51 protein-coding genes and 1 tRNA gene (2 of these 52 cut by a window edge) are annotated in these 57,671 nt (G+C 39.4%); 32 read left to right on the forward strand and 20 right to left on the reverse strand.

Annotated features, from left to right (window positions below):
* Positions 1 to 681 carry the end of a type IV secretory system conjugative DNA transfer family protein gene (locus Q0590_RS00205; protein WP_302035450.1) on the forward strand. 1,431 nt of this gene lie to the left of the window's left edge, so the window shows 681 of its 2,112 coding nt (coding positions 1,432-2,112); its start codon lies off the left edge, out of view; it ends in the stop codon at positions 679 to 681.
* 138 nt (positions 682 to 819) lie between these two features.
* Here the strand turns inward: Q0590_RS00205 and Q0590_RS00210 are convergent, their stop codons facing one another.
* A complete protein-coding gene (locus tag Q0590_RS00210; protein WP_302035451.1) occupies positions 820 to 2,586 on the reverse strand; it encodes a UvrD-helicase domain-containing protein in 1,767 nt (588 codons plus the stop codon).
* A 1-nt stretch (position 2,587) separates the two neighbouring features.
* Entirely contained in the window at positions 2,588 to 4,684 is a 2,097-nt protein-coding gene (locus tag Q0590_RS00215) for an AAA family ATPase (protein ID WP_302035452.1), read from the reverse strand.
* A gap of 464 nt (positions 4,685 to 5,148) precedes the next feature.
* Here Q0590_RS00215 and Q0590_RS00220 point away from each other — a divergent pair, with 464 nt between their 5' ends.
* Both Q0590_RS00220 and Q0590_RS00225 read left to right on the forward strand, forming a co-directional pair.
* Positions 5,149 to 6,009 carry a hypothetical protein gene (locus Q0590_RS00220; protein WP_302035453.1) on the forward strand — a complete coding sequence of 287 codons (861 nt, stop codon included), beginning with the start codon at positions 5,149 to 5,151 and terminating at the stop codon, positions 6,007 to 6,009.
* Positions 6,010 to 6,097: 88 nt separating this feature from the next.
* The gene (locus Q0590_RS00225) at positions 6,098 to 8,053 is read left to right on the forward strand and encodes a toprim domain-containing protein (protein ID WP_302035454.1); all 1,956 of its coding nucleotides are present in this window, start codon (positions 6,098 to 6,100) and stop codon (positions 8,051 to 8,053) included.
* 33 nt (positions 8,054 to 8,086) lie between these two features.
* On the opposite strand, the gene Q0590_RS00230 is transcribed toward Q0590_RS00225, so the two are convergent.
* Complete coding sequence (locus tag Q0590_RS00230) at positions 8,087 to 8,425, reverse strand: hypothetical protein (RefSeq protein WP_302035455.1); 339 nt, start codon at positions 8,423 to 8,425, stop codon at positions 8,087 to 8,089.
* A 702-nt stretch (positions 8,426 to 9,127) separates the two neighbouring features.
* On the opposite strand from Q0590_RS00230, the gene Q0590_RS00235 reads away from it, so the two are divergent.
* Positions 9,128 to 10,027, forward strand: coding sequence for an HNH endonuclease (locus Q0590_RS00235; protein ID WP_302035456.1), 900 nt, complete (start codon positions 9,128 to 9,130; stop codon positions 10,025 to 10,027).
* 20 nt (positions 10,028 to 10,047) lie between these two features.
* Positions 10,048 to 10,947, forward strand: a complete 900-nt coding sequence (locus Q0590_RS00240; RefSeq protein WP_302035457.1) for an HNH endonuclease — start codon at positions 10,048 to 10,050, stop codon at positions 10,945 to 10,947.
* 154 nt (positions 10,948 to 11,101) lie between these two features.
* Here Q0590_RS00240 and Q0590_RS00245 read toward each other — a convergent pair whose 3' ends face one another.
* Both Q0590_RS00245 and Q0590_RS00250 read right to left on the reverse strand, forming a co-directional pair.
* Positions 11,102 to 12,079 (reverse strand): relaxase/mobilization nuclease domain-containing protein, encoded by a 978-nt coding sequence (locus tag Q0590_RS00245; RefSeq protein ID WP_302035458.1) that lies wholly within the window; start codon positions 12,077 to 12,079, stop codon positions 11,102 to 11,104.
* Positions 12,076 to 12,621, reverse strand: coding sequence for a hypothetical protein (locus Q0590_RS00250; RefSeq protein ID WP_302035459.1), 546 nt, complete (start codon positions 12,619 to 12,621; stop codon positions 12,076 to 12,078). Before Q0590_RS00250 ends, Q0590_RS00245 begins: the two co-directional genes overlap by 4 nt.
* 365 nt (positions 12,622 to 12,986) lie before the next feature.
* Between Q0590_RS00250 and Q0590_RS00255 the strand changes: the two genes are divergently transcribed.
* The 6 genes from Q0590_RS00255 (at position 12,987) to Q0590_RS00280 (ending at position 20,730) form a co-directional block, all read left to right on the forward strand.
* On the forward strand, positions 12,987 to 13,373 hold the full coding sequence (locus Q0590_RS00255) for a hypothetical protein (protein ID WP_302035460.1): 387 nt from the start codon (positions 12,987 to 12,989) through the stop codon (positions 13,371 to 13,373).
* Between the two features lie 137 nt (positions 13,374 to 13,510).
* Entirely contained in the window at positions 13,511 to 14,188 is a 678-nt protein-coding gene (locus tag Q0590_RS00260) for a P-loop NTPase family protein (RefSeq protein WP_302035461.1), read from the forward strand.
* Between the two features lie 157 nt (positions 14,189 to 14,345).
* Positions 14,346 to 14,765 carry a hypothetical protein gene (locus tag Q0590_RS00265; RefSeq protein ID WP_302035462.1) on the forward strand — a complete coding sequence of 140 codons (420 nt, stop codon included), beginning with the start codon at positions 14,346 to 14,348 and terminating at the stop codon, positions 14,763 to 14,765.
* Positions 14,766 to 15,081: 316 nt separating this feature from the next.
* Complete coding sequence (locus tag Q0590_RS00270) at positions 15,082 to 15,417, forward strand: PadR family transcriptional regulator (RefSeq protein WP_302035463.1); 336 nt, start codon at positions 15,082 to 15,084, stop codon at positions 15,415 to 15,417.
* Positions 15,414 to 18,056, forward strand: coding sequence for an ABC transporter permease (locus Q0590_RS00275; protein ID WP_302035464.1), 2,643 nt, complete (start codon positions 15,414 to 15,416; stop codon positions 18,054 to 18,056). The genes Q0590_RS00270 and Q0590_RS00275 overlap by 4 nt, the downstream gene beginning before the upstream one ends.
* A 34-nt stretch (positions 18,057 to 18,090) precedes the next feature.
* Positions 18,091 to 20,730 (forward strand): ABC transporter permease, encoded by a 2,640-nt coding sequence (locus Q0590_RS00280; RefSeq protein WP_302035465.1) that lies wholly within the window; start codon positions 18,091 to 18,093, stop codon positions 20,728 to 20,730.
* Between the two features lie 105 nt (positions 20,731 to 20,835).
* On the opposite strand, the gene Q0590_RS00285 is transcribed toward Q0590_RS00280, so the two are convergent.
* The 4 genes from Q0590_RS00285 to Q0590_RS00300 all read right to left on the reverse strand — a co-directional run bounded on the left by Q0590_RS00285 (position 20,836) and on the right by Q0590_RS00300 (position 24,799).
* Positions 20,836 to 21,195, reverse strand: a complete 360-nt coding sequence (locus Q0590_RS00285; protein ID WP_302035466.1) for a hypothetical protein — start codon at positions 21,193 to 21,195, stop codon at positions 20,836 to 20,838.
* A gap of 358 nt (positions 21,196 to 21,553) precedes the next feature.
* Positions 21,554 to 23,770 carry an ATP-binding response regulator gene (locus tag Q0590_RS00290; protein WP_302035467.1) on the reverse strand — a complete coding sequence of 739 codons (2,217 nt, stop codon included), beginning with the start codon at positions 23,768 to 23,770 and terminating at the stop codon, positions 21,554 to 21,556.
* A gap of 18 nt (positions 23,771 to 23,788) precedes the next feature.
* The gene (locus Q0590_RS00295) at positions 23,789 to 24,364 is read right to left on the reverse strand and encodes a GNAT family N-acetyltransferase (protein WP_302035468.1); all 576 of its coding nucleotides are present in this window, start codon (positions 24,362 to 24,364) and stop codon (positions 23,789 to 23,791) included.
* Between the two features lie 114 nt (positions 24,365 to 24,478).
* Positions 24,479 to 24,799, reverse strand: coding sequence for a hypothetical protein (locus tag Q0590_RS00300; protein WP_302035469.1), 321 nt, complete (start codon positions 24,797 to 24,799; stop codon positions 24,479 to 24,481).
* A 254-nt stretch (positions 24,800 to 25,053) separates the two neighbouring features.
* On the opposite strand from Q0590_RS00300, the gene Q0590_RS00305 reads away from it, so the two are divergent.
* The 16 genes from Q0590_RS00305 to Q0590_RS00380 all read left to right on the forward strand — a co-directional run bounded on the left by Q0590_RS00305 (position 25,054) and on the right by Q0590_RS00380 (position 36,718).
* Positions 25,054 to 25,614, forward strand: a complete 561-nt coding sequence (locus Q0590_RS00305) for a hypothetical protein (protein ID WP_302035470.1) — start codon at positions 25,054 to 25,056, stop codon at positions 25,612 to 25,614.
* A 45-nt stretch (positions 25,615 to 25,659) separates the two neighbouring features.
* Entirely contained in the window at positions 25,660 to 25,974 is a 315-nt protein-coding gene (locus Q0590_RS00310; RefSeq protein WP_162441477.1) for a DUF4134 family protein, read from the forward strand.
* Positions 25,975 to 26,012: 38 nt separating this feature from the next.
* On the forward strand, positions 26,013 to 26,519 hold the full coding sequence (locus Q0590_RS00315; protein WP_302035471.1) for a hypothetical protein: 507 nt from the start codon (positions 26,013 to 26,015) through the stop codon (positions 26,517 to 26,519).
* Positions 26,519 to 26,998 carry a hypothetical protein gene (locus Q0590_RS00320; RefSeq protein WP_302035472.1) on the forward strand — a complete coding sequence of 160 codons (480 nt, stop codon included), beginning with the start codon at positions 26,519 to 26,521 and terminating at the stop codon, positions 26,996 to 26,998. The genes Q0590_RS00315 and Q0590_RS00320 overlap by 1 nt, the downstream gene beginning before the upstream one ends.
* 7 nt (positions 26,999 to 27,005) lie before the next feature.
* On the forward strand, positions 27,006 to 27,206 hold the full coding sequence (locus Q0590_RS00325) for a hypothetical protein (protein ID WP_302035473.1): 201 nt from the start codon (positions 27,006 to 27,008) through the stop codon (positions 27,204 to 27,206).
* Positions 27,207 to 27,210: 4 nt separating this feature from the next.
* Positions 27,211 to 27,528 (forward strand): DUF4133 domain-containing protein, encoded by a 318-nt coding sequence (locus Q0590_RS00330; RefSeq protein ID WP_302035474.1) that lies wholly within the window; start codon positions 27,211 to 27,213, stop codon positions 27,526 to 27,528.
* A complete protein-coding gene (locus Q0590_RS00335) occupies positions 27,521 to 30,025 on the forward strand; it encodes a TraG family conjugative transposon ATPase (protein ID WP_302035475.1) in 2,505 nt (834 codons plus the stop codon). The genes Q0590_RS00330 and Q0590_RS00335 overlap by 8 nt, the downstream gene beginning before the upstream one ends.
* 51 nt (positions 30,026 to 30,076) lie before the next feature.
* Positions 30,077 to 30,499 (forward strand): hypothetical protein, encoded by a 423-nt coding sequence (locus tag Q0590_RS00340; protein ID WP_302035476.1) that lies wholly within the window; start codon positions 30,077 to 30,079, stop codon positions 30,497 to 30,499.
* A gap of 2 nt (positions 30,500 to 30,501) precedes the next feature.
* Entirely contained in the window at positions 30,502 to 31,524 is a 1,023-nt protein-coding gene (locus tag Q0590_RS00345; protein WP_302035477.1) for a TraJ family protein, read from the forward strand.
* 14 nt (positions 31,525 to 31,538) lie between these two features.
* Positions 31,539 to 32,153, forward strand: coding sequence for a conjugative transposon protein TraK (gene traK, locus Q0590_RS00350; protein WP_302035478.1), 615 nt, complete (start codon positions 31,539 to 31,541; stop codon positions 32,151 to 32,153).
* 68 nt (positions 32,154 to 32,221) lie between these two features.
* Positions 32,222 to 33,286 carry a hypothetical protein gene (locus Q0590_RS00355; RefSeq protein ID WP_302035479.1) on the forward strand — a complete coding sequence of 355 codons (1,065 nt, stop codon included), beginning with the start codon at positions 32,222 to 32,224 and terminating at the stop codon, positions 33,284 to 33,286.
* Positions 33,287 to 33,299: 13 nt separating this feature from the next.
* Complete coding sequence (locus tag Q0590_RS00360; protein WP_302035480.1) at positions 33,300 to 33,488, forward strand: hypothetical protein; 189 nt, start codon at positions 33,300 to 33,302, stop codon at positions 33,486 to 33,488.
* A gap of 11 nt (positions 33,489 to 33,499) precedes the next feature.
* Positions 33,500 to 34,849 (forward strand): conjugative transposon protein TraM, encoded by a 1,350-nt coding sequence (gene traM, locus Q0590_RS00365; protein WP_302035481.1) that lies wholly within the window; start codon positions 33,500 to 33,502, stop codon positions 34,847 to 34,849.
* 3 nt (positions 34,850 to 34,852) lie between these two features.
* The gene (gene traN / locus Q0590_RS00370) at positions 34,853 to 35,821 is read left to right on the forward strand and encodes a conjugative transposon protein TraN (protein ID WP_302035482.1); all 969 of its coding nucleotides are present in this window, start codon (positions 34,853 to 34,855) and stop codon (positions 35,819 to 35,821) included.
* Positions 35,818 to 36,390 (forward strand): conjugal transfer protein TraO, encoded by a 573-nt coding sequence (locus Q0590_RS00375; RefSeq protein ID WP_302035483.1) that lies wholly within the window; start codon positions 35,818 to 35,820, stop codon positions 36,388 to 36,390. The genes traN and Q0590_RS00375 overlap by 4 nt, the downstream gene beginning before the upstream one ends.
* Before the next feature lie 70 nt (positions 36,391 to 36,460).
* Positions 36,461 to 36,718 (forward strand): hypothetical protein, encoded by a 258-nt coding sequence (locus Q0590_RS00380; protein ID WP_302035484.1) that lies wholly within the window; start codon positions 36,461 to 36,463, stop codon positions 36,716 to 36,718.
* Positions 36,719 to 36,752: 34 nt separating this feature from the next.
* Here Q0590_RS00380 and Q0590_RS00385 read toward each other — a convergent pair whose 3' ends face one another.
* Together Q0590_RS00385 and Q0590_RS00390 are read right to left on the reverse strand one after the other, a co-directional pair.
* Positions 36,753 to 37,574: an MBL fold metallo-hydrolase gene (locus tag Q0590_RS00385; protein WP_302035485.1), complete on the reverse strand. Its 822-nt coding sequence runs from the start codon at positions 37,572 to 37,574 to the stop codon at positions 36,753 to 36,755.
* Positions 37,575 to 37,697: 123 nt separating this feature from the next.
* A complete protein-coding gene (locus Q0590_RS00390) occupies positions 37,698 to 41,552 on the reverse strand; it encodes a class I SAM-dependent DNA methyltransferase (RefSeq protein ID WP_302035486.1) in 3,855 nt (1,284 codons plus the stop codon).
* Positions 41,553 to 42,136: 584 nt separating this feature from the next.
* On the opposite strand from Q0590_RS00390, the gene Q0590_RS00395 reads away from it, so the two are divergent.
* On the forward strand, positions 42,137 to 42,340 hold the full coding sequence (locus Q0590_RS00395) for a hypothetical protein (RefSeq protein ID WP_302035487.1): 204 nt from the start codon (positions 42,137 to 42,139) through the stop codon (positions 42,338 to 42,340).
* Positions 42,341 to 42,349: 9 nt separating this feature from the next.
* Here Q0590_RS00395 and Q0590_RS00400 read toward each other — a convergent pair whose 3' ends face one another.
* Positions 42,350 to 43,792, reverse strand: a complete 1,443-nt coding sequence (locus tag Q0590_RS00400) for a sensor histidine kinase (protein WP_302035488.1) — start codon at positions 43,790 to 43,792, stop codon at positions 42,350 to 42,352.
* Between the two features lie 246 nt (positions 43,793 to 44,038).
* Here Q0590_RS00400 and Q0590_RS00405 point away from each other — a divergent pair, with 246 nt between their 5' ends.
* Together Q0590_RS00405 and Q0590_RS00410 are read left to right on the forward strand one after the other, a co-directional pair.
* A complete protein-coding gene (locus Q0590_RS00405; RefSeq protein WP_302035489.1) occupies positions 44,039 to 44,467 on the forward strand; it encodes a response regulator in 429 nt (142 codons plus the stop codon).
* Between the two features lie 516 nt (positions 44,468 to 44,983).
* Positions 44,984 to 45,388, forward strand: coding sequence for a response regulator (locus Q0590_RS00410; RefSeq protein ID WP_302035490.1), 405 nt, complete (start codon positions 44,984 to 44,986; stop codon positions 45,386 to 45,388).
* 107 nt (positions 45,389 to 45,495) lie between these two features.
* On the opposite strand, the gene Q0590_RS00415 is transcribed toward Q0590_RS00410, so the two are convergent.
* From Q0590_RS00415 to Q0590_RS00425, 3 genes are all read right to left on the reverse strand, one after another.
* Positions 45,496 to 46,692: a site-specific integrase gene (locus Q0590_RS00415; protein ID WP_302035491.1), complete on the reverse strand. Its 1,197-nt coding sequence runs from the start codon at positions 46,690 to 46,692 to the stop codon at positions 45,496 to 45,498.
* Between the two features lie 158 nt (positions 46,693 to 46,850).
* Positions 46,851 to 46,923: transfer RNA gene (locus Q0590_RS00420), tRNA-Thr, on the reverse strand.
* 96 nt (positions 46,924 to 47,019) lie between these two features.
* On the reverse strand, positions 47,020 to 48,855 hold the full coding sequence (locus tag Q0590_RS00425) for a DUF349 domain-containing protein (RefSeq protein ID WP_302035492.1): 1,836 nt from the start codon (positions 48,853 to 48,855) through the stop codon (positions 47,020 to 47,022).
* 167 nt (positions 48,856 to 49,022) lie between these two features.
* Here Q0590_RS00425 and pdxH point away from each other — a divergent pair, with 167 nt between their 5' ends.
* The gene (gene pdxH, locus Q0590_RS00430; RefSeq protein ID WP_302035493.1) at positions 49,023 to 49,676 is read left to right on the forward strand and encodes a pyridoxamine 5'-phosphate oxidase; all 654 of its coding nucleotides are present in this window, start codon (positions 49,023 to 49,025) and stop codon (positions 49,674 to 49,676) included.
* A gap of 80 nt (positions 49,677 to 49,756) precedes the next feature.
* Here the strand turns inward: pdxH and hisH are convergent, their stop codons facing one another.
* Both hisH and Q0590_RS00440 read right to left on the reverse strand, forming a co-directional pair.
* Positions 49,757 to 50,389 (reverse strand): imidazole glycerol phosphate synthase subunit HisH, encoded by a 633-nt coding sequence (hisH, locus tag Q0590_RS00435; protein WP_302035494.1) that lies wholly within the window; start codon positions 50,387 to 50,389, stop codon positions 49,757 to 49,759.
* A gap of 135 nt (positions 50,390 to 50,524) precedes the next feature.
* Positions 50,525 to 51,268 carry a phenylalanine 4-monooxygenase gene (locus tag Q0590_RS00440; RefSeq protein ID WP_302035495.1) on the reverse strand — a complete coding sequence of 248 codons (744 nt, stop codon included), beginning with the start codon at positions 51,266 to 51,268 and terminating at the stop codon, positions 50,525 to 50,527.
* 416 nt (positions 51,269 to 51,684) lie between these two features.
* Here Q0590_RS00440 and Q0590_RS00445 point away from each other — a divergent pair, with 416 nt between their 5' ends.
* The gene (locus tag Q0590_RS00445) at positions 51,685 to 52,734 is read left to right on the forward strand and encodes a patatin-like phospholipase family protein (RefSeq protein WP_302035496.1); all 1,050 of its coding nucleotides are present in this window, start codon (positions 51,685 to 51,687) and stop codon (positions 52,732 to 52,734) included.
* A gap of 44 nt (positions 52,735 to 52,778) precedes the next feature.
* Here the strand turns inward: Q0590_RS00445 and Q0590_RS00450 are convergent, their stop codons facing one another.
* The 3 genes from Q0590_RS00450 to Q0590_RS00460 all read right to left on the reverse strand — a co-directional run.
* On the reverse strand, positions 52,779 to 53,585 hold the full coding sequence (locus Q0590_RS00450; RefSeq protein WP_302035497.1) for an inositol monophosphatase family protein: 807 nt from the start codon (positions 53,583 to 53,585) through the stop codon (positions 52,779 to 52,781).
* Between the two features lie 269 nt (positions 53,586 to 53,854).
* Complete coding sequence (locus Q0590_RS00455; protein WP_302035498.1) at positions 53,855 to 54,580, reverse strand: ABC transporter ATP-binding protein; 726 nt, start codon at positions 54,578 to 54,580, stop codon at positions 53,855 to 53,857.
* Between the two features lie 134 nt (positions 54,581 to 54,714).
* On the reverse strand, positions 54,715 to 57,671 hold the 3' portion of the coding sequence (locus Q0590_RS00460; RefSeq protein WP_302035499.1) for a tetratricopeptide repeat protein. It continues 91 nt past the right edge of the window; the window shows 2,957 of its 3,048 coding nt (coding positions 92-3,048); its start codon lies off the right edge, out of view — the gene reads right to left on this strand; the stop codon is at positions 54,715 to 54,717.

The following is a 57,671-nucleotide window of genomic DNA, read 5'->3' on the forward strand; positions in this document are numbered from 1 at the left end:
ATTACCTTAATCAATAAGAAGAATAAGCTCAAGAGTGCTTTATTTATCGATGAGTTGCCCACACTTTACTTTAAAGGATTAGATCAGCTCATAGCCACAGCCAGATCCAATAAGGTAGCTACTTTTTTAGGAATTCAGGATTTTAGCCAGTTGGAAAGGGATTATGGCACTAAGGAAGCCAAAGTAATAGAGGGGATCATCGGAAATCTGTTTGCAGGTCAGGTGACTGGAAATAGTGCAGAGGGACTCAGCAAACGTTTTGGCAAGACCAACCAGATGAAAGAATCCATTACCCAAAGCAGAAATGATACGACCATCAACAGGAGCACTCAGTTACAGGAGGTAATTCCGGCAAGCAAAATTTCGGCTTTAAGCCAGGGATGGATGGTAGGTTCAGTAGCCGATGATACTGGTGCCCAAATTACAACCAAGATGTTTCATGCTAAACTGCTAGTGAGACCTAGTGGCAACCCCTTACCGGATATGCCGGTAGTGTACGACTTTGAGAAAATAAAGAAAGACATTCCAACAGAACAAAATACTTCAATCGAAGCTTTTAAAACAAAGATAATTTTCAATAATCTTGAAAGAATCAAAGGTGAAGTAGATCTGTTGCTCACGAGGGAAATGGAGCGATTACCTGAACATTTACGACAAGGATTTCAAAAATCACCTAACTAGATTTTTCCTAAAGATTTGTTTTGATTATTTAATTTTTTCAAAATGAATGGAAGAAATAGTTCAATTCACTAGTTTTAATTTTACTCAACTAGAAAAACTTTGTATACTATTTCTCCAATCAGCTTACTGCCAAATGATCTAACAATCAGTAGAGAGATCAATGTACTCAAGTTGCCAGTTCTGTAGAAGATTTTGCTTGAGTTGTTCACTTCCAATAGGAATATTTATAAACAAGCGTTGCTTTGCCCGACTAAAAGCCACATAAAACATTCGTGCTTCATCAGATGGATTAGATAATCTTGTAGAGCAATCTATTACATAATTCATAAATTGTATGTTGGTAGACAAATGCACCAAGACATTAGTAAACTCCGTTCCCTTTGAGCTATGAATTGTTCTGATTTTTTCTTCAGATCTTGTATCTACTGCAATACAAGATTGCAAGGTTCTAACTGTGTTTTTTTGATAAAATTTTTCACCTTTACCTCCTTTAAATTTTGCTCCTATTTTTATCTGATACTTTTTATCAAAGTATTGATAAATGTTATTGTAATAATCAAAAAGGGTTAATGATTGAATTGTTTCATTTTCTAAATTTCCAAGAATCATAATGGCTTCTCTTCTAAGAGTAAGTTTTGGTAATTTAGAACAACTTTTCTTTAGTGGCCTAATCACTGAATTAAGTGCCTCTTTTCGATTCTTCTTCTTATAGTAATTAGATCCTGCCAAAACCTGATGAACTAATTGAGCCCTTTTTGGGTCAGACTCATCAGCATAAAACTGATGCAACAAACTCATATCAGTACTTGAATGAGCTTGTTTGATGAGTTCAACATCTCGATTCTTTTGTGTTAAAATAACAGTATCTAAATATTGACTTTTCTCAAGCCACTGTATAGCTGCGTGTATTGTTCCTACCAAAATTCTAACCGGTTCCTGTGAGGTAGTCTGGAAAGGAATTTGTCTAATATCAGTTCTAAGTCTATTTAAAAAATGAACAATATTAGGTGTAGATCGATAATTATATTCAAGTTTATAACTATTCATTCCCGGTAGAAGAAAGTTCTCAAAATCGGGCAGCTTTGCGCCTGCAAATTTGTAAATTGATTGAGCAACATCACCAATAACTCCTACTTTGGTTTCTTTCTGTGCTAATTTGTAGACAAACCAAGTTTGTAAGGACGTTGTATCTTGAAATTCGTCAATAAACAAATAAGGATATTTACTACGAATGAACTCAACAACACGTGGTGACTTTGTTAAAATATACCATGTAAAAAATAATACGTCCTCATGATGCAAAATTCCTTCTGACCAATATTTTTTTTTGTATTCCCAAAGCACTCCATTCTCTCGAGGAACACCAGCTTTATTACCGTTACGAAAGCCTACCTCAATTTTTCCTTCATTAAGAAAATAATCAATTTTCGCAAGTGTCTTTCTTATTTTAAGAGCATTATCAGGATAATTAAAATGATTATAACTTTTATTATTTAACTCTTCAAGTGTTTTTTGCCATCTTCGAATTTTGTCACTATGCGGAATATTCTCCTGATGACCGTTGAGCTCTGCTATATTAAATAATGGATCTCCATTTTTATCTTTTTCAATTAAGTGGGCAAATGGTTTAATAACATTGAAGTATAAAAAGCTGTGTATGGTTGAGACATCAACCCTATTTTTATCACCTTTTAGACGAGACTGGATTTCATCTGCTGCGACACTAGTATATGTAATACATGCAATCTTTTTAGTTAAACCAAGTCTCTTTGACTCTTTTAAAAGTCGATGTAAATGCTCAATTAACCATTTCGTTTTACCAGAGCCTGGCCCGGCGAATACCCGAAAATGAGATTCTATTGATTGCAATTGAGATACATTCGGAAGTGAGTTTATATCAATCATATTATTGAGTTATAAACTGTATAGCTTCTTGAATATAAGGAGGTATAATGAAGCATATTTTTGCTCCTTGTAAGCTCAGATTTTCTCTTAATTGTTTTTCCAAAAGGAATGCATGTTCGCCTTTTGAATCTTCTAATACCTGATGATATAATGATGCAATAAAAGCTCTTTTTTTTTGATCTTCATCCCATTTACTCATTTGTATTATTGTTTTCAATGGTTCATTCTCAGACAGGGCTAATAAGTCATTAATAGAAGATGTTCCTTTCTTATATTCACTCATTAATATTTCAAAAGCATCCCTTGTGTTTTTACCTCTGCTTGGTAGGCTTTCTGTTAGTAGTAATTGGCAAGATGGATTATAATATGCTAGTTCGTATTCTAATGTCTTACCTTTTCCTGCTATGGGAGTACATACATGAATATTTAAAAATAAATCAGCAAACTCCTTTAAACTTATAGCATGAGAAGCTAACTCTTGATAGTCAAATTGTGTATTATTTATGTTAAGTTCACAGGGATAACAACTCTTCCAGTACGCTCTGTCATTTCCTGGTAGTGCTTTTCTTCTTTTTAATGGATCAGCATCTGTAACACAAACTACTTTTCGATAAAGGGCAACGGGATTTGTTCGAGCATCGAAAGCAAATAGTTGTAAGAAGTGTTTAAAGGTACGACTATCAACACTTACAATTGAAACATGATCATCAATAAGCGTTTCTTCTTTGTCTAAATAGGCAGCAAAACAAGGTAATAGAAGTTGTTCCGCTAATCCTTCAACTAGTATAACTTTGTCTGCAAAAAGCATATTTGATTTAGTGGCATCTAAGAATCTTTTTACAAATATTTTTGAATCTTTTCCTTCTGGAGTCAGAGGAAATGCTTTTGCAGGATAAGCCACACGTTGATTTCTTTCACAATCCTCATATAAGCAAATAATTGAATCTAAATCTACCGCAGCTGTTATTTGAGTGGAATGGGTAGTAATGAATGCTTGTCTTGCTTGTTTTTGATCATGAAGGTTCTGATTAAGAAATTTTAAAAACTTATACTGCATAGAGGGATGTAAATGGGCTTCAGGCTCTTCAATAGCCAGTATAGGAAATATTTTAGCATTATCGCCCATAAAGCTTGAACGCTCCATTTGCATTTTTGCTAATATGAGAGATATGTATAAAAGGTTGTTATAGCCTAATCCATTATTAGTTAATGGCAAATTCAAGCCATGTTTTTTAATAATTAACCGCAGCGCAGACATTATTTCTAATTCTGACATATGGGCGTCGAAATCAGGTACGCCTCCTTTTTGGGCACCAGTAGCTTGGGAATATGCTTTTATCTGATCTTTAGAAATTCGATCGATAAGATGCTGTAAAAGAGAATTTGATTTTTGGTTAAACTCTTTTTCTCGTTGAAAAAGCTCTCTTTTCTGACTTGGCTCAAGTTGTTCAAAATCTTTACCCTCGGTAAGTTCATAATCAAGAAAATAGTTTAGAACTTCTCTGAGTATAGAACCATTTTTATAATATAAATGACTTTCAGGATCACGAATAGCATCCAAAAATTGAAAATCAAATCTGCTTAGAAGCTCTTCATCTGCTTTTTCTTGTTTGCTTAAATCTCCTCCATAAATATTGGCAACATATTTAGGCAAATATTTCTTTTCGATGAGCTTGAAGCATTCATTGGTTTGATAGGTGCCATCTGGTTTTTTATATGTTTGGATTTCACTTGTGTAATCATTTAAATGTTTAACAGGCAGAGCAAATAAATACGTTAACCTTGCCATATAAGGCTTTTCTTCCTGGATGAGCCAGTCAAAAACTACATTTTTATCTTCTGACTCATCTTCATGCTCTTGTATAGTAACTGAAATTTGAATTGTTGGAGGAAATGAAAAGTCGGTGAATTGAGAATTAAAGTCTTCTATAGAGGGGCGATTCCTTTTTTTTCTTTCAAATATAAGGTGAAGAGCCTTTAAAACATTTGTCTTTCCTGCATTATTATGTCCAATTAAGATATTTAAGCCAGGCGAAAATAAAATTTCATGAGAAGAAAAACTGCGATAGTTTTTAATGTGGATACTGGAAATATACATAGATATTAAAGAGCAAAAAATTTCATTAGTAATTGCTACACTGATAAATTGGCTTGCCTTACTAACGCATTCAGTTTGTTAATTTAATGTATTTTTTATTAAGCTAAGGAAATTGATTTAATACGTTTTTGTACCACAATATCATATCAATATTAGACTCGTACAATACCTATTTATAGGTATTTATTGCATACACATAAAGGTTTACATAGCTGATATACTTAGCGTATTATTTTATGCTACTACTCCCCCAATGCTTTTGGATCTCCCGCTTGATTTTACTGTTTACTCTTGCAACACACATGCTTTTATTTTTCAAATGTAGCCTGTTAAAGCAATGATTAGTATCTGGGAGTATCTGTAAAGTTGGCTTTCTTATCATGTAATTAGTATCGTCCAATTAATATTGAAAGAAATTTCTTGTAAAAGTAGTCGTAATACGACTATATTTATAAGAAAAAACTATGGAAGAAAATACTCAATCCTTTTTTCCTGAAAAGGCAGAAAACCTAAATTCTTCTTCAGGGCTGCAACAAGAAGAAATTGACTTCTTAAATGAAGATACCAGTTCCAATTATATTGGAGATGATCAAGGTATGTGTATCACAACGCCCACACAGGGTAATGATTTTTTAGAGAAGTATAAAAGCATAGAAGGGATTGAAATACTTGCCCAGGATGAAGAAATAAAGTGTTTGTTCATGCAATTTGAGCCCGAAAGTTTACAGAATCTTCAGCTATTAAGTATTTCTATATCAGAGCTTATATACAGCGGTACACTACTTTCCCTTTCTTCACTCATACCGGTTAAGGTTCAGATTCAGCCGGCAGGACTAGCACAACCTTTGGTTTTGCTCATTCATCCCCAGTTAACAGATTCTCATTTTATTCATCTAAAACTTATGCCTTATGCAAATTACCTCCCTCCTATTCCACTTACGCTTTATCAGCAAGAGGCCTCAAAACAGGCTGCTCCCTTTTTCATCATCAAGCGTGTGGTAGATAGTGCTCAGTCATCAGTGTTTGAACAGAAACAGAATGAACTTTGGGATACATTGACCTTATCAGTTTCTATACAAAATAAGCTTTTTAAAGAATTGATGGAGGTGATAAAGTATCAGCCATTAGGGATAGAAAAATGGGTACAGAACCAATTCTGGACGAAGGAACAATCTGAGAAAGCATTAAAAATTATTGATTCTATTTTTCCCTTACAACTTGGACTTTTCACATGCCTGCAGATAGTATTTTATCCATTTGAAAGGCTTCACTTATTTCCGCATCTACAGGCTATAGTACAATCTAAACTGCTTGAACAGCCATAAACAGGCTGCATAGTAAAAGCTAATAGTTCTTTCTTTGCTCATTTGACAGCATCCCTCATAAACATTATCCACCTTCAACCAGAATTTTATGTATACAATTGATTGGAAAGAAGCGGCCCATAATATGGACCCTTACAAGGTTTTGAATGAATTAGGTTTTCGGCATAATCCTAAAAAAGGATTAGTGGGAAGTGCCAGAAGCCAGACATTCGAAAGGGAAGAAGAAAAAATAACGGTATATCCTAATCCTGGCTCTAAAGCTATTTTCATTAACCACGGCACCGATAAAAAAGGAGATGTGATTGAACTTCTTAAATGGCAATACAACAATGATCCACGGGAAGTCAGTAAGTTTATACATAATCACTTTAACGGGATGCCGCCTGCACCATTATCTGTGGATGCAAAGAAAAACGATGAGAAGAAAGATACTAAAACGGATGATAAAACCCTTGCCGAAATACAGTCAAAGGAACTAAAAGAAAAATATAGCCTCAGGAATTCATTAAACCAACCCCAGTATCTGCAATCCCGTGGATTAACCTTAGGCACCATCTTTCGTCCTGAGTTTTTTAAACAGGCGCTAAACTCACTAGGTTGGAATGCCAAAGAGGAGAAAACGATTGAGGTCAATAACACCGTTTTCCCGATGAGAAACGACCATGGAATTACATCTATGATTATTCGCAATGGCAGCTTTAAAGGATTTCCAGCCGGGGAGCGCAGAGATGCTCTCTGGCTTTCCAACCCTCCACTTACCTTAAACCGTGATATAATCATAGGTCTAGGAGAAAAGAAGATCATGTTGCCTAAAGGAACAGAAGGAACCCTGGTAGCTAGTCCCGAAAAGCCCGGACGTTATCAGTTTTACTTTCTGGACCCTACAAGGAAAGACAAAGAACTTCCTTACAATAAAGTAGAGGTGTGGGGAAAAGCACTTACCTGGCTGACAACCGCATTAGAGCCGCTGAAGGTAAACAGAATGGTGCTTACCGAGAGTCCCATTGATGCCATGTCTTTTCACCAGCTCTCCCCTCCTAAACCTGGTGAAACGAGAATGTATTTGAGTACCGGTGGCAATCCATCAGATAAACAAACAGCTTATATCAATGAACTCGTCCAAAGGATACGGCCAGACCAGGTAGTACTGGCCAATGACAATGAAAAGAATGGTGTTCGATTTAATATGAACCTGATGGGTGCAATACAGCATCCAGCTACTCCGGCACAAAACCTGTTTATGGCCCGACTGGTGGAAGTAGCACCTAAAAAAGAAGATAATACAATTACTTCCTCAACCGAACAGAAGTCTCATCTTGGAGAATATCACCTGAAAATTTTTGGAGCCAAAGAACCGAAACGAATGGAAGAAGTAGCTACTAAAATTATGGAATCTATTAATAATTCTGCGCCAAAAGGACAAGAGCCACCGGCACGTATCACTGCCTTAAATAGCTCTCCAGGAACAGGCTCAGAAATCACGGTTGCTTTTCCGAAAAATGATCATCTATTGGCAGCGGCACAGAAGGAGCTGGCAAAGATAATTAATGCAGGAGAAAGGGATGAGGTAATGAAAGTAGTGAAACCCGTTAATAAAGATTTCAATGAGGATTTACAGGCAGAAAAACTGGAGGGAAAGAAAATTAAGCATGATCTGGGTGAGATTCCAGCCTATATAAAAACAGGGGCAAAAAATCTTTTGCAACAACTTTCTGCTTATTCTAACAATGCCTTTGATGCACTTTTTGGAGGTATTCCAGGTAGTTTACCCAGGATGATGAATACACCGGAAGAGAAAAAAGCTAGTTCGGATAGAGGCCATAGAAAGGAATCTGATCAGCAGGTACTACCTGAAAAAGACAATAATTCTAGAAATCTCTCAGCCGATCCACATATGGGTGGTATAAATAAATCTAATCACGCTTCTACTCAACCACAGCCTTATAAGACAAATCATAAGGAAGAACATCTATCTGCTGGCAAAGAGCTTTCTTCACAGAAGCAGGCTCCTGCTAAACCTGGCCTTCGGATGAAAATGAGATAAGAGCAGGAGAATGATAGGGAAAGGCAATACTCTCTATTGCTTTTCCTCCTTCAACTTTATCTGGTTTAGAATAGCCTCCAGTACGAGTGCAGGGGTGACAGTGACCGGTTTATTGGACAAATGTGCCAGCCGGACCATAACATCAGCCATTGCCTTAATTTCTTCCACAGAAAATTTCTCCGGCTCTTGCATCCTCCTATACCAGGTAACTTTCGGAATACTGCATAACTCCCGGAATTGGGTAAGTGACAGTTTGGTATCTCCTTTCAGAGCATCTTTTATAAGAGAATCTAAGGTGAAGAGTTGCATTGGTTGAGCTTTATCCTTCGTAGTCTGTTTGTTTATAGGTTGATGTTTATTGTCACCTTTCATTCTATTTTATTAGTACTTCTAATAACTAATTTTCTCTTCCATATACCTAATTTGCTTGGCAAAAGTCAAACAAATTAGGTAATCCTAAATATAAAAACTTATTTCATAAATATTTTTAAATATAATGGTAAGTATAAAGGGCGTTGTAATGCCCTTTATACAATGTTAGGTGGCGTCATTCCAAATAGTTCGGATAAACCGGTAATTGAGCATATTGAGTGCGCTCATGCTGGATTATAACTTTTGCTTTCTTTTGATTGACCAGTTTCTCAAATTTCTCCATTGATTTGAGTGTCATTTGTACATCAGTATTGAATTTGGGCACCCTTTTAAATTGTCTCTGCTCATTGAAATGATAAAGATCGCCTGACAAGAAAATGGTTTCATTCTTTAATTCAATTTGGAGACACATATGTCCTGGTGTATGTCCTCAGGGTTATGCGTAGTTAAACTTACTCAGATAGCTGTTACTAAAGTCAGATAACAAACAATAGCTCACAGATATCTCAAGCATCCCATTCTCAGGATACAATATATTAAATATTAGATACTTTAGAAGAGGCATTGACCGACAAGTGTATCGAACTGTCTTGCGAAACGCATTGAATGAGAAGCTGAAAGCCTCAGCTCCTTAAAAGAGAGCGGATTGTAGCCTGATTTGCCGAGGCATATTTTTTGATAGAGAAACTGCAAATTCCCCCTATGTCCAAGTATCGTTTTAGCACCAATCAACGATTTGCTGTTTACAAAGTTTTTGACGGTGTGTGCCAATGGTGTCGTCAGCCACTTCAGTTTTTAGGTTTCAATGTAGATCATGTACTTCCCGAATCCCTGCTGGATGACCCAGCAAGGCTGCAGGAAGAGTTGACCAGATACGGGTTACCAGCCAATTTCAACATCAATGATTATGAAAATTGGGCATCTATGCACTCTCATTGCAATCAATGGAAAAGCGATACGAGCTACTCAGGTGCGCCTATAATCAGAACATTGCTGGACAAATGCGCGAGCAATAAGGAACGTGCTCAACGCTTGGAGTTGAAGCTGAACCGGGAACCACAGACAGCTGAAATTCTCACTAGGGTTGAAGCCGCCATAGAGCAAAACTTTGTCAACATTCAGGATTTGCAAAACTTTATTCTAAAGTCAGATATTATGGATTCACCTGATGAGGAACTACTAAGAATCAGGCAGCAGCTTGATCAAACCATCGAGCACCAGGCGCGCAAAATGGTGCAAGGGTATATGCAGATGGTGAGAAGCAATACGAGCGATGTATTAATCAAGATGGCGCGTGATCTCGGTCCTGAGTGGCATCCAACAATCACTGCGCAAACGGTCGTTGAATCTATGGATGAAGAAAGGCGCAATGTTTTTACACACCATTTGGCTAATGTCAACAACCCTAACTTGAGGGTAACGAGGACAATATGGCCGAAATTTGTAAATAATCAGCTGATTATTCATATACTAAGGTACGGATCGGTCGAAAGGGTGGTGACCTTCAATGTGCAAGATGGTATCGACTGGACGGTTTATACCAAAGCATTACGCGATGAATTCGTCAAGGCCATTAAAGAGGCCATGAAGCCCCTGAGTTAAAACCAGATCACTTTACATTTATGTCCAAATATCCATTTAAGATTACCCAGAGATATGCTGTTTATAAGGCGTTCGATGGTATTTGCCCATGGTGTAAGGAACCGGTGGATTTTATAGCATCTCACATCGATCATGTCCTACCGGAAGTACTGTTGGATGACTCGGCCAAGCTGGAAGATTTGAAGAAGGAATTCGGTCTTAATGATTCATTTAATATCAATGACTATGAGAATTGGGCTCCGCTGCATTCATATTGCAACCTAGAAAAGAATAAAAAAGTCTATAAAGGAGCGGGCTTTGTGCGAAAGATTCTTGAAAAATGCGAGAAAAATAAAAAGTCGGCGCAGTTAATAGAGATTAGGCTAAACCAGCAGCCAGAAAAGGCAAAGCTTTTGGCGCAGGTGCAAGATGCCATCCAAAGCAATCTTTTGAACATTTATGAATTACAAAAATTTGCACTAAAACCAGAGATTATGGATTCCAACGATGACGAATTAAATAACATTAAAAATGAATTGAATGGCAAAGTAGCCTACCAAAATAAAAAGATGTTGCACGACCTGTTGCGGATGATGAAAAACCAGACACGCGAATTTTTCCATGCGATGATGAAGGAAATGGGCGCAGATTGGGCATTCTCGATGTCAGGCGATGCTAAAACAGTTGACGGCGTAGAAGTGAAAACCTTAAAATATGGTTTGGTCAATCAGGTGGATAAACGTTTTGATACGACATTCATTCACGTGGAGCCAAGGTTTTCAAACAAGCAATTTATTATCGACCTAAAAGCCAAGGGCCAAATCCTTGAAACGGTCATATGTGACATTGAAAAGGGCGTAGACTGGTCAGTTTACCGGGATGCATTGAGAAAGCACCATAAAGCGGCGTTGCAGCAAATTCTGAAAACGATCAATGATTGACATCTTCATTGAGCACCTTATCGAATAGATCGGATTGTAATTATCAACAGAATTACATTTACTTTACTACTTAATTAAAAACGATAGAACAAATACTTGCTATATAGAACGAAGGTTATTTTTAATAAAACATTTATGTATTCATAAACAAGCATTACCTTATTCGTCTCTTCACTTTTCTATTTTTCACTGATTGTAAAGAAGCATTTATTTTCGCTAAATCTTTTCTGGTTTCAGTAGCATTATTGTACTGAGAAATCATTTTTGAGCCAGGCTGGCTCTCCTTTTGAGAAGGGAATTTACTCTCTATAACCGGATTCATATTTTTACCACTTGATTGATTGCCAGGGGTAATTTGCTTACTGTTAGGTGCTAGCAGTGCCAAACTTTTTCCTAAGCGACTTTCAATCTGTCTACGGCTATAGCTGCGTCCTAAAGCTGAGCCTTTGAATGTAACACCGCTATTCCGGTCGGTGAAGCTGATACCCCTTCCTAGATAGACTATAATACCTTGCTTTTTCAAGGCTATACTTAATTCGCTTAATGTCTGGCAAGCGGGCAGATGTGTGTCTATCAATTTTCTTAATTTATCTGCCTGAACACTGTTGCTTTGAGCATGGGGTTTTTGCTTGTTTTCTGTGACACTTAGCCCATACTTCTTTTCCATCTCTCTGCAAAAAAGCTGTATCCGCTCATAGTTCTTCTTGTCGGTAGCTGTATTTTGCCCATTCGCATTGATACGGTTGGCAATTATATGAAAATGTTCATGCGGTTTATCACGGTGGCGGAATACCAGATACTGGTTATGTTCAAAGCCAAATTCCCTGGCAAAATCACGGGCGATTTTCACCATAGTCTCATTACTGACATTCTCTCCAGGCGGAAAGTTAAAGGTCTGGTGCCAGATAAACTTTTCAGTTCTTGTATTCAATTGCGCTACCTGTTTGTACTGCGAAGCAAGATGCTGAACATGCAAATGTGTATTTGGCAGCTTAGTAACAAATAGTTCATTACTATATAGCAATTCACCACGGACTATCTTTTCTCCATTGCCGTCAGTAGCCTTTTTATCATAGTAACAGTAGTCTATTGCTCCGGCAGCACCAGCTCCCATGGATAATTTACCAATCATGCGAGTGTCAGGAATTGGTAGTGTAGCAGTAAGAGTTGTTTTACTTTTCCCAAAAGCTCATCTAGTTGCCTCAAATGCTGTTCACTCATCTTATTACTCTCTTTAAATTCATCTTTTACTTGCTCTATCAGATGTAATACTTGTTGTAACTCTTCCAGCCCATCTGCTTTTTCTAAGCTGAGGAATACACTCCGCTCCAGCCGTTCGATAGACTTTCTTAAGGAGAGATGGCTGCCCATGAGTAAGTCTTTTTCTATCGCAGAAAAATCTTTTTCCCTATGCGCCAGCAGTTGGATCAATCCTGATTTTTTCTTGAAGTCTGTTAGCAGTTCCATCAACTGGGAAGGGGCAAGACGTGCTTTGGGAATACGTATGCCCTTATCAAACAATCCATGCCGGAATAAGTCTGCCGGGCTTTTGCCAGTTTTTTCCTGCATCTGCCGGAGCTTTTTATCTTCTGGTTCAGATAAGAAGATCGTATATTTACTATTGCGTACTTGTGATACCTTCTTGGGAGGGCGGCCACCTTTTGGTTTAGCCATTGTTTTTAAATCAAGTTGACCTTCTACTTTCATAAATAGTCTATTAAGTTTGAAATCACTTTTACTTTCCGCCTCTATGAGCCTGAGCGAATAGAACCCGCATACTTGCGGTAAATTGCCTGCCATTATACGTTTTGCTGATAGCAAAACATAGCTTGCTTCCCCAACTCACACCTGACAATCTCTTCTATATGTTAATTATTGTAAGTAATTGTTCTTGTTTTATGCTGTTATGTATCTGAAGAATCAACCTTTCACTAGCTTTTCATAATCCTTTCATTACTTTGTCAATTATTCGCCTAATCATATGCATTTGTCATTTTCTTTTCACTATTTTGTCATAATCTTTTTATCAACTACCTGCTATGAGCATTATAACTAAAGAAGATATTATTCATGCGTTCCAGACCAATCAGAGAAAACGCAATTTGCTGCTATATACCTTTTACAAAGACACCTACTTTTCTCAAGGATTTACTGCTAAGTTCATTGCTGCCAAACTTTCAAAGGAATTAGGGTTGCCAATTTCAGAGAACATGGTGTTCCTGATCTTTCACCGGATTGCTAAGAAGAATAAAGAGTTAAAAACAGCAGCTGCTCCAATAAACTCCTCTCCTATCAATAAATTCATATCCCATCTACAGGGAAAAGAAAAATTCAAAGCCAATCATTCATCCGAAGTATTTGAATTCAAGAATGCCGATGAGTATCCTAAAAGCAATCCATTTGAACAAGTGCTGAAAAACATATAGGCTTTACTGGCTTATCTGCTGTTTAACAATCGTCATACCCGTAGCTCTTCCTTATTTTAATAAAATAATCCTTGCAAAAGTAGTCGAATTTAAACTACTTTTACCAAAAATACTATTATCCAGCTAAATTATCTTTTATGAAAAAGCTCATCTTCATTACCCAATCAAAAGGCGGTGCCGGAAAATCCATTCTCTCCTTTCTCTTAGCGGAGAAATACAAGGAAGCCATCATTTTAGATATGGATGATGCCACTAAAACGACTTCCTTGCAACTTGCTTACCGAAAGCCATTGCAGATTACTTTTCTTGATTCCAATAATGTCATTGACCGGGGTTTATTTAATGCCTTCCTGGAGCAGATCAGCGGAGCAAAAGCAGAATTGATCATCTGTGATTTGGGAGCCTCCATATCAGAACAACTACCTTTCTACCTTTCAGATGTACATGAATTTTTACCCCTTGTATTAGAAGAATTAGGTATTGATCTCCAATTGTATAGTATAGTGGGAGGTGCCAATATATTCACCCAGACCATGACTTATCTGGATTTACTGGTAAAATCAGCTAACGGGCAGTTTCAAATAAAAGTGATGAAAAATGAATTCTATGATTTCACCATTGATCAGAGCCAAACTTTAGAAAACTATGGAATTAAACACAACCTAGAGGTAATTCCTTTCAACATCAGTAAAGACAAAAACGAAAGTACACAGAACCGTATTAGGGAAGTTTTGAGGTCTGGTGAAGGAATAGCCAATGCTAGTATATTCTCAAGAATGTATTTCCAGAATGCCATTAAAAACTTAGCTATTTAACATGATTACTGAAAAAAGTATGTTATCTGAGCAAGATAAAAGGAATTTCTGTGCCCTAATGCTTGGGCAGTACGGGCTGCAGATTGATGTAGAGAATGAATTATTGCCTATGTTCCTTGTTGCCTACAGGGCTGCACAAATAAGTGAAGAAACTAGCTTGAAAACCAAAGAAAATATAGAGCAGATTATCACCCATTTTGAAAAAAATACAGCCGCCAAAATCAGCAAGTTAGAAATGAAGCAGTTTCATTTCAGCAGTTCCAAAAATGCCTTCTGGTTTGCATTTGGTAAGTATGGCGTATCAGTTGTGGTTATTTCTATACTTGCATTTTCAGGTTGGCTACTAAATCGTATGGATAAAAAGAAGGAACAGGATATAGAACATATATCTTATCTACTGGAAAAATCGCCTGTGCAGGAGAAAAAACTAAATGATACAATTGCAATCAGATTAATTACCTTGTTTCCTGCAAAAGATTTACAAAGTTCACTAGCTGGCAAAAACTATGTTTACTCAAAAGACTGTAATTGTATAGAAATTCCGCTTATATTTCTAGAGAGTTACTCATCAAAATGAGAATCACCTTACGAAAATAACTAATATCATTCCTTTATAGAGAAACGGTAGTACTTGTTATGCTTGAGTTGAAACAAAGCTAAAAGAGATAGAACTGCCTACACAACTATTACAAAATTTAGGTATCAGCACCTATTAATCTATGTCTGTGCTTTCATCACTGTGCTGAAAATGAACAGAGGATTGTCCGCTTCCGGACACTTACTGTATAAGCTTATGTAAACAAAAGTGCCTCAGCTACGCAAAAAGGCCTGTTTTATCTATTGGCAAAGCATTTGTCAAACAAATATGAAGATAATTACCTTTGTAGCCAATCATGGGAAAATCATACTTAGGTGAGTTTGAAGAAATGGTGCTCTTAACAGTGGCTCACCTGCAGAGTGATGCCTATGGAGCGGCTATTATGGAAGATATTCAACAGCGCACAGGCCGTATGGTCATCTTAAGCGCGGTGCATGTGGTACTCTACCGGCTGGAGGAAAAAGGATTGGTTACCTCTACAGTAGGTGGAGCTACTGCTGAAAGGGGCGGCCGTCGTAAACGTATCTTTACCATTACCGCTTATGGCATCCATACCTTAGCACAGATCAGGCAGCAAAGAGAAGAGCTATGGCAACTGATTCCTAAATCTATTAGACCTTCCACTTTATGAACAACAAGCTACAACCACCTTCTTGGATAGACACATTCCTCCAGATGCGGTTGCCGCAGGAACAGTTTGAGGAAGTGCAAGGTGATATGCATGAGTTGTATGTGCAATGGGTGAGTAAAATGAGCAAAAGTAAAGCCAACCGGATGTATCTGCTTAATGCTCTTACGTTTCTGAGGCCTTTGCCCAGACGTAATAAACATCATTACTCAACCCTTAGACCTTATTTACAAGCTAACTTCTTTGATATGTTATTCAACTACCTGATCATTGCCTTGCGCAACCTCATCCGGCAAAAAGCATTTTCTCTCATTAACATTTTTGGGCTGGCTATCAGTATGTCTGTAGGATTGCTCATTATCACGATGATTTCGGATACATTTTCCCTGGATAATTTTCACCAAAAGAAAGACCGGATCTATGGAGTGATCACTACGGATCAAGTTAGAGGGCAACCAGCTATGCATCTTGCCTCTAGCTCCGTAAGGGCCGGAAAACAGATCGGAGCAACGGTTCCAGGAGTAGAATCCGTTACTTTGCTGCGCCGGGGATTTGGCGGCGATGCTACCATAAAAGATACCAAAATTTCTCTTTCCGGATTATGGGCTAGTGAATCATTTTTTCAGGTATTTACTTTTCCATTGCTGCAAGGTGATCCGGCTACAGCACTAATAGAGCCTTATTCACTTGTGTTGACAGAAAAAACTGCCAAAAAGCTGTTTGGACAAGTGGATGTACTGGGTCAACAGATCAAGTTTGATACCCTTACCTATATAGTAACCGGCGTGATGAAAGACGTTCCTAAGCTGTCTCATATCCAGTTCGAAGCCCTAGTTTCTTTTGCTACCGTAGAGCTCCAGAAACCTGATACAGGCGATGGAGATTTCTTTGCCTGGGAAAATATTTACATGAATTATGCCTATCTGTTATTGTCCCAGAATGCCAACCCGCAAACTGTTCAGGTTAACCTCGATCAGTTGAGTGCTGCTCAGAATGCCTCTTTTACCAACCGGAAAATTACCCTGTCGCTTCTGCCCATAGCAAATATTTCAACTGGAGAAAGGTTGGTAAATCCGATTGGACCTACCTTTTTTAATAATGCAGCCAGATGGGTGCTGGCAGGTCTGGCGCTCATTGTGATTCTATCTGCTTGTTTCAATTATACCAATCTCTCCATTGCCCGTGCCTTACGGCGTTCCAAAGAAGTAGGCATCCGCAAAATGATTGGGGCCGCAAAAAGCCAGGTACTGGTTCAGTTTATTATGGAAGCCATCGTGATTTCTTTATTTTCCCTGATCTTTTCTTTTCTGCTGTTTCTCCTGCTACGTACCCAGTTCCTTTCGCTTGCCTCCCAGGCAGCTGATCTTTTTAGACTGGAGCTTTCGGCTGGGCTTGTAGTATATTTTGTGATATTTGCCATACTGGTGGGAATTACTGCGGGAATACTACCTGCCTTATTCTTCTCCCGCATTAATGCCATTCAGGTATTAAAAAACGCATCGCTAAAGTTATTTTACCACATTGCCTTGCGTAAAATATTGATCGTAATTCAGTATACATTTTCGCTCATTTTTATTACTACTACTATTATTGGCTTCAATCAGTACAAATCTTTTCTCACTTACGATTTAGGGTTTTCTACTGAAAATATACTTAACATACCGCTTCAGGGCAATTCAGGCAAACTCTTGAAAAATGAACTGACTCAATTGCCGGCTGTACAAGGTATATCAACATCTATGATGGTTAGCAGCCTGGGCAGTTTATATGGAGGTTCCATGAAATACAAAGATCCGGTTGATTCAGCAAATGTCTGGATGAATCATGTCGATGAGTACTATCTGCCACTGCATGAGTATACGTTTCTGGCCGGAAAAAACTTTAATGCCAAAGCAAATGCCGTATCAGAAAGCGAAATAATTGTAAATGAGCAGGTATTGAACCGGTTTGATATCGGAAAACGAGAGCCTGAGAAAGCTTTGGGAGAAGTTCTGACGGTGCAAGGTAAAAAACTAACCATTATAGGCGTAGTTAAAGATTTTCATTATGGAACGCTTGATAAAAACATAGAACCCACCATTCTGCGATATTCTAATGAACCGGGAGGCTACCTGAATGTAAAAATCCGGTCAACTGATTTACCGGCTACCCTGGCAAATATCAAGGCTGCCTGGAAAAAAATTGATCGGGTACATCCACTGGAAGCTAGCTTCTATGATGATCAGATTGAGCAAGCCTATAACCAGTATTCGGTTATGATAAAAATTATTGGCTTTCTGTCATTCCTGGCTATAAGTATTGCTTCTGTAGGCTTATTCGGCATGATAGTTTACAGCACCGAAACCAGACTGAAAGAAATAAGTATCCGCAAAGTATTGGGAGCCAGTGAAAGTTCGCTGATCTACCAGCTAAGTAAAGGATTTTTAGCCCTGCTCCTGATTGCTGCCTTTATAGCCCTGCCTGTTACCTACTTATTTTTCAACTTCGTGGTGTTGCGTGAATTTGTATATCACCAGCCTATCGGTATAAGTGAGTTGTTATTGGGCGTAGGTGTGGTTATGCTTCTAGCCATCATCATGATTGGGTCACAAACGCTAAAAGCCGCCCGGAACAATCCGGTAAATGTGCTGCGTAACGAGTAGTAAGAAGAAGATTTTAGAGCTTAGCATTTCATTTATGAGCCGGAAACCTCCATCAACTCTACCACCAAAGTGGATAGACCGCTTTCTGCAATGGCGCTTGCCCGAGGATCAGTTTGAAGAGGTGCAGGGGGATATGCAGGAATTATATGGGAAGTGGGTAAACGAAATGGGTAAAAAGAAAGCCAAATGGCTATATTTCCTACATGCCTTTACTTTTCTCAGGTTCTTGCCTAAGCGAAAGCCCTTCTTCAAAATTAACCAGTATTCACAAGCAAATTCTTTTCATATGATAGCAAACTATCTGAAAGTGGGATTCCGCAATGTCATTAGGCAGAAAGTCTATTCCTTCATTAATATTGGCGGACTGGCCATCGGACTCGCCTGTTGTATTACCATTGGGCTTTATATTTGGGATGAATACCAATATGACCGCTTCCACACAAACTACAGGCATATTTACCGGGTAGTAGAACAACAGACACAGGCCGGAACTTTGTATGACGTAGCCTCCACGCCAGGACCTCTGGCACCAGCTTTAAAAACGGACTTTGACGAGATAAAACAAACTTGCCGTATTAGTGAAGCCTGGTGGGCCGGCAACCTGCAAATCGGAGAGAAAATCATTGAACCTGAAGACATCTTGGTAGCTGATAACTCCTTCTTTCATGTATTTGATTTTAAACTAATTGAGGGAAATCCCCAAAAAGTACTGTTGAATCCGGATGAGGTGGTGATTAGCGAAACTTTAGCCAAAAGGTTTTTTGGTGCAGACTATGCGAACGCTGGTAACATTCTGGGCCGGCAAATCAGGTTGAAAGATGGACGGCTGTTAACCCTGGCAGGGGTAGCAGAGAATCCGCCACTACATTCGCAAATCCAGTTTGATGCATTGCTTTCCTGCCGCTACGATGAACTAAATTCTGACAATTACAAATGGAATGGTAATAATTACCAGACCTATGTTTTAGTAAGTCAGGATGCAGATGTGGCAGCATTGAACGAGAAGCTGAAGAATTATCTGCAAAAACACATTACGCTGACTAATGCTACCACCCTTTCCTTACAACCCTTATCTGCTATTTATCTCTACTCCGATTTTGACTTTCTTACCGACCGGGGAAAAAGAGGAAATATCACCTATGTACGGGTTTTCATGGCTGTAGGCACCATTGTATTGCTGATTGCCTTATTCAATTTTATTAATCTTTCTACGGCACGGGCCATGAGCCGGGCCAAAGAAGTAGGTGTGCGGAAGGTAATAGGGGCCTTACGCAAACAGCTCATTGTTCAGTTTTTGAGTGAAGCATCAAGTATGACTGTAATCGCTGTAATTCTTTCTTTACTTCTCTTGAAGCTCTTTTTGCCTATACTCAACGACATTGCCGGAAAATCAATTGCTATTCCTTTCGGAGATGCTGCTTTTGTATTAGCCCTGCTCGGTTTCACGCTCATGGTGAGCTTGCTGGCTGGCATATATCCTGCCTTGTATCTGTCTCATTTTAAACCAGTAAAAGTCCTAAAAGGATTTCAATCCCTGCAGTCGGCGCAGTTTTTCAGGCAGAGCCTGGTCATAAGCCAGTTTGCTTTATCGGTGATACTGATCACCGGAACGATTGTCATTTACAAACAGCTGGCATTCATGCAAAACAAAAATCTGGGTTTTGATAAGTCTCAGTTATTGCATGTATATCTACCTAGTGACCTGCGCAACAAAGCATCTGTGATAAAAACAGATTTAGAAAATCTAACCAGCATTGCCCGAGTAGCAAGCACCTCTGGTAATCTGGTAGATATCAATCAGTCTACTACACATTTTGCATGGGAAGCACAAGAATCTGGCGCTTCTATCTTAATCACCCATCTGAATATAGATCCTGATTTTCTTTCCACGACCGGAATGACTTTGCTTGCCGGCAGAAATTTCAATCCGGCCATTACAACAGATACTTCTTCAGCTTATATCATCAACGAAACAGCCGCCAGACAAATGGGCTGGACGGTAGATGAAGCAATCGGGAAAAAAATCAGCTTTTGGGATATAGAGGGAAATGTAATTGGGGTTGTAAAAGATTTTCACTTCCGGCCTATGACAACCGCTATTGCACCCTTACTTTTCCGCTACTGGCCAAAAGAATCCATTTCAGGGTTGTTTGTGAAAGCAAAAGCAAATAGGGTAAAAGAAGCTATTTCCACTATTGCACAAATACATAAAAAATACAATATCTCAACTGCTCTGGATTACCAGTTTGTAGACCAGATGCTGGAAAAGCAATACCGTACAGAGCAAAATACTGCCCATATTGTCTTTTATTTTTCTATACTGGCCATTGTGGTATCATGCCTCGGCTTATTTGGTCTGGCTACCCATACAGCAGAAAGACGAACCAAAGAGATAGGGGTCCGGAAAGTACTGGGCGCTTCTGTTGCCAATATTATTCTGCTCTTCTCTAAAGACTTTCTGAAGCTTATCCTTATTTCATTTTTAATTGCTTCCCCTATTGCCTGGTATGCCATGCATAGATGGCTGCAAGATTTTGCTTACAGCATAAACGTAGAATGGTGGATTTTCTTATTTACAGGCTTGTTAGTGGTTACTATAACTTCTCTTACGGTAAGTTTTCAAGCGATCAAAGCAGCATTTGTTAACCCAGTGGAATCTTTACGCAACGAATAATATTAATCAGACAAACACCATTACTGATGGTGGAGAAATAGCATATGTATTAGTATGAGCAATTATCGCCTTTAGACTATATAAATCAAAGCATATTTCACGCTACTATGCACTGTCTCTCTTCATGGCTACTTCACATTCTTCTTCAGCCATACATTTTCCTTCAAATACACATATATTGATATCTGAGAAAACATTATGATGGCGGCCAATATCAGCCATCATAGAATGTATCAGTCGTTCATGGATATTGTAGCAGGTAATTAATATTTCTTTTTCCTGTTTACAGAAGCACCATCGCTGATAAGATTGTGTAGCTATATAGTCTAACGTTTGATATAAATTGATAAGCTCAAATACCCATATATTTGTTTTAACTTCCTTTAAGGAGATACACTTCTCTGATAAAACAAGTAGATTCTGATCTTTTTTAAAGAATAATTCCGGTACATGATTTGTTTTCATAGCGATGGCTGTATTTATAAAATATATCTTATAGAACTCTTACTTTATCGTTAGTAAATTTCTTCTAAACTATGATTTTATAAACAGGCCTTCAATACTCCATATGGAGTATTTCTATAAGCTAAAATGATTATTCGCTATTCTTTCGCAGGAATAAATACAAAATTTATTTTGTCATTGGTACATATTTTACCCAATACAACACCTTTTAACTTTATTGACAATACTCTATAAGGAGTATTTATCTACTCTTTTATAACTAAATTTTCATGTAATCTATTGATACTTCACATATGCATGGAAGAGGATAATTTAAAATGCATTTAAAAAATATTTTCTTCCTATCGAAGCAGTAATTTCATTTTTCAAACTTTTTTATTAAAGCCAGTTTATTCTGCACATCCACTTTCTTAAATATATTTTGAGCATGTGTTTTTACTGTGAACTCCGATATAAATAACTCCTCTCCTATTTTTTTATAAGTAATTCCTTCAATCAACCGTTTAGTTATTTCCGTTTCTTGAGATGTAAGGTTATATACTTTACAATTATGCTCAAATCTGATTTTTTTCTGTTCCATCCCATCTATAAGTATTTCTTCTTGCCCATCCGACATGATTTTTACAGAATGAGAAGCAAATTGGTTGAGCAAGGCTTTTCGTTGCCTGCTATGGCTGGTAAGCACAGCCTCCACCTTGTATAGTAATTCTGTCATAGAGAAAGGCTTTTGTATAACATCCAGCGCACCCATGTTGAGGCCTGCTAATTTATCTTTTTGAGTAGATTTAGCTGTGATAAACAAAAAGGGAATGTGATTATACCGTTCAGTGTCAGAAATAATTTTGGCAAGCTTAAAGCCATCCATCCCGTCCATCATGATATCAGAAATGATCAACTGAGGAATTGGCATTTCTTTTAACTTCCGCAAAGCCTCGGTTCCATTCCGGGAAGCATACACATTATATTTTTTACCCAGTTTTTTTAGTAGATAACTCAGCAGTTCCAGGTTATCTTCTACCAGAAGTATAGTTTGTTGGCTATCCTTAAATACAGGTTCATCTACCTGATAATTCTCAAAACTAAAGCTTGGCCGATCATCAACCTTAAATTCAATCTCCAGTTCTTTATCAGTACTGATATGCTTTTCAAGTGTTATGATTATTTCTGTACCTGGCTCTTTTTCCGGGTTACTATGAATGATAATATGTCCGTGTAAACTATCTACAATACTTTTTACGATCGATAAACCTAGTCCCATACCCTGAGAATTACTTTTCTCATTATTGATCTGGTAATAGGGTTCAAAGAGTTTGTTATGAAGCTCTGGAGAAATCCCTATTCCTTTATCTTTTATTGAAAAATGAATTTCATTAGCATGCGCCTGCAGTTTTACTTCTATACTTCCTTCTTCTGGAGAAAACTTAATAGCATTCTCAATTAAATTATTAATAATGCGGTCAAGAGATTGAGGATGAGCCTTGATCAATAGATCCGGTTCTATATACTCTATCAGTTTTATTTTTCTCTTGCTGCAATACACTTTGAATAGCACTAAATTGTCAGCAAGTATGCGGCTAAAATTAGATACATAGCGATGACTATATACATCTAATCCTTTGTTAAAACGTTCTAAATCAAAGAAATTAATAATGTCTTTGCTCAGTTTGTCAATATTGTTTTTTACTACTTTTAACTCATCTGCCAGTTCTTCCGGATCATCTAGTTTGGCTATGTACTCCTCAAAATAGTTTTTAATGAGCGTCAATGGGGTTTTGGTTTCATGAGCCAGATTGACAAAAAAGTTTGTTTTCTGTTCATTACTCTGCTCTAATTGCCTGGTTCGTTCTTTTACTTTTTCTGTTAAACTTTCATTTAATTCCTGCAATTTATTGTATTCATATCTTTGCTGATGGACTGTTTTCCTAACAAATAACACAGTCATCACAAAAAAGCCTGTATTGGAACACAAATATTCATATGCCTGGCTGGCTTGAAAATAGGTTACAATTGGCACTCCAAACCATGAGGAGTAGGCTATATAAAGGCCAATCATTTCCATTACATCTGGTTTGCCCTTATTTTCCTTGTACTTCCCTATAACAGACTTTGTGATGGAATAAAACAGAATCAGTGAATAAACGATAGGAAAAGACATCGCTATTTTAGCAGCATATTCCAAGTCATCGGTTCTATAGTATAGATAAACAAAAAGCACATAAGGGATAAATAGATAAATGAACCAGCCATAGTAGGTATGAAACCGCAGATTTTTTAAATCAAATCCTTTATAAAAGTAATAGGGAAAATAGGCTGCCATCAAGAATCCGGTACTGTATGAAATACAGTTTTGTAACTGTACCGGTATTTCTATGTTTTTGTCTGGCAGCAGGCCTCCCACTATGTTATAGATGATGAGCAGAAATAACAAGATCAGGTACCGTAATCTGCTTTTATCGGTGGGTCTGGAGATAAAAAAGATTAACTGGTAGAAGAACATAACTATTTCCAGGGCAGAGAACACAAATGTCACCACGTGCATCTCCGTTCCCGGTATGCGCATTTCAAGTAAACCCATAAGTAGATAGATTAAAAATTAGCTGGTTTTTCTCATACAATAGAGTGTATGCCCAAAATTGAGTTGATTATAGACTTCAAAACCTGATTTCAGGTAAAAGGGAACATTATCAGGCATGGAAGTTTCTAAATAGAGAGGTCTTTTCTTATGCTTGCTTTCCGCAATTATTTCATTTAATAAAGTCTTTCCTATACCTTTACCTTGGTGTGCAGGATCTACGCCCAGGAACCATAAATAGAAAACGGGCTGCTCTTTTGGATACCCACTATGTATTTTCGATTCTCTGCTTAATACACGTTTCACACGGTCTAAACCTATTACTTTCAGAGCTAATTGAGCATCTAATGCTATAGTTTTCAGGGTTGTTTTTTTACTATCAGGCAGTAAAGTGAGAGCGCAGGCTTTTTTGTCATTGGAAAGGTAGATAGTCCCAAACAAGTAGCATACTTCGAAGGAGTATTCCATTAACTTTTTTATTCGCACCTTCCGCTTCTCATCCTGCTTTACCGTGTAGTTGACACTGTTATTCGTATCAAATGCTTTAGATAGAATTTCTACAATTAGTGGCTTGTCACTATAAGTTGCTTTAATCATTAGGCTGGTTTTATTTTTGTAAACAAACTAGCGCAAATATTATATTATTTCAGGTTTATATGCATTACTTTTTAAATAAATTTTCAAAAATATATATAGAAATACTTATATAAACTACGTATTTGCTTGCTTATCAGTCAAATCAGCGTCTTCAACTTTTTCTATAATATACACATCTTCTTCCTTTTTGTCAGGCATAAACTTTCTAGTGATAGAAGCCCTGTAGCCAAGTGCACTTAGGATCTTAAGCAGAAACTGAGGTACATAATAACTCATGCTGCCATTCTTAATTTTAACTACGCCTTTATAATTCAGATTATGATCCGTACACCATTTTTTTAAAGCACCATGTTTTGCACTCATTTCTTTTAAATGCTGCTGAATCAATTCGACACACTGACTATAGCTGCGTGTATGCGGTACATTTTTTTCCATTCTTTTAAAATTGCCTATAGCAATAGCGTGAAGCTTCCAGTTTATACAATAAATAGTTAATAGACAGGCATTTAACCTATCTAGGTGTTGTCAAATCAAATAATTCAATTAAATTTTTTGTAAAGAAAAGATTGTAATTTCAATTCACTAGCAAAAAAATAATATTTTTTTCTTGCAAAAGTAGTCGCAATTAAACTACATTTGATAAAGTAGTCGTAAAACAGCTATTAAGTTAAGTTTTAGTCATTACTTCCATGATGCATTACATGCTTCTTTCTATCCAACTTATACCCCATTACCTAATCCTGGCAGCTCTAGTAATTGTTGCACACTGGATCTGGATATTTGGTATCAAAAAAGGTAGGCACCAAAGTAAGATTACTACTAAAGGGTATCAAACAGGAGGTAGTTACTCCAATTCGTCTTCTCAGTATAATGCTGATCAAGAGGCTTTGATCATTTCAAGACCCTCCTTACCAGAACAATTTCTTGTAAATAAATTTTCCGGTTCTACCCACGAAGCATTAAATGCCACAAGTTCAGATGAACTTGTGGCCAGCCAGATACCTGCTGAAGAACAGGAAGACACTCACTACTTAGGCGAGCTAACCCAAAAGCAGGCTGATTTTGATATTGTATCCGCCATAAAAGCATTAGCAGAAGAGGAGTTAGATGCAGACGGTTTTAAAACACTTCAGGAGATAGCTACTATTACTGTAGCTACAGACAAACAGTATCCCGATGTTGTGGAGGAGATCAAAGATATACTTACCTCACCTGCTGATGGATCCAAGGACATACCTTTTATCATATAGCCAATAATTCATAATCAATAATTTAACACCCAAATCCTTCAACCCATGAAAAAGCGTTTCCTTTTAGTTACCGCTATGTTTATTTTATGTGTAGTAACCCTGCAGGCCCAAGACGAAATTGAAGTTCTGAAAAACCAGATTGCCTCCACTAATACCAGTATGCGAAGTACGTATATTATGATTCGGAACCTGATCTATGTGATATGCGGAATCATCGGTTTATCCATTCTACCAGGAAAATACCAGAAAATGCAATCTGGTGATCCGGATGCAGGTAAATCTATGCTGAACTGGGGTGGTGCACTCGTATTTGTCGCTGTAGGTGCATACGTTCTTCAACTTATCTTTTTTGCCGGATAATGATAAGAAGGGCTTGGTTGGCATTAGGATGTATCCTGATGTATATACCTACACAGGCAGAGAGCCTTTCAGGATATTATTTGCGCTTCCTGCGCAATGAAAGTATTTTCCAGTCATTGGTAAGCCTGGTGTATGTATTTTGTGGCATCCTGAGTTTCTACAACCTTGCTTTGGCTTTTCAGAAATTTGCCGATGGAGATGCCCATGCCGGAGCGAATGCCAGGAACTGGTGTCTTTCTCTGCTCTTAATTGCTGCATGTACTTTTTTTCTAAGCACTTTAATGGCTGACTCTAACTCAATCGCAAAAATCAATTTAGGAGATGCCTTGCGGCAAGTAACCGGAAGTATGAATAGCACCTTTGATGTGATAAGTCAGCTGGTATATGTCACCTGTGGTATTATAGGTTTGATGGTGCTTCCTGGAAAATTCCGGGCACTCCAGGAAGGACACCGGCATGCTGGCCGTTCCATTACTAGCTGGGGGTTGGGACTCGTATCTGTGGTTTCAATCGTGTTCATTATTCACCAAGTCTTTTTCCAATAATGCTTTTACAAACCATTATTAGCGAGTTTAGCTCCCGATTTGTTCAGACAGAGAGAGCTAACATGGTGCAGCTAGTTACACTACTATCTTATATCGCAGCATTGGTGATGGCCGTCCGTATGGTACGGATGCTGCAACGGGGAGATCAAGGGTTCAATGCATCACTTTGGAGATGGTGTATGGGTATCCTATTTACTATTCTTTTTCCAAACTTTCTCAGCACCGTACTATTACGCCAGCAAGTAAGCGAGGTAATCATGGATGCACCCGCTACACCTGTAAAAGGTGAAAATTCTGGTTACCTAGAAGATGTTGCGATACAGGAATGGGTAAGCAATACAGAGGCAGAAAAACAAAATCAGCCTGCTCTATCACCAGGCAACGGCAATTATGAAGGATCAGAATTAGGCGGCACTATTAATAATCCGAATGCAAAGCCTGAAAACTTTGGAGAAGATCTGCAAATCTCAAATCAGTAAGTAGACTATGGGAGAGTTATTTAAAATTCAAAATGATCTGTTATTTACCTGCAAACTCATCACATTTATCGCCTTGATGATTGCCGGGCTAACTATTGCTATTAAACTGTATCAGGGACAGGAAGTGGATGAACGACTGTTCAACTGGTTTAAGGGAATAGCTATTGTACTTGGTTTCTCTTATATGTTAGGTGCTTTTATCAGGTAGTGTTATGCCACAATATGAAGTCATCCGGGGCGCGGATAATGAGATCGAATTTCAAGGACTGAAAGGCAAGTATGTATATTACCTGTTTGGAGGCCTTGCCGGAGTAGTACTAATAGGATTATTATTCTTTCTTATACTACCCTCCTCTACTCTTGCAGGACTATTAACACTAAGTGGAGCAGCAGGTGTCTTCTATTTGTCATTTCAATGGAATAAAAAGTACGGCCGCTGGGGAATGGAAAAGCAAAAAATTCAAAAGCAAATACCAGATTTTATAGTAATGAGCCGTCCCTACACACTTATCAGGAAAAAAAATGCCTAATCCTAAACGCAAAATTGACGAAGTATTTCCTATTCTATCTATTGAAGAAGGAATTATTGTGGGGAAAAATGGGGATCTTACAGTTGCCTTTGAACTAGCTATGCCGGAAGTATTCACTACCTCTACGGCTGATTATGACCGCATGCACAGTGTATTTTCCCGGGCACTTGGGGCAATAGAAACTAATATCATCTTACACAAGCAGGATTGGTATCTGGTAGAAAAATATGAAGCGCAATACGAGCGATACCCAGACAGTGTAGCCATATTAGGCCGAAGTGATGAACGTAGTTTTGCTGAACGCGAATATATTCGCCACCGCTGTTTGCTATTCGTCACCCGCCCTATGGATGTTGTGCTGAAAAAGAAGAGCAGTCACTCTTCCCTCCTGTCTCCCCGGCTTATTCCTAGAGAAGTAATTGATTCTGCCTACAAACAACAGCTATTGGAAATTGCTGAGCAGTTTGTCCGGACATTAGAGGAATCTAAGCTTTTTAAGGTAAAACGACTGCAGGAAAATGAACTGGACTATCAGCTGACAAAGGAGAGTATTTATCAAAATTATTTCTCTCTATCATCTGATGACTTATCTCTGACAGATATTGAAATGGATGGAGATTTCAGGGTAAACGGGCAGTTTTGTGGTATCACAGCTATAGGAGAATTGGATGAGTTTCCAGTACAATTAAGCAATAGTTCTCCAATAGAGAAATACCAGGTAGGTAAGCATATATTACCAGGAAGCCTAGGTTATCGGGTGGGCTTGAGCCTGCCATTCAACCATATCTACAATCAGATTTTCTATATTGATAACAGCCCGAAATTACTAAAGCAGCTGGAAGGCGAAGCCCGCCGGATGACTAGCTTTTCCCTGCAAAGCCGCCAAAACATTGTGAATCTGGAACTGAAAGAGCAATTCATACAAAAGGCTTTAGAGACTGGAGAGAAAGTTATTAGGGTCCATGCGAATGTGCTCACCTGGCATGCCGACCGTGAAAAGATGCTAACTCAACGGTCCATGGTTAATGCCGGATTCTCACGGATGGGATTCACTCCACGACAAGCTGTAAGTGACGCCCCGGTATTGTACTGGTCTTGTATTCCAGGGAATAGTGCTGAAATTGGCAAAGATAATCTGGCCATGTGTTTTGCACCTGAAGGTGCTTGCCTTCTGGCACTAGAAAATAATTATGGGGATAAATCTTATAATAACCTGGGGGTAAAACTTACGGACCGTACTGGTAGACCTGTATGTGTAGATATTTTCATCGAACCCCGTAACAAAGGAATTATTGATAACCGGAATGCCTTGCTAGTAGGGCCATCCGGGTCCGGTAAATCTTTTCTAACTAACCTGATGCTTTATCATCTGCTGGAGCAAAAGACAGATGTGATTATGGTAGATACTGGCCATTCTTATAAAAGACTTTGTGCCTTAATGGGTGGCGTATATGTGAGCTTTGATAAAGATAAGCCGCTAGAATTTAATCCTTTCTATTTCGACACAAAGAAGCTTTCTGCTGAGGAAGTAGATGAAAGCAAACAAAATGTGGTAGCTCTGCTTTTATCTCTCTGGAAATCAGAAGTGGAAGCCATTTCTAAATCAGAAGAGGTAGGAATTGAGAACCTGGTTAATGCATATTATATGTATTTAGCCGGCAATGAAGCATACGTCTATCCTTGTTTCAACAGCTTCTTTGAGTTCTTTACAGAGCAGTACCTCCCAAAACTAGAACAGTTCAATATACGTGAGAAGGATATAGATCTGCATAATTTCAGGTTTGTGATGGCAAGATTCTATAAAGATGCTTACCTGGGATATTTGCTCAATGCAGGTCCGGATAACCAGATCAATCGCTTACTGGACGAACGTTTTGTAGTATTTGAGATGGATAATATTAAGGATAATCCTACCCTGCACACAGTTACGACGATTGCTATTATGACGCTGTATGTTCGCAAGTTAATGCGGAAGAATTCTGTTTTTAATATGCTCGTCATTGAAGAAGCCTGGCGTTTAGTAGGTGATCCCCGGTTTGCTAAGTTCCTCAAATGGGTAGCCAAAACAGCACGAAAGCATTTTGGTAGTCTGGTGAGTGTAACACAGGAACCTACCGATCTGATGTCTCCCCTGGTACAGGATGCCATAATCAAGAACAGTGCAATTAAAATTTTACTGGATTTTTCTTCCTACAAAAACCAATCACGCATGGTGCAGGAAATCCTGGGCTTATCTGATGAAGAGACAGCTCTATTGATGTCAGTAAACCAGGGAAGAGATCCGGACCGCAAATACAAAGAAGTATTTATTTCCTGGAATGGCTATGCCAAAGTATATGGAGTAGAGGTAGGCAAAGAATCGTATGCAGCTTATACAACAGAAAAATCAGAAGTTAGAGCAATAGAAGATTTGCAGAAGAAATATGGCAGTATTGAAAGAGCTATTGTTAGTTTTGCTAGAGGAGAGCATTTGTCCTCCCATAAAGAAATTAACTAATGGTTTTACTTAAAATTTAAATGCATGAGAGTTATTTGTTTTCACTTACTGATGTTTTTATTATTTGCTTGCGAAAGTAAGAATCAGCCTTCTTCCCAAGGCAAAGGTAATTTGGAGACCTCTACTGAAGGTACACAAACGGCACAGAACTCACAAAACACCCTTGGTGAAGGTGCAAACAAGTTCAAAGGTGATTATAAGGCTAAAGATAATGAACGCATCACCTCTACTATCCGCGACTATCCAGGCAAGCCAGAACTATTAGCATTCACTCTGAAGATTGGTTCACGAGAACCTGGGACTATAGGTTTCTGGTACGATGAAGCCCAAGATGCTCTTTCAAGTAAGAAAGCAGATGAGCAAAGGAACTTCTCCACCTTACGCCTGGATGAATCGGGAAATCAGCTCATGGAAGTACATCATGACTGGAAAAATAATACCATGGACACCACTATTTATATACGCACCCAGTAACTATGGATACCACCATATATGATGCACTAAATAATTCCTTTGTACATGCGTATGAAGGAGCCAAGGGATTCCTGCAGCTGGGCGCCTTTAATGCGGCTGCCAGAGCCATAGGTATGATCGGAGCTACCATCTATATTTTCTCCCGTATCTGGGGACCTATTGCGATGGGCGAACCCATAAATTTTTTCCCCTTGATGCGGCCGTTTGTGCTGCTTATTGCCATCATATTCTCTAATCCGCTTTGTAATTCCCTTGAATTGATTTTCAAAGATATTGACCGTATATCTACCCTGGATTACCATATGAGTACATCCAGGGCTAAGATAGACCAGGCCATTGTCTTAAGGGAGAAAGAATATCTAAAGTATGTTCAACTACGGGAGCAAATGCAGACAGATCGCTACCTGGATGCTTTCAAAAATGAGGACGGCTCACTTAATGTAGGTTCCTCCATAGATCCATTAGGTACGCTAGGAGGTGTGTTTATGCAGAATATGACAGATGATGCCATTGATGGAATGCAGGAAACTTTTGTAAAAATGATGGTCTATATTTTCGATGGAGCTGGGCTCATAGGCTATTTTCTGATCACCCTCTTATCTCTGTTCCTGACAAATATTTTAACTTTTGTTGCACCCCTTGCCTTTGCTTTTGCCATTTTTGATGGCTTTGCCAATAATGCCGCTGAGTGGTTTGCCAAATATATTAATGCGAAGCTGATGATTTTGATCTGCAAGGCATACACCATTTTCACGTATTATTTAGAGCAGCCTTTTATAGCTAATTCATTAGAATGGGCTACCGGCCGGACAGCGCTGTATATCACTGTCGTCTTTGTATCTGTCATCGGTTACTTCTTTGTACCCACTATGGCAAATATGGCTCTATCTGTTGGTGGATTTGGACCTTCTGCCTCTATTGCCGGACAGCGTACGATTGCCCTTAAAAATTTGGTAACGAATACTGCCATGGGTGCAGGAAGACTGGTAACAGCCCCATTGAAAGCAATGGGTAAATTGATCTAAAACTAATGAAACAAATGGAATCTCTTCGAAACATCGACACTGCTTTTCAGAAAATTCGAGTACATGCGCTGGCAACTGTATTAGCTTCCTTAGGCTTCAGTATAGCCGTATGCTGGTGGGCATTTGACTATGCCAATACGGCTTCTAAGAGAATATATCTGCTGAACAATGGAGCTGCCACAGATGCACTGGCCTCTTCAGTCCATGCCAATCGGGAAGCAGAAGCCAAACACCATGTCCGGTATTACCATGACCTGATTTTCAATATATCCCCTGATCCACGCTCCATTGATTATAATGCGCAAAGGGCATGGTACCTGGGAGATGGCAGTATTAAGCTGCCATATGAGCAAAATAAAGAAAACAACTTTTATAATCAACTGATTGGCGGCAATATGCGGCAGGAATTTCGGGAAGACAGTATCAGAGTGAACATGAAAACCATACCTTACAAAGCGGTTATTTATGGTAAAGTCACCATTACCCGGTCCAGCTCCAGACTTACTAAAACGCTGGTTACTTCATGTGAGTTAGTGGATGTGAACCGGTCGGATAACAATTCTAACGGCTTTTTGATGCAGAATTTTACCATACTGGAGAATAAAAAGCTTTCTTCTGAGTCAAGGTAATATATTTTTTATTCATAAAGTAGTCGAGTAACGACTATATTAAGCAATTTAACAAATCAATTAATCTCATGTCATCTCAACCTATCACACAAAAGCTTTACTTCGCAAGGCGCTGTAATGGCTTGCACAAATGCTTGTTAATACTATTGCTCTGCACCTGTTTATCAACCTATAGTTTCTCACAATTTGTCGTTACTGACTTTTACAATGGGGTCATAAATACTGTCTCCCAGGTAATTCAATCTGCCTCTAAAATCATCAATAGTGAAGCTTTTAAACAGGCTAAGAAGGCATTAGAAAAGCTTAAAGAGATAGAAGGAGGTGTGCAGCAATTCCGGCGTATTCAGGAAACCGTAGAATTTATCCAAAGTTCCACACAAAGCTACAAACAGGCACTTAGCATCATTACCGAGGACCGCCACTTTGCACCTAACGAAATTGCTTCTTTTTATTCTGGATTAGAGAAACTTGCTAAGCAAGATGCCAAATTACTAGATGATCTGAGTGCTGGCATCAAAGCAAATGTGGTGGAAATGAATAGTGCAGAACGGATGCAATTCATCATGAAGATACACGGAGATGCGGCCGCATCAGCAGCCAGATTGAAGGCGTTTGTGGGTGGTATTGAATATCTTTCTCTGAGGAGATGCCGGACCAAAAAAGATCAACTAGCCACCATGCAGTTATATGCTATGTCCCGCAATGCTAACTTTAACGGGACTGTCAGTCAGGTGGACTTTGGCAATTATGAAAGAAGTGAGATAGATATTGAGCAGCTTGAGAAAGACGGCCGCAATGCAGCCGGAAATGCTACTAAAGAGCAAATGGAATGGCTAACCGACCCCAATAATCCGCAGGCAAAAGAAAATGCTATTAAGAACTTGCTGAATGATCCCATGCCACAGCGGCCAAATCCTCCCGGGAAAAAAGCTTCTGAGGAAGAAGTGCAACGTTTTTTTGAATTAAACCACTATTACAATGATCGCCTGGAAAACTGGCAGACCAATCACCAGAAGGATCTGCAGGTACTAGGGACAGACAAAGCCAATTTTGTCATGAGTAAACCTCCTACCCTTACGGATAAGGAGTGGATGGAGGTAATCGTAAATAAGCTCCGCAAAGGACAATTATAGAAAACCATCTCTTATGAAACCCTCCAGCAGAATTACCCAACTAGCCTTGCAGATCTGGAACAGAATCATAATACTAGTTGCCCAATGTCTAAACAACTGGCAAAGTAAAGTTAGCACCAAAACCCGCAACCGGTGGGTGCTCTCTATCATAGGCATATTACTGATGTATAGTTTTTTCTCACTGATTGTACTATTCTTCTAAACCTATCTATCATGCAAGAACAAAAAGGATTGGCAGCCATTATCACAGAAATTATCAATAAGCCTTATTCAAGTGTTGCCCTGATGGGAGCAATAGGTTTAATAGGAATATCATCCGGCTTTATCACCTATCAGGAGTCAACGGAGCAAACGGTAATATCGCAGACATTGGATACAGCACTACCAGCCATGTCTAAAAAGGTGTTTAAGAACAATAAATACGATAATGCTTCCTTAACTTCTTCAGAGGACGAGCAAGATGCTATTACTCTCCCTGATTTGTCAGCGGAAGAAGAAGAGCCTAGAACTTTACCAAGTGAGCAGAGCAGGAAAAGTGTAGATAAAGGATTTTCTTCCAATGAAGATGTTTCCTATCGGGTTAAGGCCAGTTCTCAAACACCTTCTAGCTGGCAAAGCCGAAGCCAGGTGCGGTCACATTTTAATCAACGGCTAGATGAGCGAACAAAAGATAATGAGCAAACCATTTTGCAGATGACTGCACCGGCTCCTTTATCAGCAGAAGAACTGGCAGACCGTAGAACCAAGGAAGAATCACTGGCAAAGGCTGCTCAATTAGAGCAGATGGCAATAGAAGGATTAGAAAGAGTACATAATGGTCCTGTACAGATGGCAGGCAATGATCCATCAAGAAGCCTATCTGGTAATTCACAGAACATAAATTCAGTTAGCAGTACCTATCTTACCAGCAATGGATCTTCTCTTCCGCCTGCTCAGGTTACCCTTGCCAATTTGGATGAGTATGTAGCTATTCCGGATGGCAGACAGCTTCAAAATTCATTTTATGGACTGAAGGGAGAAAGAAAACAGCCAGAAATGATTTCTTCAAAACCTGTTCCTAATGCTATTGAGGCAGTTATTCATGGGGATGCTGATCAGGTAACGGTGACCAACGGCTCTACTATTAAACTGCGCTTGTTACAGGATATACAAGTGGGCACGTATCTTCTACAACGCAACTCGCTGCTTTCAGGTGAATGTATGATCAGTGGAGAACGTGTACAGGTCTTTCTTACTTCTGTGCGAGTGAACAGCAGCATCATTCCGATTAAAATGCGGGTGTATGATATAGATGGCCATTCAGGCATTTATGTACCAGACTTAGCCGTAAAAAACCAGCTTGCCCAGACAGGAGCTCAAACAGTGACCGGCGGTTCCTTAAATATGCCCTATATGATTCCTAGTGGTGGAAGTATGGCTGAAATGCTGGTAGGCCAGACCGCAGTTCAGGGAGCAAACCTGGCGGTAAATGGCATCCGGACCCTGGCAGCAAAAAAGATCAGCCAGCAGAAAGTCACTATCCGGCCTAACTATAGAGTATACCTCAAACAAGATCAAAACTAAATCATGAGAATTATCCTTATTACTTCTTTTTTAGGCTCGTTGTGGCTACCGCTTCCTGCACAGCAGCAGTATAGACCTGCTCCTCTTTTAGATACCATAGCTTCAAAAGATTCCATTGTTCAAGCAGCTTCTTCAAGCAGGTCTCCCTCAATTCTGCTCCCAATTTCGGAAAAAGCGGTAAGGGCTAGCTATCCTCTGGAAACATCTTATAATAAAACCACCCATATCATTTTCCCATCCAGGATCATCTATGTAGATATTGGATCAGATGGAGTAATTGCAGATAAGGCTCAACCATCAGATAATGTATTACGCATCAAAGCCAACAGGAAAGGATTTGACCAAACTACCCTTGTGGTCATTACAGAAGAGGGTAAATATTATCCTTTTCTGGTAGATTATCAGGATAATCCTCAGTTACTCAATATCAATATGGCTGGTAATGCAGAGCAAGATGCATTCTATGCGCATCAAATGGGCTTACTAAGATCTAATACTCCAGAAGGCATCACATTAGCCGAACATAGTTTATCTGCTGATGAGATGATAGATCTCTCAGAGAAGATTATCCATCGCAAACGCTTTATCCGCAATGTAGGTACTATGAAAATGCGTATGTCTTTTTTACTCACTGGCGTGTATGTCTATCAAAAGACTTTATTTCTGCAGATTACTTTTGAAAACCGATCAGAAATTGACTATGACATCGACTTCTTTAAGTTCTTTCTCAAAGACCGGGATGTGAATAAACGAATGGCCTATCAGGAAACTGAAATTTCTACTTTCAATCAGTATCCTGCTGCAAATACGAAAGTACCTCATCAGGGGAGTTTAACGCTTGTATTTGCTATGCCAATGGTAACCTATGGCGAAGATAAAGTAATGGAGGTGCAGGTATATGAAAACAAGGGTGGGCGCCATTTACGATTTGAACTGGACTCTGATGTAATTATCCGTGCGAAGAGCTTATGAGATACGTATTGTTATTCCTGTGTTGCTGCCTGCTATCCTCAGCAGGAGCACAAATTCATCAGGCAGGTCAACGGTTTATAGAAGTTGGTGGAGGGTTGACAAATAGAATGCAACTAATAAAACCCGCTAATTCTGGTTATAGGCTGAAGGCAAGCCTTGGGAAATATGGTAAAAAAGAAGGCTCATATCAGCTAGATCTGATAACGCAAAAGAAATATTATCAGCCAAATGAAAAGTTAACTGCTGTGAATCAATATTTCCTGGGTGGCACTTTTTCACCAAAAGCCTTTTCAACAACTGACAGGCAATTTTATATACATCCTGCTTTAGGTATTCTAATAGGCTACGAGGCAACACGTTCTGAGGAAGCCTTTTCTTCGGACACAGTTGCCGTGAATCCCAATAAGTTTTTGGTAGGCGTTAGCGGAGGACTAAATGGCGAATGGAATATGACTAGCCAGATGGCCTTTCTTGTATTTGCAAGAGTTAACTATTTACCTTCTTCCGCAATTGAACATTTTCATTTCCACTATGGAATAGGTATCCGGTTTAATTACTTCAAAAACTAATTCGATTTTTTAATTCTCTTACCTCTTTTATCACTCATCCGTTTCCAGCGGCTTCTGGATACTCAAAGCTATGTTTACATCTGAACCTATCTCACAACAAACACCCTCTTTTCCAACTACTGAAACGGCTCCTGATAGAATTCAATCCTGCGATTCGGCATCTGCTATCGTAAAAAAATCTGCTGACAGTCTTCACATTGGTAGATGCATGCAGCTGATCTGGAATGAGGTAGATAGGCTAACCGTATTAGGCGTTATCCGAACAGAAGAGGACAAATGGTTTTTTGCTTACCGCAAAGCTATACGTATTCTTTCAGGCGATGAGTAGCTAATCGAGCGGAATAGGAAAAGTTTAACATGCATTAAAAGTCTATTTCCATTCCCTCTCGAGCGAAAAAAGAATTGGGAAACAAGGCTTGACACTGCTTTTCCTGCTCTAAAAGAAAATTGTCGTCATGCGAAGGATCATGATGGAATAGGGCTAGTCTTTCCACATTGGCCTGCTGAGCTACGTGAACGGCCTGTAACCAGCTGCTGTGGCCCCATCCCCGATGCATCTGCAATTCTTCGGGTGTATATTGAGCATCATGAATTAACAAATCTGCCTCATGAGCCAAGGCTACCACCCTGGGGTCAATTTTCTCTCCATGTTCTACATCTGTGCAGTAAACCAGGGTTTTGCCTCCATACTCAAACCGGTATCCATAGGAATGTCCAGGATGATTTAACGGGCAAGCCGTTACCTTAGCCCCCCATTCGGTAATACTGCTTTCCTGCTCAGGCTCCCAAAAGCGAATGCAGGCACTCAATTTTTTTAGATCCACAGGAAAATATTCAAAACGCATTTGATTAGAAAAGATCCTTCTCAGATTACGCTCTAGTCCATAACGGTTGCTTAAGTAAATATCGAGGGTATAACTTTCCAGAAAAGCAGGTTTAAAGAAAGGGAAGCCCTGTATATGATCCCAATGGGTATGAGAAAGAATAATTGGTAGACTTTTTTGCGTCAAAGGGGAAACAAGCAGCTCTTCTCCTAGTTTTCTCATGCCACTTCCTGCATCTAGTATGGCTTTTTGGCCATTATCAAAGGTAACCAGCAAGCAGGCAGTATTCCCCCCAAAAAGCATGTAGTTTTTCTCCGGAACTGGAATGGAGCCTCTTGTACCATAGAACTTTACCCGCATAGATAGCAGTAGGAAGGTTTGATAAAGGTAACTTACTAATAATCCAAGTTAGAGGCAAATCAGTATGTACTGCATACCAATAATTTACGTTACCAGTAAATGCAATAGCGTTCAAGAGTGATTTTACGCCTCCACTTCTACCCTTTCTCCTTCTACAATGGCAATTTCTTCCTCCATCAAGCCATATAATTCATACACCATCTGGTCTATTTCTTGCTCCAGAAGGGCAGTATCTGCTTGGGGATTAGCTCTTTTTGATTCAAGGATTTGATTGACTTTGCTTTCAATAAGGTTTCTAACTTCTGTTGAGGGTTCTGCTATTGGTAGTTGTGACAGGTAAACTGGTTTGTATTCGTAGAATCCTCCTTGTTTTGTAGCACCTATCTGTTTGAAATAGAAATCTACTGCTTTACTATTTAGCACTCCTAGAAGATACATATCCTCTGTAGGAATGATTGTAGTTTTGTCATTACTATAATATTTCTCTTTATCATAGCTATAAGAGGCGCGTTGTACAATTGCTGGAACAATTATTTTGGGAGTATCAAACTCATTATAATAATCAACAGCATCCTGAATTTCATACCATTTATAACTGCCCGGTTTTCTACCTGCACCTTCCATTCCTTTTTGACGAGGTGTAAGATCATCTTTAAACTTAGATAAATGCTTTAATATTGCAGGATATTGTCCCATGTTAATACCTCGCCTGGCAAATATTAAATACTTTTCACTTCTTGGCTGAGTATATCTTTTAACGTCTCTTCCTGCCAAAAAAGGTTTGATCAAATCAGCACTGTTGGCATCTTCTTCTATTAAGTGCTTTTTTGTAACCTCATCAATTATAAACGCTTCATTCAACCCTGTTTTAATACCATAATAAATTTTACCATTTACATATTTTCCCAAAGGTGTGCCTGTTGCTTTCAATTTATCTAATATTTTACTTACTCCGGAATTACTTAAAGACCAGCCTTCATCCTTTAATGCGGCAATATTTATATGAAAAGCTTTTTCTTCGATAGTCTTTCCTATTCCATTTTCAAATTTCAGAGAAGTAAGCAATGCCGCTTGTGCAGGAACCTGTGTATTTACTTTGGATATGTTTAATATTAATGGATATGTAGTGGCTTCTTCGAAAACAGGTAAATCACCGAAATCTATTAACTGCCTAAACTGATAATTTTTCAACCAAATTCTTAAGGCTTTGCCATACCCCGCACGCAACCATTTATTTGGTAAGATATAAACAAAATTACCCCCGGGTTTCAGCAATTGTATTCCTCTTTCTACAAAATATATATATAAATCAGCTGTTCCTGCATAAGTTTGAAAGTGTTTCTGAAGGTATACTTTAAAATCTCCCAGTTCCTCCTGCCGGATATATGGCGGATTGCCAATTACCACATCGAAGCCCTCATAATTTCCATTTTCGTCCAAAACTTCCGGAAATTCAAAACGCCACTCAAAGGCTCCCTCATATATCCGGTTGGCTTCTATGGTACTTTTTTCTTCTTCCAGACTATCCAATATTTCAATTAGAACTGTTTCAGCATTCTCTATAGCGAACTTTTGATTACTTCTTTTTAACAACCCTTCTGCTTGCAGCTTATTTTTGATGGCAGTGAACGTTTTTTCATTTAAATTCTTCTCACCAAAAATATTCTCCCCTTTGATATTTTCAATTGTACCTCTCACAAACGCCATTCTGCTTATCAATGGATCTTTTTTGCTAATAGAAGTCCTGAACTGATCTTTAATTTCTTTAATAAAAGCCAAAAGTTCTCCTTTGGCCTCTTTGGAGTTGGTTTCTTTGTAATTCTGTACGGCTAAGCGGTAATTTTTTAGGCTGAATTTCTGCTTTTTAAATACCTCACTCAAGTCTTCGTCCAGGGCAAAGCGGCTGAGCAGGGAGTTGCCTTGCTTGATGTTAATATCAATATTGGGCAGTGTATGTAGTTCTTTATAATTGCTTTCGGAAGTGTAATACGCATTCTTCAGCAGTTCTATCCATAACCGCAGCCGGCATATTTTCACTGAATTAGGGTTAATATCTACCCCAAACAGGCAATTTTCAATCATGTGTTGCTTTTCGCGGAACAAGGTTTCCTGCAACAGGTGTTTCTCCGGCGATACATTGTTAGATTTATTCACGGTGTATTCAAACAAATCGCCATGGCTATCTGTCACCACCAGTTCATCGTTGGCTACACTGATGCTATCGTAACGGAGCAGTTTTCCCTGGCTATCTGTTAAAATATGCAGATCCGCTTTAATGGCAATCAGTTCGTTCAGTGCAGACACCAGAAAATGCCCAGAGCCAACAGCCGGGTCACAAATATGCAGGTTGTTAATTAGCTCATTGGCTTCTTTGAGGGAGACCTTCTGCCTGTATAGGCTATCATTCACTTCTTCTATAGTATCACAGTTCCATCCATACTTGGCGTTAAACTTCTGTACGACGGCTCGCCGCAAGGTTTCGCGGCACATATACATGGTAATAAATCCGGGTGTGTAAAAAGAGCCGTCTTTGTAGCCGTTAATTTTCTCAAAGATCAGCCCCAGCACCGAAGCCGTAATCAGCGTTTTATTCTCTTCCTGCACCTCCCCTTTCCCTTCTGCCCCAAAATCATACGCATCCAGAAAGCGCAGCAAATACGGCAATACTGAAGGAAACTCTGCATTTTTTAATGCTTTGCCCCCTTCATTTTTTAGCACCGTTCCACTATACACCGGCATAGCTACATGGTCATCCAGGCTATTAATGCGGATGCCTTCGTCTTCCAGGTCGGTAATCTCAAACAATGAGCTGTTCAGATACGGCACATGCCCATAGCGGCTTTGAATACTGGCTGTACGTTCACTTGGTTTCAAAGCCAGTACCTGAAAGAAGAGTTTATTCAATTCATCAAAATCGTTAATGGTTTGTTCTTTCAGGAACCGGTAGTGTACATCTTTGTGGTGATAGCGGTACAGCTGTGCCTCTAGCAACTTGAGAAAAAGTATGCGGTTTATCCAGGTAATACAAAGCTCCAGGGCCATATTCTGTGCTATTTCCTGCTGCGTATTTCCGTATTTACGCGGATTGATAAGCCGGCCTATTCTCCCTTCTACTTTTAGCATCAGCAGTGTATTCTCGTAGAGGGAGCCTAGATCTGGCTTAGCTTTGGGCCGGATGAGTTTTTTGCCGCCGTCTTTTATTTCTTCCAATCCAATAATGTGCAGCAGTTCCTGGTAAAACTTATTATCGAGGGTATTGCTGTCATTAGCAAACGATTCTTTGAGTAAATGTGGCGGAGAAAATACTTTATAAACTGTGAGAAAAGAAGTTTCTGATAATGTGAGAGATGAGTACAAATCAACATAGGTAGCAGGCAAACTGTCGGCACTTTGTTTAAGCACATCACCAATATACTCATAGATTAGATCCGTATTTTTGCTTACCAGCTTTCCGGTACTCCAGTCCTGGTAGGCTTTTTTCAATGCTGTGTTTTTATGAAATACGGACTCAAAATCGGCGGCATTGAAAATATACCACTCGTAAATATTGGTAATAATGATGTATTTGAGCTCGGTGTTTTTGCCTTCTATCCGCTCCCGTAAATAATATAACACCGCCTCATGCATGGCTTTGCGGTTAATATCCGCCTGGCTGATCATTTCTGCTTTGTTACCAGGGCGTTTCACTTCCATCAGCACAGCCGCCGTATTCTGTGCCGTTGGCCCATGATGGATCACCAGGTCAGCTCTCCCTCTAGTATTTATTTCGTAGCGGTCTTTATAATAGGTATCCTTGAGAAAGTCTTTGACCAGGTTTTTCAGGTGTTCTTCTGACTCTTGCCGTTCAATGGCCTGCTTTGCTTTGTGGAGGAACTGCGAAAGGTTTGCTTTAAACAGGTCTAGCTGAGCACGTTCTACTTTGGTTTTAAGATAAGCTTTGTTTAATGATTGTTTGGGAGATTGTACTTGTATATGCATAGGTAAAAGCATCCGGTGAATGAGGCTTTAAAATACACATTTTTTATTGGTATGAAAGGACAATTGTTGGCTGGAAATTTACTTGGCTAATTTATCAAAGCAGTACATACTTCGTATTAAATGCCTTCAATTTCCCTTTCAGCAAACAGTTGCGTAAGGGGGCAGGATTTCAGCAATAGAATACGATAGGATTTTCCATCAGCTATATGCCGGTTTTCTATTGCCCAAAATCCAGTTGAACCAATTAGGTGAGCATCAATGATTAGCCACCTAGTTTGGTATTTCTCTGAAATCTTCTGATCTAATGTACCAATGAACTATCAAATGTTTTACTTTCTCGAACTATGCAATTGGAAGTGGAAGATACAATAAACTTGCAGAGCTAGCAGGTAAAAAAGGTATTTGCACAGCTTCTGGTGACATACATTTTCAGGAGAATCTGATTGCAGCAGCATATGTCACGAAAAACATACTTTTTATTTTTCAGTGTTTGTGCAACCAATTGCAGTATTTAATCGGATGATTAGGGTTTTGTTCCTAGTTATCTTTACATAGTTTATTTTTTACTATTTTTTCTGACAGCTATGGAATCGAGATATGCTTTGACAGCTATATATTTAAAAACTCCTTACTTAGCCTATGCCGGCTATATTCAAGAAATACCAGAAATAGATGCTGTCCATTATTCGTTGGAGGAAGTCAAAAGGGAGATAGAATCTAAATTAGATCATTGGAAATCTGAGACAGGAATAGACTATCGTTTAATGGAAGAAAACAGAAATTTTTAAACTTACCTGCTACTCTGATACAGGAAATTCAATATGGAAAGTGGTGCCTGCATTTTCCTGGCTCTCCAGGTAAATCTCCCCTTCATTTAAGTCAATGATCCGCTTGACTAAATACATGCCGACGCCTCTTCCTGCTATCTCTGGATTAAATCGTTTGAAGATCATGAATACTTTGTCCTGATCTTCTTTTTTGATGCCGATGCCATTATCTGAAAAACTTAAATGTATCTTATTCTGCTTCAAGTTGGAGCAAATCCGGATAATTAGGGGTCTATCTTTTGAACGGAATTTTAAGGCATTGGAAAATAAATTGTACACTAAGCTTTTGGCATGTCTTTTTGGGATAGGAAGGAAAGCAACCCCCAAACCCACCTGTATGCTAGCATTTGTTTCTTGTATTAGCTTATGATGTGCCACCTTCACTTCTTCTATCACATCTACTAAATTGATATGCTCCGCTTTCTCACCTGAATGAATCTCGGTAACCGTAGTTAAGTCCTGGAGTGTAGTTTGTAAATCAACGATAGATTTATGAAGTAATTCCATATATAAAGCAACGCCCTCTTGTTGACCCTTAATCTCCTCTTGTAAGAAATTTAACAAGCTTTCAATATGGTTTATAGGTGCTCGCAGGTCATGCGATGCAGTAAAGACAAAGCTATCCAGATCAACATTCCGATGGGCAAGCCTTGTATTTGTTAACTCTAGTTCTTTGCGCTCAGTAATATCCATCGCTGTTCCAGTGAACTTTCCATTGACCATTTTAGCTCTTGACCATATATGCTTTAGCTTCCCATTCGGTAGACAAAGTTTATATTCCACTGTATGAGACTGCTCACTGCTAAATACCTTATTTACATTATCTAAAAATCTTTCTCTGTCTTCTTCATGAATCAAATTATCTATTAGCGTAGTAGTTAGTTTAACAGAGGGATCGATCTCAAATATTTGATACATCTGCTCAGTCCAGTAAATTTCACCCTGCTCGTTAAGTTGAAAAGTACCTATTTGAGCGATCTGTTGGCTTTCCAAGAGCAACGCTCCACTTCTGAGCAAAGTGGCTTCTTTTTCCTTTTGTTCGGTAATATCATCTGAGCTAATAATTAATCCATCTCCAAATCTAACGCCTCTTTCCCGAAACCAATTGTTAAATCCATCCTGGCTATAGTGATATTCTATCTGATATGGTTCACCTGTCTGCGTAGTATATACCCAACGTTGAAAGTTTTCATTTCCAAAGATAGAAGGAAATAACTCAGATACCCTTTTGCCTACCTCTATTACCCCATTTAGAGAAGGGTAGATGTCAATGGCTCGTTGGTTAAATAGCTGCCAAGTAAAATCCACTATCTTATTTTCTTGATTGCGAAGTGCTTTGAGTACGACAATTGCAGTTAAAGAAGCATCTAAGATCCCTTGCATTAACTCCTTTGGTGAATTGTTTGCTAACATGAAGTTTTTTAAATTAAATGCTGATTATCTAACACTTTTACTTAAATGCCAACAGTGGTTTTCCATTATCTATAGCACTTGTCAGGAAATGGCAATAAATATGCTAATAATATTGATATTTACTAATTTAAAATCTAGAATAAATTACAATTTTGTGCTGTATTTATACAGATTTACAACAGTAGCATCAAATTGGCTTTTATTTAATTTATAGGGTGAGTATATTTAACTTCTAAGTATGCACTCATGTCGAACATCAAAGCGTTTAACCGGGTATTAATCATTGACGATGATTCTACCAGCGTGTATCTGACAAAAATCACATTAGAAGAGATGGACTTGGCCGAGCAAATCCTAAGGGCTAAGAATGGCCAAGAGGGACTTGCCCAGATAAAGCAGTATTGCTTAAATGAACAGGCAGCCTCAATAGAGTGTCCAGACTTGATTTTGCTCGATATAAATATGCCTGTCATGAATGGCTTTGAATTGCTAGATGAACTACAGCAATTAAGTCAAACGAGTCATATGCAAATCAAAGTTGTTGCCCTCTCTACTTCTTTTAATCCTCGGGATATAGAAAAAATAAGAAGCTTTGCAATAACAGATTATCTTGAGAAGCCCATTACAGAAGATAAAATACTTTCTTTAGTACATGCATCTTATAGGCGGATTTAAACACATAGCTCATCTGCACCTTCTTCTACCTATTTGCGTAGGAAATAGGTAGAAGAAGGTGCAGAAATAATCAAATCTGAGTGGAGCTACTGGTGTACAATTAAATCTGTATGGCAAACACAGATTTTTTAAACTAACCGGAAAGAAGAACAGACAAGGTTACAGAATCACTTGCGGAAGAATGAGCAAAATCTCAAAGTTAGCCAGGAGAAGCTGCAAACCATAGATGCTTTACTCAACTATCAACTAGCGAAAAATCTATCGACCCTAGATAAGTAAACAAGTCAGCTTAGTATTTTTACTTAATTCCTACCGAGTTTATTGAACATAAGTATATTAATTCCTAGTTAATGCAAATAAAAAACATGAACTTTCATCCGGGGGAAATTTAATAGTAAAAAGGAGGCAACTAGCGAACAACAATTAGACACCGTTCCATTCTATTCCAAAGGCTAATTTTTACCAGGTAAAAAAAAGTCAATAGATGCTTCTGTTTAACCTTTAAAGAAAAGCCTGATGAAAAAAATAAAGAATTTACTGGTGGTAGATGATGACTTGGTGAGCAGCTTTGTAATTAGCTCAACCCTAGAAGATATGGCTGTGGCAGACAAAGTTTCTACAGTATTTAATGGAAAGCAAGCGCTTGATTTTTTAGAACAAAACTGCATCCATGAGAAGGCTGAGGAGTTTTGTCCTGCCTTTATCTTGCTTGATTTGAATATGCCAGTGATGGATGGCTTTGAATTTTTAGAAGCGTTTGGGCAAACATTCTCTAAATATGCGGATAAAATCACTATTTGTATCCTCAGTTCTTCTTCGGCAAGAAAGGATAAGGTAAAAGCCCTTAATTATCCCATCTCAGGATTTATTACTAAACCGCTTACCGAGGAAAAGCTAAAGCCCATTTTAGAAATCATCTAATATAAAGCTTTCTGTCTTTTCCAGACTTGCCTTGGTTCTTACCCTTCGATAGGAAACTCAATATAGAAAGTGGTATATAAAAAAATCATACACTAATGGAGTCAAATTTAATCAAAATCCCACTTCTCCATCTGCTTCACTTTTAATTCATTCACTACTTTGGCATAAATCTGTGTGGTTTTTAGCTGGGTATGACCAAGAATGTTAGAAATTACTTCCAGGCTGATTCCAAGAATAAGTGAATTAATAGCAAATGAATGCCTGGAGCAGTGAAAGGAGATGTATTTATTAATTTTTTGCATAGCGATAACTTCCCGTACATCATTATTCACCCGGCTATTGCTCTGCTTGAGTTTCCTGCTAAAAATTCCATTGTTTCCTAGTAAATCCACCTCTGCTAAAGCTGGTGTATGCTCCACTCCTGCCCTTTTCAGCATCAAGCGTACAACCCGGTTGCTTAATGGAATTTCCACCGGTTTACGCGTCTTTTTCATTTGCATGGATATAAAATACCTGTTCCCTGTCTGTTTCAGATACAATGCATTCAGACGGCCTACATCCGAAAACCGCAGACCAGTATAGCAGGCAACCAAAAAGTAGAACAACGTATTCTGAAGTTTTTCCGACAGCGTATTGGAGTCATAAAGGTTATGCAAGCTCTCTACCTCTTTCAACGTCAAGTATTCCTTCACAGCTTCCTCAGAAGGAATTTCAAAATCTTTGAAAGGATAATTTTTAGTGAGTCCTTTCTTGATGGCAATATTTAAGAACTTGCGGATCATTACAAAATCACTTTTCATGGTATTAGGCTCATTGCCCTTCTCTACCAGGTAGTATTGATACTTTTGTAAAAAATCGAAATTGAGTTGTTGGATAGTCAGACCCGGATGATAGTTATCGAGTTTCTCCAGCTGATATTTTGTGGTTTTATAATAGGTATAAACGATTGTACTTTTGGAAGCCTCTAATTCCTGCCTACAAAAATCTACAAAGAGCAACTTTCCATCGCTTTCATAGGCACTTATAATCCCATCGTGGGTAATGGCTCTGCCCTCATGCTGAAAATCTATTATTATTTTTTCTATCAATGCCAGCTTTGCACCCAAGTAGGCATTCAGCTTCATTATATTTGCGTCGCCCCTGGTAACTCTACCAGAATTATTATCAAAGTTATTCGGATTAATATATCTACCAGTTAATATCAGCTTTGGCTTACTGTTTATTCTTAGCACTATATAAATAGGTGCGGTACCATCTGGTTTAACTCTACTTTTTTTGCAATATAATTTAGCGGATACACTCATTTTTTATAATTGGCCAGGTCTCACATAGGTCTCAACATTTAAGATTGAGTGTCTAAAAGTATGCCTTTTCGCTATAAAAAACAATGATGGGAAAACGACTCAGGAAGGACTAAAAAACAAAAAACCGCTTAATTTGCGAAATTTAGCGGTTTTTTCAGAGCCCCCAGTCGGAATCGAACCAACGACCTACTGATTACAAGTCAGTTGCTCTACCAGCTGAGCTATGGAGGCTTCTTTTAATATTTTGCTTGATTGTTTATCAAAGCGAGTGCAAAAATACAGGCTCAATTAACTTTTCCAAAACAATTTGAAAAAATTATTTACCGGCTATTCATTTTCGTGGATTAACTGGATCTGTCTTTTTAAGGTATTATACTCTTGCTGAGCCGCTTCTATCTTCTGATTAAACTCTTCTTTTAATTTAGTAGCAGTTTTAGAATTGGCAAAAAACTCCATATTATTCTTCCATAAAGCAATATCATTCTCAATCTGCGACAAACGTTTACGCATTGAAGCTTCCTTTTTATGCAGTTGCTTCATCGCTTTGGGGTTTGTACGGGAAGCATTCATTTCTACAGAAAGTTGTATTTTGTCTTTATCCCGGTCAGATAGTTGCTTGCTTTGCTGCAAAAATTGCTGAATGGCATCTGAGTAACGTTTCTGAATGCTATGCATATGTTTACGTGGTACAAAACCAGTATTCTGCCATTCACTGCGTAATTGTTCCAAAGATTTCACATCAGCTTCACCGCTTGCTGCCATCTTCTCTATGGCTTCACATATCTGCACCTTTTTCTCATAATTAACTTCGTACTGCCTTTCTACCTGGTTGCGCTGTCCTCTGCGTTTGTCGAAAAATGCATCACAGGCAGACTTGAAGCGGTCGAATATATGATTACGCTGCTTTTCTGGCACAGGTCCTATGTCTTTCCACTCTTGCTGTAAGTGTTTTACCTGCTCTGCAGCCTGTTCCAGGTCTACTTCTTCATTGCTATTCAAGGCTTCTACCCGCTCACACAGTTCTGTCTTCTTTTGCAGATTTTCCTCCCGGTAGGCTTCCAGGTTTTTAAAAAACTCGTTTTTATTATGAAAAAAAGTTTTGAAAGCAGCCCAGAAACGTTTGTTTACGTCTTTAGCCTTTTCTTTTGGCACAGGCCCTACAGATTCCCATTGTTTTTGCAGTTCCAGAATCTCTTTGGTTTTGTCGTTCCAGTCAGAGATTTTAGAAGAATTAAATGAAGTAAACTGCTCGGCCTTTTCACTCAAAGTCGTTTTTACTTGCAGGTGATTTTGCATCTCCTTTTTGCTGACTTCCAACTGCTCGCGGCGCTTGTTGTAGATCACATCTGAAGCAGCTTTAAATCGTTGCCAGAGGGCTTCCTGCTCCTCTTTCGGTACCGGCCCTACATGCTTGTATTCTTCATGCAGATCATTCAATTCTTTTATCACCTGGCTGGAAGGCGCTTGCTCAGCTAGTTTTTCGGCTTTCTCGCAGATCTCCTGCTTTAAGGTCAGGTTCTTTTTTCTGTCTAGTTCTTTTAGCTCGAAATAAATGCTGCGGTTACTATAAAACAACTCGATCAGGGCGTTATAGTTTGCCCACAGATTTTTCGCTTGGGCAGCCGGAACCGGCCCAATGGTTTTCCACTCATCCTGAATCTGCTTCAGCGCAGCTATACTGGCTGTGGTTTCTTCAGCATCTGTTAGTTGCCTTAATTTATCGAGTAGCGCATTTTTGGCTTGCAGGTTCTTTTCTTTTTCGCGTTCTGAATCCTGCAATTGTTTTGCTTTTTTCTCCTTCAGCTGGCGGTAAGCCTGCTCAAAACGGTGCGTTACTTCATCTGCTTTATAGTCGAAATCGTCTTGCTCTCCTCCTTCAGCAATAAATTTTTCCAGAGCCTCGCCTCTTTCTTTGTCTTTTATTTCATCAAATACAGGCTTTATCTGCCGGAGTATAGCATCTACTTTTTTATAATCCTGTTCCTTCAGCAAACCTTCTGCTGTATGCATGAGTTCTTCTTTGGAAAGATGAGAATAATCTACGGACTCTTCTACCTCTGCTTCCATCTCCTGCTCATGCCCTTCATGTTCCTCTTCCAATGTGTCAGGCTGCTGATGTTTCCGTAAAATTTCTTCTTCCGTATGTTCTTTTTCAGTATTCATTATTTGCCCTATTACTGTCCTACAATACTATGAATATTACAAAATTAATAAAATTCACTTACTTTGTACAATATAATATAAATAAACAGGCTTGAAAAAGGCTTTATTTTGCCAACGCTATTTCAAGTTCTTAAAATTATCAGTTTTACTATAAGGTTTATATCCCTATGAGTGAAAAATATAATCTGGCAGCTATCCGGAAAGAGTATACGTTGCAAGATCTGACGCTTGAGCAAACCGCACCTGAGCCTTTTACCCAGTTTCAGCAATGGCTTGCCGAAGCTCTGGAAGCAAAAGTACCCGAACCCAATGCCATGCATTTAGCTACTGTATCGGCCAATGGCCGGCCTTCGGGTAGAATTGTACTGCTAAAAGGCCTTACAGAAAAAGGGTTCGTATTTTTTACAAATTACCAAAGCCGCAAAGGACAAGAACTGGCCAGTAACCAGTGGGCAAGCCTTACCTTTTTCTGGCCAGAATTAGAAAGGCAAGTGCGTATAGAGGGCAGCACGGAACTGATTTCTGCTCAGCAGTCTGATGCGTATTTTCATAGCCGCCCCCGTGGCAGCCAGATCGGGGCATGGGCCTCTCCACAGAGCCAGCAAATTCCTGGCAGGCAGGTCCTGGAAGAAAATACTACCCGTCTTAAAGAAGAATTCGGCCAGGAACAGCTTATTCCCCGTCCGCCACATTGGGGAGGCTACTGTATAGTGCCTGATAGCATAGAATTCTGGCAAGGCCGCCCTAGCCGCCTCCACGACCGCATTGTGTATACTAAAACGGCAGAGAATACCTGGCAAAAACACCGTTTGGCTCCTTAAGCTGATGTCATTAATTAGTGCTCCTTGGTTTTGATAAAACTTATTGCCAACAACTAACTCTATTTAATTCGCTGATTAGGTTATTCTGCAAGTAACACTTTTTCCTTCAGGCTGATAAAATTAGTCAAGATGGCGGCTCCGGCAGGGCCGCTTTTTTCCGGGTGGAACTGGCAGGCATAGAAGTTTGCTTTATGCAGCATGGCACTAAAGGGTTCTATGTAGTGCGTGGTGGCAATGGTGTATTCGCTAAGCGGTGCATAATAACTATGTACATAATATACATAGGCATTTTCCGGCAAACCTTTCAGTAGTTCACTCTGGTAATCGGTTAGTGTATTCCAACCCATATGTGGAATTTTTAATGACTCTCCGCTGGCTGTACGGGCTTTTTGACTATCGAAGCGTTTTACGGTAAGATCGAAGATGTTCAGGCAATCGGTATTGTTTTCTTCGGAGAACCGGCACATGAGTTGCAAACCCAGGCATACACCTAAGACTGGTTGCTCCAATGTAGGAATAAGCTTATCTAATCCTTTTTTCCGGAGGTAATACATGGCGGTACTGGCCTCTCCAACACCCGGAAAAATAACCCGGTCTGCCGACCGTATCACTTGTTCGTCGTCACTTAATATAGGCTCTATGCCCAGGCGTTGTAAGGCGTATGTAACCGATTGAACATTGCCTGCATTGTATTTGATAATTACTATTTTCATAAGATGGCACGGGTTATTTATGTATTATCTCCTCCGGTAGGTACAAAGATAGACACAGGAAAAGACAAAGTATCAGGCGTTGATTGGTTTTGTGTAAAACGTATACTTGCTATATGAGTCCATCGCCGGCTTTGCTCACACAGATTTAAGTAACAGCGAATTTTTTACTTCTTGTTCTATATGTCTTTCAATTTCACCTACCGAGTTGAATAATTGCTCATAAGAATCAATGACGAAGTATTTTTCCTGGTATTTATCTTTAATATACGGCGTATCAATAATTTCTTTTACCTGATAAGGCACTCGCTTAGGTATATTACTCTCCAGCGAATAGTTGGTTTCTCCTGTAGAAGACAATATGCCTGCCCCATAAATTCGCAGCTTCCCCTGTTCTCGTATGAGACCAAATTCTACAGTATACCAGTACAACCTGGATACTAGTTCAATCGCCAGTTCATTATCAATATATTTTAGGGCAATGCGGCTTAAGCCCTGTAAAAAATTACACAAATCCGGGTTGGTAAGCAGCGGAACATGGCCAAAAACATCATGAAACATATCCGGCTCTTGCAGATAATCCAGCTGACTCATTTTGCGGAGCCAGGTAGTGGCACAAAACCGCTTGTTATTCATCAATTCAAAAAACTCTTTGTTCGGAAGCAATCCTGCCACTACATGCAGTTGCCAGCCAGTATAGGTGTGTAATATCTTGTTAACCTCCTCAAAATTAGGAATGTGGTCAGCCGTAAAGTTTATCCTCCGGATTCCCTCCAGGTATTCTTGAGAGGCTGCATTGGGCAAGTTAACAATTTGCCGTTCAAACAGAATCCGCCACACATGCTGATCTTCTGCTGTGTATTTGTCATAGTGCTGTCTCATCTCTATACGATTTTAATTATACCCATTATACTATTTTAAACAGAAATTATACCATTTATGTTGTACCAGATAGAAGCAAAAAAGCCTGACTCTTTCCGGAATCAGGCTCTCTATAAAGGTTAGTTAATATCTAAACTAATTTTTAAACAGACCACTATATTCCGAAAGGTGTTTCCGGGCATGATAATATGCATAGTGGTAAGTACGGGTAAATTTCATAGAGAGTAAATATTGAAAATTACTTTTGTAAACCCAAATTTATGAGTCAAAAAATTTAGTTGCCATTTAATCTCTTTCTAAATTACTGGTGACCTTTCTAGCACTTGGCTTTGCCGGAAAGTTTACAAAAACTGTATATTTTCTGACAGATTCAAGTATATTTCAATCACATTAGTTAACCCCTGCTTTTTATCCCTATGGCAAGTTTCACTCCTGAGAAAAAATTTATACGCATATTATCAATAGATGGCGGCGGCGTCCGGGGAATTATACCCGGGCAGATTCTGGCCAAACTGGAACATAAACTTCAGGCAAGAACCGGCGACCCCGAGAAACGACTGGCCGACTACTTTGATTTTTTTGCAGGCACCGGAACTGGGGGCATCTTAAGTTGTGCGTATATTACCCCTTTGAAAGAAAAAATACGGACACCCAGATTTTCTGCCAGCCAGATTGTAGATTTCTATATCCGGTATGCAGGCGCTATATTTGACAACACGTTCGACCACAAACTTATTACATTAGGCGGTTTGCTAGATGAGCAATACAGCGCTGTAGGGATGGAAAAAATGTTTGCCGACTATTTTGAAACCATTCAGCTGAGCCAGCTGCTAAAACCTTGTGTCATCACATCGTATGATATCCACCGGCGGCGGGGGCATTTTTTTACACAACATACCGCCAGCCGGCCTTCCTCCGATTTTTATGTACGCGATATAGCACGGGCCACATCTGCTATTCCCACCTATTTTGAATGCAAAGAGATAGCTTCTTTGTCTGGCGTAAGTTATCCGCTGGTGGACGGAAGCATTGTAGCGTATAATCCGGCATTATGTGCCGTTGCCGAAGTGAGTAAAGTATTCTATGGCAGCCAGGCCAGAACACAGCAAGCCACCCTGCCTGCTATGCTCATTTTATCGCTAGGTACCGGTCTTCCAAAAATGCAATACAGCTATGAAGATGCCAAAGACTGGGGACTGGCAAAATGGGCGCGTCCTCTCCAACGCATGACGGCTTCGGCCAATGCGGAGGCCGTAGATTATCAATTACAACAGTTGTATACTAGTATAGGGGCAAGGCAACAATACCTGCGAATCAATCCTGAATTACCAATAGATGTGGCTGCTGAAATAGATAATGTACAACCGCAGAATTTGCAAGCCCTGAAAGAGCTGGGAGATACCACTTTTGAAGCAATGGAACTGGAACTTGATAAATTTGTAAGTCTGATGTTGGAAGAAGAATAAAAGAATTAATTCAAACCCATTTGTCAGGCATCATTAATCATGCATCATTGGCTGTATTGATGAATAATTTGCTGTAGTTGCTCATGCAGGAGAGGTGCAGCAGCACAGAATGTATAGTTTAGCTTATCTTTCGTCAGTGGGTTAGTATAATCCATAGGCTTGCCAAAAAAATCGGTATACTTCCCTCCTGCCTCTTCTACTAGTATATGAATCGCTACATTGTCCCAGATGCGGCTGGTACGGTTCAATACGGCTCCGTAGCTCCCTCTGGCTAGCATGGCCAGGTCAAACACGCTATTGCTGCAACGCAGATTACGGATACGCAAGACAATTTCGGCTAACAAGCGGCATTCGGTATAGGTAAGCGTAGGGTTTTCCTGGTGACCGTCCACTCCATAAGCGACCAAAGCAGCTAACAGGTTATTTTGCTCTGTGACTGCCAGTTTTTGTCCATTGCAATAAGCTCCTTTGTTTTTCTCAGCAATATACATTTCCCCAAATGCGGGCAAGGCTATACCACTGGCTATAGGGGTGGCATCTTCCAGCAAGCCAATCATTATACCATAGGTAGGTATGCCATTGGCAAAATTACTAGTGCCGTCTATAGGATCGACCACCCAGGTAAAAGCTGAACCTTTATCGAGTACACCTGCTTCTTCATCAATAATATTGTGCGTAGGAAAAGACTTTTCTATAGATTCTATTATTTTCTGGCCAATTTCCAGGTCAGTCTGGGTAAGCACCTGGTTGTTATCTCCTGTCTTAATAGTAGTGGCTACTTTGCCGAAATTTCTGGTGGCAATACCTGAAACAAGTGCTAAAGTCTGATTCAAAAAATTAGTATAGTGCATAAAGGGATTTTGGTTTAATAAAGAAATATAATTTGCATATTATCAATTTTATTTTTAACTTTAAATTGTTACAAAACAACAAATAACTCTCAGGTTATCTGTTTGAAAATACCCCTCACTGAGGCATAGGTGCTGGCAAATCAACAAAGCTCCCATCTGTCAGCACCTTGCCTCATTTTTTTGTTTCCTGATATCTATACTGCGGCTATAAAAGTAAAAATCCTCACCATTTGATGAGGATTATCTGTTTTATATCTAGTACAAGCAAATTAATGGATAGTGGCGCTTATAGCCTGCCGGGCTTTCCGGATATCTTTATTTAGCGTATCTGATTCTATTAATCCATCGCGCAGGCGTATAATGCGGTGAGCGTACTGGGCAATATCTTCTTCGTGGGTTACCATAATAATGGTATTGCCCTTGCTGTGCAGATCTTCAAATAAGTCCATAATCTCATAAGAAGTTTTAGAGTCCAGGTTACCGGTAGGTTCGTCAGCCAGTACAATACTAGGGTTATTTACCAAGGCTCTGGCAATGGCCACCCGTTGCCGCTGCCCCCCGGAGAGTTCATTAGGTTTATGTTTCGCCCGGTCTCCCAACCCTACGCTTTTTAAGGCTTCCAGAGCCATTTCGGTGCGGTCAGCTTTGTTGTAACCGGCATAAATCAGGGGAAGAGCTACATTCTCCAGTGAGGTAGACCTTGGCAAGAGGTTAAATGTCTGGAAAACAAACCCAATTTCTTTATTGCGGATTTCGGCCAGTTCATTTTCAGACATATCACTTACATCCTTGTTGTTAAGTATATAGGTACCACTGGTAGGTGTATCCAGGCAGCCAACTATATTCATCAACGTAGATTTCCCGGAACCTGACGGCCCCATAAAAGCCACATATTCTCCTTTATCAATAGATATGGTGATCGACTTTAATGCTTCAATTACTTCGCTACCCATTACATACTTTTTAGAGATGTTACTTGTTTCTATAATCTTCATAAGTAAATAAATGTGTTTGAAATGGCATGTTTACACTTGCTATAGTGGCAAGCTGGTGGTTAATCGTTAGAACATACATGTTGGATGCATGAGTAGGCTGTGCAGCTAACACAACTTCCAACAATATACAAAATTTATTCCCAACCGGAAAGCATATTTTCTATAGAAGCTCTTTTTGCTTCATAAACCCGCAGGAATGATTGATAGTCGGCAGCACCTGTCAGAAACTGCAATTTATCGAGGTTTTCTTCGGCATACGTAAGCAGGCGCATTTCCAGGCATTGCAGAATATATGTTTTGAGCAACTCCGGCGAGAGTGGATGTAGTTGCAAGGCTGTAAGGCTAATCTGGTAGCCTTGTTCTGGATTTTCCCGGGTGGTATTGTAGAAATTAACAGCAAAATTGACGGTTGCAGGGTCCGTTGGAAGACGTTTTAAAGCCAGCCGGTAATACTGATCTGCCTGGGCATATTGTTTTGCTTTTTCGTAGCTTCTGGCTTTCCAGAATAATTTCTCATCTACATATTCCTGCGGCACATTGGCTGAATCTATGGCAGCCAGCCGAGGCGTAGCATCATTTTGCACATACAGCAGGTGCAATTGAATAGCTTTTACAAGGGCTTGTAATTCTTCACTAATTCCCCTAGACCTGGAAGCCAGTTCCAGCAACTGATTTGCTTGTATTAAACTATCCCTTTGAATATATTTTTCTGCTAGTCCGGCCAGGGCCCTAACCCGGTATTCTGCGGTGGCTATATGGCCAGCTACTTGTGGTAGAAGTATGTCTTTGCTAAAATGTACCAGCAATGCTTTTCCTGCGTCGTCTAGTGTAACTGCTGCTGAAGATGGTTGGCCGGTTAGAATTGCTTGCCCTATCGTTTGCATCTGAGCAGCAGTCGTTTTCATTTCTTCTGCTGCCTGCTGCCCCACTGATGACCAGGCTACCAAGGCTTCCGGCCATTGACCAGCTTCGGAAAGAGCAATAGCATAGTTTGGTAGCGAAGTACTATCGCCTAAATCAGCGGCTGCTTTAAAGTGGGTAGCAGCGCCAGTAAAAATATTTTGCTGCAAGAGCCACAAACCCAGAATTTTGTTAAAGTAAATGCCTCTGGAAGGTTTGCCTGCTACAATCAGATTTAATTGATCTAACCCTCGTGCCCGGTCGTTGGCGTAGTATTCATAGGCGGCTTGTGCCAGGCGAAGATCTTCGGAGAATATGGCGTTTCGTTCAATAGTTTCCAGCCTGGTAATAAGCTTAACCAGGCTGCTATCCGATGTACGCTTGTGATGCAAGGTATAGTTGAATAAATACGCAAAGCGTTCACGGGTAAGTACAGAGTCTGTAGCAAAACCTGGGAGCAGGGTGGCTTCCTCAGTCAAATCAGCTAGTTGTGCTAATACCAGGCGGTTATTTTGCAACGATACATCCTGGCTGACAGGTTGCTTTGCCAGCAAAGAATCGGTGTTGATTGGATAGAGGTTTTTGTTCTTGATCCAGAAGGCCAGTAAGTTCGTGTGCACTACCTCCGGCTTTGAGGTTAGTTCTGCCGCCTGGGTAAAATAGTAGTAAGCGGAATCAGAAATATTGGTCTGGTTGTAGAGCAGCCCAAGGTTATTGTGTAATTCACCACTTCCGGGAAATTTTTTTATTCCCTGCTGTAAGTTAAACAGTGCTTCAAAGATTAGTTCTTCCTGCTGATAAATATCACTTAAACTGCCGTAGGTATAGGAAGACGTATTTTTTATGGTAGCTTGTTTCAGATGCGTAATAGCAGATACTTTGTCGCCCTGATTCCGGGCCAGGGAAGCAATAGCATAATTAGATTTATGGTTCCGGTAATCGTACTGTACCCCTAACCGGTAATACTGCTCAGCCAGGAAGTAATCTTGCTTCAGTGTATAAAAATCGCCCAGGTTGTTAAAATAACCTGCAACTGATTGGTATACCGGATAAAAGTTGGCATAAAATAGCATAATTGCCACAATTATCACACTTAAGGCCCGGGCATAATAGAATGGGAAAGCTTTCGGCTGATACACTACCCGGTGTACCGCCAGGCCTTGCTGCATTGGGGTTTTGAAATTAACCAATACATAGGCATAAAAAACAATCCCCATGGCCAGATGGCTGAACAAAATAGCATCTTCAAACATTTCGATCATAGGATCGTTGGCGGTGGCAAAAAAATAGGTGATGGTGCTAATAGTGATCAAGGCTAAGCCCAGGTAAAGAAAAGCGCCATATGGAGTAAAAGGGATGATATTTTCAAAGGTACCGCTACGCTTACGGAATCCCCATAGCCCCAGAACCAGTGATATAGCCAAAACAAAAAAGGCATTCAGGTAAAAAATATCCCAGCTGATAACGACTGAGTTATGCAGATACGCCAGTAATACATTAAACAGGTAAAAAAACGTAATTACCGTAAAATGGGTAAGGCTATTGTCGCCGCCAAAACCTCCTCCCTTAGTTACCAGATACAAAAATCCATGAACAATCTCTTGGGCTACTACTAAGATAACTACCACACTCAACGCCACTGGCACAATAATACCATGGCTAATGAGGGATAATGCAGGATAGGTACTTTCAGAAAAAAAGGCAATAACAAGTGCTAACACAGCCGTTAATCCGGCAAAAGAAAGAAATTGCAAAGGAAAAGAAGTATGGCTACGGAAAGCATGGAAGTAATAACTCAGGCCTCCATACAGGGCTACTGCCACTATAAAAAAAGTACTGTTTTTCCACCCGAAAACTTCTAATAAATCCAGTTTGAAGCTTGCCAGCATCAGGATGAATATGGCCATTGCCCCAATATACCAGAAACGCGGCAATACGGAAATCAGGCTTAATAACAGGACTATACTCAGGGAAATAACGCCTAACAGGCCATACATGGCCCAGGGATTCACTTGCATCAATGAGGCTACAAACTGCTCGGTTACATAGTACGATTCAAGCTCCACATTGAAATTAAATAGTCCCTTAGTAAAACTATCTATAGGCAACCCAATTTCCTGCAACTGTGTAGCCGGAAACCAGCTGAGTATGGTATCTCTACCCTGCAAGTGAAAGAAGGCACCCAGCACCA

The organism is Rhodocytophaga aerolata, assembly GCF_030503435.1.
Lineage (GTDB): Bacteria > Bacteroidota > Bacteroidia > Cytophagales > 172606-1 > Rhodocytophaga > Rhodocytophaga aerolata.

Excerpts from the sequence above, each read along its gene's own strand:
- Q0590_RS00385 (WP_302035485.1), bottom strand. The coding sequence starts at position 37,574 with ATGCGGGTAAAGTTCTATGGTACAAGAGGCTCCATTCCAGTTCCGGAG.
- traM (WP_302035481.1), top strand. The coding sequence starts at position 33,500 with ATGCAAGAACAAAAAGGATTGGCAGCCATTATCACAGAAATTATCAAT.
- Q0590_RS00310 (WP_162441477.1), top strand. The coding sequence starts at position 25,660 with ATGAAAAAGCGTTTCCTTTTAGTTACCGCTATGTTTATTTTATGTGTA.
- Q0590_RS00390 (WP_302035486.1), bottom strand. The coding sequence starts at position 41,552 with ATGCATATACAAGTACAATCTCCCAAACAATCATTAAACAAAGCTTAT.
- Q0590_RS00320 (WP_302035472.1), top strand. The coding sequence starts at position 26,519 with ATGCTTTTACAAACCATTATTAGCGAGTTTAGCTCCCGATTTGTTCAG.
- Q0590_RS00360 (WP_302035480.1), top strand. The coding sequence starts at position 33,300 with ATGAAACCCTCCAGCAGAATTACCCAACTAGCCTTGCAGATCTGGAAC.
- Q0590_RS00250 (WP_302035459.1), bottom strand. The coding sequence starts at position 12,621 with ATGGCTAAACCAAAAGGTGGCCGCCCTCCCAAGAAGGTATCACAAGTA.
- Q0590_RS00455 (WP_302035498.1), bottom strand. The coding sequence starts at position 54,580 with ATGAAGATTATAGAAACAAGTAACATCTCTAAAAAGTATGTAATGGGT.
- hisH (WP_302035494.1), bottom strand. The coding sequence starts at position 50,389 with ATGAAAATAGTAATTATCAAATACAATGCAGGCAATGTTCAATCGGTT.
- Q0590_RS00295 (WP_302035468.1), bottom strand. The coding sequence starts at position 24,364 with ATGATTAAAGCAACTTATAGTGACAAGCCACTAATTGTAGAAATTCTA.
- Q0590_RS00235 (WP_302035456.1), top strand. The coding sequence starts at position 9,128 with ATGTCCAAGTATCGTTTTAGCACCAATCAACGATTTGCTGTTTACAAA.
- Q0590_RS00410 (WP_302035490.1), top strand. The coding sequence starts at position 44,984 with ATGAAAAAAATAAAGAATTTACTGGTGGTAGATGATGACTTGGTGAGC.
- Q0590_RS00380 (WP_302035484.1), top strand. The coding sequence starts at position 36,461 with ATGTTTACATCTGAACCTATCTCACAACAAACACCCTCTTTTCCAACT.
- Q0590_RS00255 (WP_302035460.1), top strand. The coding sequence starts at position 12,987 with ATGAGCATTATAACTAAAGAAGATATTATTCATGCGTTCCAGACCAAT.
- Q0590_RS00245 (WP_302035458.1), bottom strand. The coding sequence starts at position 12,079 with ATGATTGGTAAATTATCCATGGGAGCTGGTGCTGCCGGAGCAATAGAC.
- pdxH (WP_302035493.1), top strand. The coding sequence starts at position 49,023 with ATGAGTGAAAAATATAATCTGGCAGCTATCCGGAAAGAGTATACGTTG.
- Q0590_RS00215 (WP_302035452.1), bottom strand. The coding sequence starts at position 4,684 with ATGTATATTTCCAGTATCCACATTAAAAACTATCGCAGTTTTTCTTCT.
- traN (WP_302035482.1), top strand. The coding sequence starts at position 34,853 with ATGAGAATTATCCTTATTACTTCTTTTTTAGGCTCGTTGTGGCTACCG.
- Q0590_RS00270 (WP_302035463.1), top strand. The coding sequence starts at position 15,082 with ATGGGAAAATCATACTTAGGTGAGTTTGAAGAAATGGTGCTCTTAACA.
- Q0590_RS00230 (WP_302035455.1), bottom strand. The coding sequence starts at position 8,425 with ATGAAAGGTGACAATAAACATCAACCTATAAACAAACAGACTACGAAG.
- Q0590_RS00330 (WP_302035474.1), top strand. The coding sequence starts at position 27,211 with ATGCCACAATATGAAGTCATCCGGGGCGCGGATAATGAGATCGAATTT.
- Q0590_RS00400 (WP_302035488.1), bottom strand. The coding sequence starts at position 43,792 with ATGTTAGCAAACAATTCACCAAAGGAGTTAATGCAAGGGATCTTAGAT.
- Q0590_RS00345 (WP_302035477.1), top strand. The coding sequence starts at position 30,502 with ATGGATACCACCATATATGATGCACTAAATAATTCCTTTGTACATGCG.
- Q0590_RS00290 (WP_302035467.1), bottom strand. The coding sequence starts at position 23,770 with ATGGGTTTACTTGAAATGCGCATACCGGGAACGGAGATGCACGTGGTG.
- Q0590_RS00440 (WP_302035495.1), bottom strand. The coding sequence starts at position 51,268 with ATGAGACAGCACTATGACAAATACACAGCAGAAGATCAGCATGTGTGG.
- Q0590_RS00260 (WP_302035461.1), top strand. The coding sequence starts at position 13,511 with ATGAAAAAGCTCATCTTCATTACCCAATCAAAAGGCGGTGCCGGAAAA.
- Q0590_RS00375 (WP_302035483.1), top strand. The coding sequence starts at position 35,818 with ATGAGATACGTATTGTTATTCCTGTGTTGCTGCCTGCTATCCTCAGCA.
- Q0590_RS00280 (WP_302035465.1), top strand. The coding sequence starts at position 18,091 with ATGAGCCGGAAACCTCCATCAACTCTACCACCAAAGTGGATAGACCGC.
- Q0590_RS00210 (WP_302035451.1), bottom strand. The coding sequence starts at position 2,586 with ATGATTGATATAAACTCACTTCCGAATGTATCTCAATTGCAATCAATA.
- Q0590_RS00220 (WP_302035453.1), top strand. The coding sequence starts at position 5,149 with ATGGAAGAAAATACTCAATCCTTTTTTCCTGAAAAGGCAGAAAACCTA.
- Q0590_RS00315 (WP_302035471.1), top strand. The coding sequence starts at position 26,013 with ATGTATATACCTACACAGGCAGAGAGCCTTTCAGGATATTATTTGCGC.
- Q0590_RS00450 (WP_302035497.1), bottom strand. The coding sequence starts at position 53,585 with ATGCACTATACTAATTTTTTGAATCAGACTTTAGCACTTGTTTCAGGT.
- Q0590_RS00415 (WP_302035491.1), bottom strand. The coding sequence starts at position 46,692 with ATGAGTGTATCCGCTAAATTATATTGCAAAAAAAGTAGAGTTAAACCA.
- Q0590_RS00335 (WP_302035475.1), top strand. The coding sequence starts at position 27,521 with ATGCCTAATCCTAAACGCAAAATTGACGAAGTATTTCCTATTCTATCT.
- Q0590_RS00285 (WP_302035466.1), bottom strand. The coding sequence starts at position 21,195 with ATGAAAACAAATCATGTACCGGAATTATTCTTTAAAAAAGATCAGAAT.
- Q0590_RS00340 (WP_302035476.1), top strand. The coding sequence starts at position 30,077 with ATGTTTTTATTATTTGCTTGCGAAAGTAAGAATCAGCCTTCTTCCCAA.
- Q0590_RS00355 (WP_302035479.1), top strand. The coding sequence starts at position 32,222 with ATGTCATCTCAACCTATCACACAAAAGCTTTACTTCGCAAGGCGCTGT.
- traK (WP_302035478.1), top strand. The coding sequence starts at position 31,539 with ATGGAATCTCTTCGAAACATCGACACTGCTTTTCAGAAAATTCGAGTA.
- Q0590_RS00225 (WP_302035454.1), top strand. The coding sequence starts at position 6,098 with ATGTATACAATTGATTGGAAAGAAGCGGCCCATAATATGGACCCTTAC.
- Q0590_RS00395 (WP_302035487.1), top strand. The coding sequence starts at position 42,137 with ATGGAATCGAGATATGCTTTGACAGCTATATATTTAAAAACTCCTTAC.
- Q0590_RS00240 (WP_302035457.1), top strand. The coding sequence starts at position 10,048 with ATGTCCAAATATCCATTTAAGATTACCCAGAGATATGCTGTTTATAAG.
- Q0590_RS00325 (WP_302035473.1), top strand. The coding sequence starts at position 27,006 with ATGGGAGAGTTATTTAAAATTCAAAATGATCTGTTATTTACCTGCAAA.
- Q0590_RS00275 (WP_302035464.1), top strand. The coding sequence starts at position 15,414 with ATGAACAACAAGCTACAACCACCTTCTTGGATAGACACATTCCTCCAG.
- Q0590_RS00300 (WP_302035469.1), bottom strand. The coding sequence starts at position 24,799 with ATGGAAAAAAATGTACCGCATACACGCAGCTATAGTCAGTGTGTCGAA.
- Q0590_RS00405 (WP_302035489.1), top strand. The coding sequence starts at position 44,039 with ATGTCGAACATCAAAGCGTTTAACCGGGTATTAATCATTGACGATGAT.
- Q0590_RS00425 (WP_302035492.1), bottom strand. The coding sequence starts at position 48,855 with ATGAATACTGAAAAAGAACATACGGAAGAAGAAATTTTACGGAAACAT.
- Q0590_RS00305 (WP_302035470.1), top strand. The coding sequence starts at position 25,054 with ATGATGCATTACATGCTTCTTTCTATCCAACTTATACCCCATTACCTA.
- Q0590_RS00445 (WP_302035496.1), top strand. The coding sequence starts at position 51,685 with ATGGCAAGTTTCACTCCTGAGAAAAAATTTATACGCATATTATCAATA.